The following is a 54,634-nucleotide window of genomic DNA, read 5'->3' as shown; positions in this document are numbered from 1 at the left end:
TGCCCAGATCGAGGATCTTGCACACCGGCGGTTCGACGTTCGGCGAAATCTCGACGAGGTCCAGACCGGCGGCTTCTGCCATGGCGAGCGCCTGGTCTGTCGGCACGATGCCCTGGTTATTGCCATCGGCATCGATCAGCTGGATACGCGGAACGCGAATTTCCCTATTGGAACGCGGGCCGTCTTTGGTGGGGCCCTCCGCCTTGAAAGGTCTGCGAATGGTCGTATTCTCCTAATTGTTTACAACGCGCGGCCTTTCTGCCATCAGCGACTCTCGAAAGCAATCGCCGAATTGACCGCGGGCAAGTGCTTAGCACGGTTTTTTCGAAAAATCACCACCGGAAATCGAGCGGTTGCACGCCTATTGCCCTGCATGAAAGGAAAATCCATGGCCGACAACGACACTTCTGCCGCTTATGTCGAGGCCGGACCGGAAGGCGACCGCCGCCGCATTGCCGTCATCGCCTCGGGCAATCCGGGCAGGAAGGATGCCCCGACCGTCGTCTGGCTCGGCGGCTACCGATCCGACATGTCGGGCACCAAGGCCATTGCACTCGAAGCGCATGCGGCAAGCCTCGGCATTCCCTTCCTGCGTTTCGATTATTCCGGCCACGGCCAGTCGAGTGGCAATTATCAGGACGGCACGATCTCCATCTGGCTCGAGGACACCCAAGCAGTGCTCGCCGAACATGCCAAGGGCCGCAAGCTCATTCTCGTGGGGTCCTCGATGGGCGGCTGGATCGCATTGCGGCTGATCGAGGAACTGCGCAAGGACAAGAAGAGCAAGACCAAGGCCGTCGGCCTGGTGCTGATCGCGCCCGCGCCCGACTTCACCCATGATCTCATTGAGCCGAATCTCAGCGACGCCGAACGCGCCTCGCTTGCCGAAAAAGGCTACTTCGAGGAGCCGTCCGACTATTCGCCCGAGCCCAACCGCTTCACCCGCAAGCTGATAGAGGACGGCCGCAACAATCTCGTGCTCGACAAATTGATCGAGACCGGCTGCCCGATACACGTACTGCAGGGTATGCAGGACCCCGACGTCCCCTACCGCCATGCCCTGAAGATCATGGAGAAAATCGCCCATGACGATGCGATCCTGACGCTGATCCGCGACGGCGACCACCGGCTTTCCCGGCCCGAAGACCTGGAACGCGTCTGCGAGGCAGTGTCGGGTATGTCACAAACTGCTTAAATACCTGGCGAATCTTAACCATATTAAACGAACGACATGGTTAACGGTTCCTTAACGATTGACTCCGCGCCCCGAAATTAATTTAACTCTTCATTAAGGATTGAAGGGGCGTGGGCAATGGCATTGAGTGCGAAGGCCGGGTTGATGGTTCTGGCCATCTTGGCGGGCGGATTGACGGGAACCAGTGCGGAGGCGGCATCACGCTACATGCAGACCGGCTCCGTCACATCCCAGCCGATCGGCCACTACGTTTTCTGCCAGACGCATGAAGCCGAATGCTCAATTAAATCAGCCAGCACGATTGCGCCGCGCGTCACTGAATTCGGTTGGGACGTCGTCCGCGAAGTCAACGCCCAGGTCAACCACGACATCATGCCGATGACCGACCAGGAAATTTATGGCCGCGACGAAGTCTGGGCCTATCCGAAGGATGTCGGCGACTGCGAAGACTTCGCACTGCTGAAGCGCAAGATCCTGCTGGACAAGGGCTTCTCGCCTGCTGACCTGCTGATCACCGTCGTTCGCAAGCCCGATGGCGAAGGCCACGCCGTGTTGACGCTGCGCACATCCGACGGCGACTACATTCTCGACAACCTCGACGCCAATGTGAAGCTCTGGTCGCAAACGCCTTATCGCTTCCTCAAGCGTCAGGCGAGCTTCAACACCGGCCGCTGGGTCACGATCGACAACTCCGACGAAGTCGTCGTCGGCGCCGTCGAGAAGTAGGAGAGAAACGGCTGGCGCCTGACACCGTGTCAGGCGTTGCCGATCAGGATCCCGGCTGCGAGCACCAAGGCCCCACCCAGCACCACCTGAAGCGCCGCCTTGAAGAACGGCGTTTCCATGAACCGGTTCTGGATGAAGGCGATGGCCCAGAGTTCCACGAACACCACGCAGATGGCAATCACTGTTGCGGTGTAAAAATCCGGGATGAGATAGGGCAGCGCATGCCCCAATCCCCCGATCGCCGTCATGATGCCCGAAGCAAGGCCGCGCTTGATCGGTGAGCCTCGGCCGGAAATGACGCCGTCGTCATGGGCAGCTTCCGTAAACCCCATCGAAATGCCGGCACCGACCGATGCTGACAGGCCGACCAGGAATGTCTGGAACGTATCGCCGGTCGCAAAGGCGGCTGCGAAAATCGGCGCCAGTGTCGACACCGATCCATCCATCAGACCAGCCAGCCCCGGCTGCACCCAGGTCAGCACGAAGCGTCGGCGCGCAGTCTGGTCTTCCTCGGCCCGCACGTTATCCGGCAGATGCTTCTCTTCGAGACTGTGGGCAAGACCCTCATGTGCCTTTTCGGCCAGCGCCAGATCGCCAAGCAGTTTGCGGGTTGCGGCATCCGTCGAGCGGCTGGCGGCCTGCAGATAGAAGCGGTGCGCCGCTTCCTCCATGGCCTCGGCCTGCTTGCGGGCCTCCGACACTGACAGCGAGCGGATCAGCCAGTCCGGCTTGCGCTCCGGAAACTCCCTGATGTGCTCGCGCCGGACCAGCGGAATGCGACTGCCGAAACGCGCCGCATGCTGGTCGATGAGGATTTGCCGATGGTGACTTTCCTCTTCCGCCATATCTTCGAAAATATGAGCAGAGTGCGGATAGTCTCCACGCAGCGCATCCGCATAGGCGAGATAGATACGTCCATCATCCTCCTCGTTTGAGATGGCGAGCGCCAGCACTTCCTGTTCGGAGAGCGAGGCCAGCGGACGTTTGGACGACGGAAAGAAAGAGCTGAGCATGACACGCCTATTTTTAGAATGATTCTAAATAAGCGGATCGAATGTCATGGTCAAGGCATCGAGAGCTTTTATGCCGCTAATCGTCGGAATATCGCTGCTCACGCCACGGGTCGCCGAACATATGGTAGCCATTGCGCTCCCAGAAGCCGGCGGCGTCTTCAGCGATCAACTCGATGCGGCTCAGCCACTTGGCGCTTTTCCAGAAATACAGATGCGGCACGACCAGCCGCATCGGTCCGCCGTGATCGCGGCTCAGCGGCGCACCCTCCCAGGACGTGGCAAGGATGGCATCCTCGGCAGCGAAATCCACCAGCGGCAGGTTGGTCGTGTAGCCGTCATAGCTCGTCAGCATGACGTAATGCGCTTCGGGTTGCGGCATGACGAAGTCGAGCAGGTCACGCGTCGACACACCCTTCCACTGGTTGTCGTAGCGCGACCATGTCGTCACGCAATGGATATCGGTGACCTTGGTGCTTTGCTCCAGCGCCTGGAAATCACTCCAGCTCAGCGTTACCGGGTGTTCGACTAGACCACGGACATCCAGCTTCCATGTGCTGGTTGAAATATTGGGCTGCTGGCCTAGATCCAGCACCGGCCAGTTCTTGACGAGGTGCTGGCCGGGTGGCAGGCGATCGGTCTCCGGCCGGCTGATCTTGCCGGTCAGGAACTTGCCCTCGGCCGCCCAACGGCGCTTTGAAGTGGTGAGTTTGCTATCGAGGGAAGTGTCGTCGTCGCTCATGGCTTGTCCTCTTTTCGCATCGCAATATAGGATATCCGCCGTTTTGAACTGTCAAGCGGGTAAACCAGCTGTGATCGCCAGTCGACGTGTAAGGGAAGGCTCGCTAATCTCGGCCTGGAGAACTCGAATCGGAGCCATGCATGGAAGCCGCCGGAGAAGTGCTGTTTCTGGACAGGATCGGAAAATTTCTCGCCAAACGGCTGCGTGAGGAAACATCCGGCTACGAGCCGTTCACCCCATCCGATCCCGATGTGCTGCGTCGGACGCTGCGACCGGGCGATATCATTCTCATCGAAGGCAATGACCGTCTTTCAGCGGCGGTGAAATACCTCACCCAATCCACATGGTCGCATTCGGCCTTCTATGCAGGCAAGGCTATTCCATGGGACGGCGCCGAGGCTGACCGGCCGGAGCTCATCGAGGTAACGCTGGCCGACGGCTGCGTCGCCTCGCACCTCCGCAAATACGAGACCTACAACACGCGCATCTGCCGGCCGTCGGGGCTGACGCCGGAGGATCTCGACACGATCGTATCCTTCATGGTGGCGAGCATCGGCCGCAAATACGACCTCAGGAACATCGTCGATCTGTTGCGTTATTTCCTGCCCAATCCGCCGGTGCCGGTGAAATGGCGGCGCAAGTTGATCGCCTTCGGTTCGGGCGATCCGACACGGGCAATCTGCTCGACGCTGATCGCCGAGGCCTTCGGGCTGGTGCGCTACCCCATCCTGCCGGAAACGGAGCCCAAGGCCGGGCAGGCACATGCCCAATCGGCCTTTTCACGCCGCGAGATCCTGCATATCCGCCATCACTCGCTTTATGCGCCGAGAGATTTCGATCTCTCCCCGTTCTTCCATATCGTCAAACCCACCTTGGAATACGGGTTCGACTACAAGGAGATCGAATGGGGAGAGGTCAAGAATGCAAGCTGATTACTCGGAGAGTTCGATGACTTCGGTGTTGCCGCCGGTGCAGGTGTAGCAGCAGTCCTCGCAGGTCTGGGTGTTGCCCGGGCCGACGCCCCAATAGGTCTCGCGGTCGCCCTTGATCCAGGCGCCGTAGCAGATCTTTTCGCCTTCGTTGCATGAAAGCGCCATCGTCTTGGTCTCGCCGTCATCGAGGAGGTAGACCTCGTCGTTGCCCGGCCAGACATAGTTTGCCCGATCCTGGCTGTAGAGCTCGACTTCGACAGCATTCGGATGGCTGTTCTTCATCTGGAATGTGACGTCGGCAGCCGAGGCAGCCGAGGCGGTCAAAAGGCACGCCAAAGCGACCCATGCCGCCATGGAAAGTTTGATAATCCTATACATGTATTTCCCCCAAATCGATTTCGGCTTTGCCGAAACATCCGGCTAATAGCATGAGTGAAATCAACAGCATAGAGCGGCGAGCGCCGCTTTCGGAACATTTGACGCAAATAGCGGCGTGATGGCCGACTTTTTTCGCGTATAGATCGGCAAAGCATGAATTGGGAGGAAAGAATGGACAGCAATCAGTTCCGCCTTTGGTCGGAGAAGGCGGCAGAATGGGGCGTTCAGTATAGGGAAAATCTGCGTGACCGCCCGGTGCGGGCGCAGACCAAACCCGGTGATATCGCCGCGCAGATCGAGCCAAGTGCACCCGAGACCGCCCACGATATGGAAACGATCTTTGCCGATTTCGAGCGGATCATCGTGCCCGGCATGACCCACTGGCAGCATCCGCGCTTCTTCGCCTATTTCCCAGCCAATGCCGCGCCCGTCTCCGTCGTCGCCGAATATCTGGTGACGGCCATGGCCACGCAATGCATGCTGTGGCAGACCTCGCCGGCCGCCACCGAGCTTGAGACCAAGGTGATGGACTGGCTGCGCCAGGCGCTCGGCCTGCCGGAAGGGTTTACCGGCGTCATCCAGGATTCGGCGTCGTCAGCGACGCTCAACGCCGTGCTTGTGATGCGTGAAAAAGCGCTGGAATGGCTTGGTAACAAGGACGGGCTCGCCAATCATCCGCCGATCCGCATCTATTCCTCCAATCAGGTGCATACCTCGATCGATCGGGCCATCTGGGTCTCCGGCATCGGCGAGAAGAACCTCGTTCGCGTTCCGGTGAAAGGCGACCGCAATGGCATGGACCCGGCAGCACTGGAAGCGGCAATCCTCGCGGACCGTGAGGCGGGCTTCCTGCCGGCCGGCATCATCGCTTGCACCGGTGGCACATCTGTCGGCGCCTGCGACCCGATCGACGACGTCGCCGCAATCGCGAAGAAGCATGGCCTATACCTGCATGTAGACGCCGCCTGGGCTGGCTCTGCGATGATCTGCCCTGAATTCCGTACATTCTGGAGCGGTGTCGAGGCAGCAGATTCCATTGTCTTCAATCCGCACAAATGGCTGGGCGCGCAGTTCGATTGCTCGGTACAATTTGTCCGCCGACCCGAAGACCTCGTCCGGACGCTGGCGATCCAGCCTGAATACCTCAAGACCCACGGCCATGACGGCATCATCAACTATTCGGAATGGTCGGTACCGCTAGGGAGGCGCTTCCGGGCGCTGAAACTGTGGTTCCTGCTGCGCTTCCACGGACTTGAAGGCCTCAGGACGATGATCCGCAACCATGTCCGGTGGTCCGAAGACCTGGCCCGCAAGCTGGCGCTCGAACCGGACTTCGAAATCGTCACGCAACCCATGCTGTCGCTGTTTTCCTTCCGCCACAAAGGCGGCAGCAATGCCGACGCCCACAACATTGCCGTTGTCAACGCCATCAATGACGACGGCCGGATCTACCTCACCCAGACACGCGTCAACGGCAAGATCGCCATCCGCTTCCAGGCCGGCCAGTTCGAGATGACCGAGGCGGATGCGGTGACGGCATTCGAGGTGATCAGGAAGGTAGCTCGGAAAGTGTAACGCATGGTGGGCTTGGCTTCCCCTCATCCGGCCTTCGGCCACCTTCTCCCCAAGGGGAGAAGAGGGAGATCGTGGCTTGCTCAATATATCAAAAGCTGGGGCCGCGGCTATGCAGGTAGCGGGTTACGAGCGGGATCGGCACCCCCCTCTTCTCCCCTTGGGGAGAAGGTGGCGCGCAGCGCCGGATGAGGGGTCGACGGCATTCAAGGTCGATGTTGGGAATGCTACAAGACTCACCATTATCGTCCTTGAATACCGGCCCTCACCCGGCCCTTTCGATCTGCCTGGCCAGTGCCTGCAAGTACCGCCCATAATCGCCCTTGCCGTATTTCTCCGCCTGCGCGGCAAACATTTCGAGGGAGATGAAGCCCTGCCCCAGCGCGATCTCTTCCGGGCAGGCGATCTTGAAGCCTTGGCGCTTTTCGAGCGTGCGGACAAATTCGCCGGCCTCGATCAGGCTATCGGGCGTGCCGGTATCGAGCCAGGCGTAGCCACGCCCCATGATCGACACGTTGAGCTCGCCGCGCTCGAGATAGACGCGATTGACGTCGGTGATTTCGAGTTCGCCGCGCGCCGAGGGTTTCAGGTTGGCGGCGATCTCGACCACAGAGGAATCATAGAAATACAGGCCCGTCACCGCCCAGTTCGACTTCGGCTGAACCGGCTTTTCCTCGATCGACAGCGCTCGCATGTCGCGGTCGAACTCGACCACGCCGTAGCGTTGCGGATCGACGACATGATAGGCAAACACCGTGCCGCCCTTGGCCGTGGCGCGCGCCGCAGCCAGCAATTCCGGCAGGCCGTGGCCGAAATAGATGTTGTCGCCAAGGATGAGGCAGGACGGCGAGGAGCCGACGAAATCGGCACCGATTATGTAGGCCTGCGCCAGCCCGTCCGGGCTCGGCTGCACGGCATAGGAGAGCGAAATACCCCATTGCGAACCGTCGCCGAGCAGATGCTGAAACAGCTCGACGTCATGAGGCGTCGAGATGACCAGAATCTCGCGAATGCCGGCCAGCATCAGCGTGGTCAGGGGGTAATAGATCATCGGCTTGTCATAGACCGGCAGCAGCTGCTTGCTGACCGCCAGCGTCATCGGATGCAGCCGTGTACCGCTGCCGCCCGCGAGGATGATACCCTTCATGCGTCCCTCCTGTCAGCCAAGCAACGTGCGAACGACCTTTTCGGTCGATTGCCGCCACTGCGGAAGCGTGATGCCGTAGATGTCTTCGAGCTTAAGAGCCGAAAGGCGCGAATTGGCCGGCCGCTTTGCCGGCGTCGGATATTGGGCGGTGGTGATGTGCTGCACGGAGACGGCCTTACGCCCGAATTTCTCGGCCGTGGCAAAAACATGCTCGGCAAGATCCGCCCAGGTCGCTTCGCCGGAGCCCGTGAGATGGAATATGCCACGGTAACGCGGGTCAGAATCGGAAACGAGAACCTTCGCCGCCACGATCAGGGCGCGGGCGACATCCTCGGCCGAGGTCGGGCAACCCCGCTGGTCAGCGACGACGGAGAGCGTGTCCCGCGTCTCGCCCAGCCTCAGCATCGTCTTGACGAAATTGTTGCCATGGGGCGAATAGACCCATGCCGTGCGGAAGATCGCGTGGTTGGGTGCTGCCGCCGCGACCCGCTGCTCGCCGTGGAGCTTCGAGGCGCCATAAATGGAAGTCGGGCCGGTGGGATCGGTCTCGACATAAGCGCCGTCCTTGGTGCCATCGAAGACGTAATCTGTCGACAGATGCAGGATCGGCACCCCGAGCCTGTCTGCGGCTTCCGCCACCGCACCTGCGCCCGCTGCATTGATGGCAAAGGCGACGTCGCGCTCCGACTCCGCCTTGTCGACGGCAGTATAGGCGGCGGCCGATATGATCGCATCCGGCTTCAGCGCGGCCAGTGCGGGATAGACCGATGCTGCGTCGGCAAGATCGAGTTCCGGCCGGCCTGTCAGCAGGATCTCGACGCCGAGATCGGCCCCGACTGCGCCGAGGCTCTGCGCCACCTGTCCTTGCTTGCCGGTGACCGCAATCCGCATCACTTGCTCTTTTCCAACGTACCGAGCCGCTCGCCGGAATAGACCTTGTCGCGCAGCGGCTGCCACCACCAGGCATTTTCGAGATACCAGGTGACGGTTTTCTCGATGCCGGTGTCGAAGTTCTCCAGCGCCTTCCAGCCAAGCTCGGTCTCCAGCCGGGTGGCGTCGATCGCATAGCGGGCATCATGGCCCGGACGGTCTGTGACATAGGTGATCAGCGTCTCGTGGCGATGCGGCTTGGGATTTAAGCGATCCATGATCGCGCAGACCGTCTGGACGACGTCGATGTTGCGGCGCTCGTTGCGGCCGCCGACATTATACTTCTCGCCGATCCGGCCGCGCGAGGCGATGAGATGCAGCGCGCGGGCATGATCCTCGACATAGAGCCAGTCGCGGATGTTGATACCCTGGCCATAGACCGGCAGCGTCTTGCCTTCGAGCGCATTGAGGATGATGAGCGGGATCAGCTTTTCCGGAAAGTGATACGGTCCGTAATTGTTGGAACAGTTGGACACCACGACCGGCAGGCCATAGGTGCGCTGCCAGGCAATCGCCAGATGGTCGCTGGCCGCCTTCGACGCCGAATAGGGCGAGGATGGATCATAGGGCGTCATCTCATGAAACAGGCCGTCGTCGCCAAGCGAGCCATAGACCTCGTCGGTCGAGACGTGCAGGAAGCGGAAATCCGCCTTCGCATCGCCTTCCAGCCCGTTCCAGTATCGCCGGGCGGCCTCAAGCAGCAAGAACGTGCCCATGACATTGGTCTGGACGAAATCGGCAGCGCCGGTGATCGAGCGGTCGACATGGCTTTCGGCGGCGAGATGCATGACGCGATCCGGCCGGAAGCTGTCGAAGGCCTCGTTCATCGCCTGGCCATCGCAGATATCGGCTTTGAGAAACCGATAGTTCGGTGCGTTCTCGATGACTTTCAGCGACGCGACATTGCCGGCATAGGTGAGCTTGTCGACATTGAGCACCTCGGCGCCGATCTCGGAAACCAGGTAGCGCACCAGTGCCGATCCGATGAAGCCCGCCCCGCCTGTAACCAGAATCCGCATCGTCATCTCCTCAGGCGAACGCTTCGGTGAGGTCGGCGAGCAGCGGCTGCTTGCGATCCTTGTCGGAAAGTTGGGCTGAAGCCTCGTCGACACCCCAGTTGATGCCGAGCGCTGGATCATTCCACCGGAGACCGCGGTCATGCGCCGCACTATAATAATTGGTGACGAGGTAGAAAATCTCGGTGTCCGCAGCCAACGTCACGAAACCATGCGCAAAGCCTTCCGGCACCCACAGCTGATGGCCGTTGTCGGCGGTCAGCTCGGCGGAGACATGCTGGCCAAACGTTGGCGAGGCGCGGCGGATATCGACGACGACATCAAGGATGGCGCCTTTCAGGCAGCGAACGAGCTTGCCTTGCACCATCGGATCGAGCTGGAAATGCAGCCCGCGCACGGTGCCCTTGACCGCCGACATCGATTGATTGTGCTGGACGAAGGTCCGCGCGCCGATTTCGGCATCGAAGCGGTCCTGCCGGAACGTCTCGGAAAACCAGCCACGGCTGTCGCCTATCCGTTTCGGTTCGACCAGTACGGGTCCATCAATCTCGAAACGCCGGAATTCCATACCACACCCCAAATCACACGGGGGTGGTTTTATTGGCTTTAATGCAGAAGCTCAATGGCAAGATTTTCAGCCGCTCACGGCTTCCAGTTCAGCCTTCGCAGGCGACGCTTTCTCTGCTGGCTTGCCATAGGCGCGCAGGAAGGTGCGAACGGCATTGCGGGCGGCACTTTCAAGCTGGGCATCGGTCGGCGTTTCACCAAACAGCGTCAGCATGCGGATATCGGCGTCGCCGAGCGCCAGGAACTGCCGGGCGGCGAGATCGAAATCGTCGATGTTCAGTCTGCCGGTAACGCTGAGCCGCGCAAACAAAGCCGCCAGCGCGTTGGTGATCTTCAGTGGGCCCTGCTGGCGCCAGGATTCGAACAGATGCGGGTAGCGCTCGCCTTCGCTCTGCACCAACCGGCGCAGGAACTTGCCATCCTGATTGCAGATGCAATTCTTGTTGAGCTTGATGGAAAAAGCGGTGAGGTCATCTTCGAGATTGTCAGCCTTGTCCGGAAAAGTGGACAGGATGGCAAACAGCATGGCATTGGCGCGATTCATGACATCATCGACCACAGCCATGAAAAGGGTTTCCTTTTCCCGGTAATGGTTGTATACAGTCTGGCGAGAGACGCAGGCATTGGCTGCAATCTCATCGATACTTGCCCCAGAAAACCCCTCCCGACAAAACACCTCCGCTGCCGCATCCAGGATCGATACGCGCTTTGCGCATTGTCCGCTCGATGAGGCTTTTGGCGCCTTCTTTGCCACTGACGAAATTTTGTTCATCAGAAGAAGATAGTGCGTCTTGACGAATTAGACAACAGTGTCTAATTTTACATCTGTGTCCAAAATAATGGACACAGTGTTTACGACCGGCGACATCCTCCCAAGTGCTCGCCGGCACCCTTGCATCACGGACCCATTCGGAAACAGGCGACGGAGAACAATCCGGTTCGAGCGTCGCCGTTTTATGAAAGATCGACACCATGACGACGTCCTTTTATCGCACGGCAGTTGTCCTTGGCCTGCTCTCGGCCATCGGCCCGTTTGCCATCGACATGTATCTCCCCGCCCTTCCCTCCATCGGCAAGGATCTCGGCGCCGACACCTCGATCACGCAGCTGAGCCTGCTTGCCTTCTTCATCTCTTTTGCCTTGAGCCAATTGTTCTACGGCCCGATCTCCGACATGTGGGGCCGCAAGGCGCCGCTCTATATCGGCATCAGCATCTTCGCACTCGCCAGCGTCGGCTGCGCGCTGGCGACCGACATCGAAACGCTGATCGCCTTCCGCTTCCTGCAGGGCATCGGCGGTGCGGCCGGCATGGTCATTCCCCGCGCTATCGTTCGTGACATGCATACCGGCATCCAGGCTGCCCGCCTGATGTCGCTGTTGATGCTGGTCTTCTCGATCTCGCCGATTCTCGCCCCGCTTTCGGGCAGCGCCGTCATCGAGTTCTACGGCTGGCGCGGCGTGTTCTGGGCCGTGACCGTTGCGGCGCTGATCGGCCTCGTGCTGCTCTCGACCCAGCTTACGGAAACCCGCCCGGCCGCCCATCGCGCCGAAAGCGGTATCGGCTCGGCGCTCGCCGCCTATGGCAAGCTGCTGCGCGACAAGAACTTCCTGACGCTGACCTTCATCGGCGGTCTGGGGATTTCGAGCTTCCTCGTCTATCTCGCCAACTCCCCCTTCGTGCTGATCGACCATTACGGCCTGACGCCGACGCAATATTCCATCGCGTTCTCCATTAATGCCGTGTCGTTCTTCACCGTGTCGCAGGCGACCGGCTGGCTCGGCGAACGTTTCGGCCTCGTCCGCGTCATGCGGATTGCCGTCACCGCCTTTGCGTTGACCATGGTGACGATGGCCGTGGTGATGCATGCCGGCTTCAACCAGCTGCCGGTCATGGCGAGCTTCCTGTTCGTCGGCTACGGCTTCCTCGGCCTGGTCATCCCGACCAGCGCAGTGCTGGCGCTTGAAGAACACGGCGAAATCGCAGGCACAGCCTCGTCGCTGATGGGCACGCTGCACTTCGTCACGGCGGCCATCGCGATGGTGATCGTCAGCTTCTTCTTCGACGGCAGCGCCCTGCCAATGGTCGCTGGCATCGCACTCGCCGCAGCCCTCGCCTTCGTGCTGACGCAGGCCACGATCGGCCGCCGCGCCGCGGTCAATGCCGCCGCTGAGTGAACGAGTGAGCTGAAATACAAAGCCCGCGTCTAGAGATGGGCGCGGGCTTTGTCGTCAATGGTGATCAGTTCAACGAACGATCTTCAGAGTCGGCGCACCCACATGAAACCGCCGAACGCTGAAAACACCCAACACCAGCGCGATCACCAACAAAATAACCTGGGCGACAAGGAACGGCGGCTCATCTCCCTTTGGTGCCAGTTCGTGCAAACCGGGAACCTTCTGGAATGACTGCACGATTAACACGAAACAGTTGAAATACAGCAGCGCCACCGATCCAGCCACATAGACAAGGCGCCATATGCCCGTCAGCGACGTACGGTATTTGGCGTAAAGGGTTGGAATGAAAATCAGAATACAGAGAATTCCAACACCGATCGCTGGCGTGAAACCGTTGATCGGAAACAGGAAACTGGTGATCAGGGTCAGGGCAGTCGCAACGATGTAGGTCTTTGTCCAGCCCGGATATATCTGGCTCTTGAGAAAACCATAGACCACCGGAATACCCGCCACGATGGCGACCAGACTGATTAAAACGTGAAAAATAGTGAGTGCATAAACAGCAGACATCGCATCAATCCTTTGCAGCAGATGTTGGCGTCCATCGACAGAGCAAACGATACAGCAATTGGTTGAGAGATAAAGGCTGCTGATGCGTGACGTTCGTCATTGATCCGGCGCCACGATATCCACTTCTGCCGTCAGCTGGCCAACGATAGCGAGTCGCTAGCGATGTCGGCCATCGACACCGTGTTCCTGCCGTTTCGTTTCGCGTTGTAAAGTGCTGCGTCCGCCTCCTTGAGCAGGGCGTCGAGCGACCATTCCGAGGACTTGCCACACGCCACGCCGAGACTGGCCGTAACGACATGGCCATCAGTGAGCCCGCGGTGCCGAATGTCAAGGCCTTCGATCGCCGCCCTTATCAGCTCGGCCTTGACCAGAGCGGTCAGCGGGTCAGTATCTCGCAGCAATACGAGAATTTCCTCACCACCGAACCGGAAGGTTTCGCCAGCGTCACCCACCTCCAGCGAAATGCACCGGCAAATAGCGCGAATGCAATCGTCGCCTTCGAGATGGCCATGAACATCGTTGAACAATTTGAACCTGTCGATATCGAGCATCACGACGGCCACTGAAGCAACTGCGCTGCGCTCGTTCCAGATTGCGTCGCGTATCCGCGCCAGGGAACGGCGGTTCAGAAGGCCGGTCAGCTCATCACGTTCGGATTTCTGTTCCAGCTGTGCGTGTAACAGTCCTGCCCGGAGCTGGTTTAGGAAGTTCATCCGGTCCTTGTGTTCCATGAAATAGGCACTCATCGCCAGAAAGATCGATACCGTCATGTAGAATGTGACGATGCCGCTTTGGGTAACCGCGTCGAATGCGCCGGTAAGGCTGGTTGTGGTGAAATGCGAAGCGCACATTGCCACCAAACCGACCAGGATGGCGGCAAAACGTGGCCTGAGCGCAATGACGAAAAACAGAAAGGCTGCAACGTTGCCGTTCTGGTAGACGAACATGTAGGGACTGTGGCTGCTGACCGCGACGGCCATCGGCAGCGTAACGCCAAGGACCGCGATTGCGATCGACAGTAGATCGTAGGCCAAAGCATTCGGCCAGCGGCGTACGGCAAGAACGCTGGCGACGACGAACGGTGTGAAGATCAGAAAACGAACGACAACCAGTCCGGAAAACACATCTGACATCATGGTGGCGTCGCCGAAATAGACGAGATCGTAAATCAGGATGCCGATCACCGCCCAGATCGGTGCAAGCCGCACGCGGGAAGCCACATAGTCACGCAGGAAGGCAGTTTCGATTTCAGGTGCAAAACGCAGCAGTCGAAATCCCTTGCGGATCTCACGATCCACGCCTTCCAGCGTCATGGCACTCACGAGAGACTCTCCGGCTTTCGGGATAGACTTGCGCAGCGTAACGCCAAAGTCTGAACACGACCTAAAGGGGTATTCGTACGACTCAGCATATCCCAGGATACAGGCCAATTGCCAGACCACAAGGGTCAGCACACAGCCCGAGATCCCCCGGCATTCTCTCCTGCAACGCACCCCCTCGGATCACTCGCATGACTATATCAGCATCGACGAGATACAATCTTTAATCATCGCTCATCCGCAGTGCCGCGATAAACGCCTCCTGCGGGATGTCCACCTTGCCGAACTGGCGCATGCGCTTCTTGCCCTCTTTCTGCTTGTCGAGCAGCTTGCGCTTGCGGGTGGCGTCGCCGCCGTAGCATTTTGCCGTCACGTCCTTGCGCATGGCCGAGATCGTCTCGCGGGCGATGACGTTGCCGCCAATCGCCGCCTGGATGGGGATCTTGAACATGTGGCGCGGGATCAGGTCCTTCAGCTTTTCGCACATGTCGCGGCCGCGCTTTTCGGCAGCCGAACGGTGGACGAGCATCGACAAGGCGTCGACCGGCTCGCCGTTGACCATAATCGACATCTTGACGAGATTGCCTTCCTGGTAGTCCGTCAGGTGATAGTCGAACGAGGCATAGCCCTTGGAGATCGACTTCAGCCGGTCGTAGAAATCGAACACCACTTCGTTGAGCGGCAGGTCGTAGGTCACCATGGCGCGCGCGCCGGCATAGGTGAGCTCGATCTGGATACCGCGGCGATCCTGGCAGAGCTTCAGCACCGAACCGAGATAATCATCGGGCGTCATGATCGTGGCGCGGATCCACGGCTCCTGGATTTCCTTGATCTTGACGACGTCCGGCATATCAGCCGGATTGTGCAGCTCGCGCTCGGTGCCGTCGGTCATGGTCAGCTTGTAGACAACCGAAGGCGCGGTGGCGATCAGGTCGAGATTGAACTCGCGCTCCAGCCGCTCCTGGATAATTTCGAGATGCAGCAGGCCGAGGAAACCGCAGCGGAAGCCGAAGCCGAGTGCGGCAGACGATTCCATTTCGAAGGAGAACGACGCGTCATTGAGCCTGAGCTTGCCCATGGCGGCGCGCAGATCTTCGAAATCAGCGGCATCGACCGGGAACAGGCCGCAGAACACCACCGGCTGCGCCGGCTTGAAGCCCGGCAGCGCATGGGCGGTCGGGCGCTTGTCTTCGGTGATCGTATCGCCGACGCGCGTGTCGGCCACTTCCTTGATCGAGGCGGTGATGAAGCCGACCTCGCCGGGGCCGAGTTCTTCGACATTGACCATCTTGGGGGTCAGCACGCCAATGCGCTCGACGCCATATTTGGCGTCAGTGCCCATCATGCGGATGGTCTGGCCCTTCTTGAGCACGCCGTCGATGACGCGCACCAGCACCATGACGCCGAGATAGGTGTCGTACCAGCTGTCGACCAGCATGACCTTGAGCGGTGCCTTTTCGTCACCGCTCTTGGGCGGCGGCAGGCGGTGGACGATGGCTTCAAGCACATCGGGGATGCCGAGGCCGGTCTTGGCCGAAATCATCACGGCGTCCGAGGCATCGAGACCGATCACATCCTCGATCTGCTGCTTGATACGATCCGGTTCAGCGGCGGGCAGGTCGATTTTGTTGAGCACCGGGACAATGTCGTGACCGGCGTCGAGCGCCTGGTAGACATTGGCCAGCGTCTGCGCTTCCACACCCTGCGAGGCATCGACCACCAGCAGCGAGCCCTCGCAGGCCGCCAGCGACCGCGAGACTTCATAGGCGAAGTCGACATGGCCCGGCGTGTCCATCAGGTTGAGGATGTATTTCTCGCCATTGTTGGCGAGATAATGCAGCCGCACCGTCTGCGCCTTGATGGTGATGCCTCGTTCCTTCTCGATATCCATATTGTCGAGCACCTGCTCGGACATCTCGCGATCGGCAAGGCCGCCGGTGGTCTGGATCAGCCGGTCGGCAAGCGTCGACTTGCCGTGGTCGATATGCGCCACGATCGAGAAATTGCGGATATGGGATAGGGGCGTGCGATTTTCTGTGCTCATGGCCGCCCGCATACAATGGAAAGCGTAAAAGTGTAAAGGTTCTTCGCGCCGGAACGGCTGAAAAGAACGGGATTCGCCGCGCCTCCGAGCGCGACAACCGGCTCACGGAATGGAAAAAATGCTGATCTCGTTGGTGATGCCGCGGAGTGCGACATTGTGCGACATCGGATTGAGGCCACGATCCGCCAGAAAGCTCGAGGCGCGCGCATCGTCCAGCACCGAGCTGGTAGCGAAGATTTCATGCGACGTCGCAAGGTGCTGCACGCGTGAAGCGATGTTCACGGTCTGCCCGAAATAGTCCTGCCGCTCGTTGAGGTTCACGGCAATGCACGGGCCCTGGTGAATGCCGATTTTCAGAAGCAGGTCTTCACTGCCGCGCTGCTTGTTGAGCTCGCGCATGGCATCCCGCATCAGCATGGCGGCGGCAACTGCCCGATCCGAGGTCGGGAAAGTTGCCATGACAGCGTCGCCGATCGTCTTGACGACCGCACCGGCCTCCTGCGCCACGATCTGGTGGAGAACGCTGAAATGTGCCTTCACCAGCTCGAAGGCCGCGAGGTCGCCGACCTTCTCGTAGAGTTCGGTGGAACCACGCAGGTCGGTGAACAGAAATGTCAGGCTCGCGATCTTGAGCCGCTGGTCGATGTCGATCGTGTCGGTGCGGAAGATATCCCGGAATGTCTGGTTGGACAGCAGGCGCTTGGCCGTGAGGAACGGCCGGCGGTGACCGAGGAGGGCATGAAGCGCATCGTTGACGACGCACACCGAGGGCAACGTGCGAACATCGGTATGGTTCTCGACCTGGATACGCACGGGACCGGGTCGTATTTCGAGAGCTTCGCTTTGGCTGTAAGAGCGGTCGAAGACGAGCGAGAGGCTTTTGCGTTCCTTTGTCGGCTCGCCTTTCACTTCGAGAAAATAGGCCGCATGCGTTACCGGTTCGAAGACGACGGCAAAGCCCTCGGGTAGTGCCAGCGAGATGACGGCCTTTTCGCCCGGAGGCAGTTCCAGCACCTCGAGCACAAATTCCTCGACCTTCTCTTCGTAACCTTCCTCCGGCAGGTCGATGCCGGAACCCCAATAGATCTGGCGGAAATATTCGAGCGGCGGCAGTTCATGAGGATTGTGCGCCTCGATGTGCCGCACCCGCGGGCTGACGGTGAAAGTTACATCGACCATGTCGTCCAAAGTCGGCTCATAGCCGGCTGAACAGAGCGTGCAGGTGTAGGCTTCCGCATGCACCGTCTTCAGCGAAGCGTTGACATCGAGCACACCACCACAACCGGGGCAGAGAATGTTCCACGACATGTCGAAGATCCCAAGCCGCGATGCGTGCAGGAAGGCAGCGATGGTCTGCTCTTCGTCGAGCCCCTCGCCGGCTGCAAAGGCCAGCACGTTGACACGGCCAAGCTTACGATCCGGTGCGTCGCGCACGAACCGCTCGAGGACATCGACGATATCAGGCTGCACTGATTGGCGCAGCACATCAAACAACGGCTGGGTTTCAGTCATGGTGGTATTGTATACCCAATCCGGGATGACGGCAGCGGATTTTTCGTCCCTGACGGCAAATTCGTGCCATCTTCCAATTTCTCGACAGGATTCGATCACTTTTGAGGCAGGCGCGCCGAGGCGAGATGGGCACCGCACTATGAAATACGGCAGGGGACAGATTTGAAAGCAGGCTTCCGACTTTGTTTCACGATGGTATTGGCATTGCTCATGCCGGCCGTCTCGCAGGCAGAATGGCAGGCGGTGGAGAAGACGCAGACTTATTCTGTTTCGGGTAAAACGGGACCCGAACTCTATGCCGCGATCGGCGCGCGCGGCCCGCTGATGGGCAGCAAGGTCCGCGTGATCGCACATACCAGCTTCAAACTGACGTGGACAAGGAAATACGAGCCACAGGCCGATGGTGCCTGCACGCTGGTCTCGGCTCGGCCCAAACTGATCATCACCTATGTACTGCCGAAACCATCCGCCAAGCTGCCGCCTGCGATCGACAGGAACTGGCAGACCTTCATCACCGGCGTCGCCAGCCATGAGAGGGTGCATGGCGATTTCATCAAGCAGATGGTCCGGGATATCGAGACGATGAGCATCGGCCTTTCAGCGCCCAACGACCCAAACTGCACGAAGATCAGGACCAAGTTGACGAAGCGGCTCGTCGAGATCTCCTTTGCGCAACGGCAGAGGAGCGTAGATTTCGACCGGGTGGAACTCACCAAGGGCGGAAATATTCATCAGCTTATCCTTGATCTGGTGAATGGCGGCTAGATGACCAGGAAATCGCTGGCGCTCAATGTCAGATGCGCGTCGAGCTCGGCAAACAGCACCGGCTTTGCCTTCCCGGATCCGTCGGCGTCGTAGTAGAGCGCACCGGTCTTGTCGTTGTAGATGATGCGGTCGGCGCCATCGGCCGCCTTGCTACCGATTGCGAAGTCGGACGCCGAGAGGTCGCCGGTCTCCAGCTTGGTGAAGACGCCGTGGTCGAGCGCGATGCGGTCGTTGCCGACTTCAAAGTCAATGATCGCATCGACATTCGCCTTGCCGAGCTTGTTGTCGAAGATGAACTGGTCCTTGCCCGCGCCTCCGGTCAGCACGTCGTTGCCAAGCCCGCCATGCAGCTTGTCATTGCCGTCACGACCATTGATCTTGTCGTCGCCGCCAAGCCCATCGATCGTATCGCCCAGGTTCGAGCCGCGCAGCCTGTCCGCACCGGAGGTCGGCTTGATATAGGCGGGATCGCCGTCATAGGTGCCGACCAGCTTGTCGAGATCGCGATGCGGGGCGGCGAATGGGATGAACCCGTCCTTCAGCGCCAGCTTGTTGAACTCGTCCACCCGGCTCTTGCCGTTGATGTAATCGACCACGAAGACGGGAATGCCCTTGTCCAGGAAGTCGTGTTTCAGGACGTTGATCGTCTGCTTGTCGGGCCTCAGCGCGTTGTTCTCGTCCTTGTTGCCGCGATAATAGAGGTCCTCGACCGCGATGCCGCCGATGACATCGAGATAGTCGTGGATCCGTGCTTTGTCGGAACCCAGGGCATCGATGATCCAGGCGCCATTCTGCGGAATGACGAAGAAATCCTTGTTGGTCTCGCGCGCATGCTCAGTCATATCGATGACGAAGTCGACCATGCGCTGGGCGGCCTGCTTTTCGTTTTTGGGATCGCCGACCTCACGGTCCTTGGCTTTCACCTCGGCGCCCCAGAAGTAATAGGCATCGACAATATCGAGATAGGCCGCATCGAAGCCCGCCTTGACGATGGCGTCGACATCGCCGGTCTTCTGGTCGTTGAACATGATGTTCTGCCAGTCCTGGTCCCAGTAGCGAACCTTGCGGGATTCCGGCCAGTCGGGATTAAGCGGGCCGAGCCAGTCGGGCGCCGCATTGGTCAGCGCGCCGGTGGCCTTGCCGGTCGTCGTCCAGTCCTTGTCCCAGTAATCGCGGAAGTCCGAGGCCTCGCCGATCGAAATATAGGAGACGACGACGGAGCGCCCGCCCATGCCATCCTTGATGCGGGAGATTTCATCGACCGTGAAGCGATTGGCGTCGGTGCCGTCATGCGAGGCGTCGATGACGATGAGGTCGTGGGTAGCCGAGGCCAGATCGCCGGTCTTCAGCGGACGGCCGTTCGGACCTTGAAGCTCATAGCCCCAATTGTTGACGTCAACGATACCCGTGGAGGTCTTGAATTTCAGCATGTCTCTATCCGCTATGCCGGTCGTGTCGAGCGCCAATGGATATCATAGAGATTGCCGGCGCGTTAAGAAATTGCCTCCAAATCTCATCAGCGAGCCGGCTGGTCCCTCATCATCGTCTTGAAGACCACGTCATAGCCGTCGCGCTTGAAATGCCCGAAATCGTCGGCGTAATTGGCACAGCGCGACCCGATCATGGATGCCGCACTCGCATTGGCAACCTCGACCGGACGATCATACTGCCCGCAGGTCATTTCATCAGCATCGACCTCGAAATAGTGCAGATAGGCCAGGTCGCGGCTCCACGCCTTGACTTCGGCATTGACGGCAAGCCGGTCCTTGTCGCGGAACCGGAAATCGATCCCACGCGGCGGAATACCCATGACATCAACCCCTGCTTCCGGCCATTTCCGATGCGTCGATGTCACCACGGATTTGATGCCGGCTGCGATCGCGCATGCCGGCATGTAATCATGCGTCAGGTTGTTGGTACCGATGAGCACGAACACACGACTCGGCTTGAGCGCCGGCACCGCAAGCTGCTTGAGCTCCCAGAGCACATTCTGGCTTTCGGCACCGCCGACACCGATATTCCAGATGTTGTCGGTCTTGAACTGCTTGACGGCCATATCGTGCGGCCAGAGCGCCACAAGCGAGTCTCCGAGCAGGATCATCTCTGCCCGGGCGGGGATATTGCTGAGCAAGGCCGCAGTTCTCTGCAGGCCGCGCGGGTACTGATAGGGCACCGCGTCGGTCGCCACCTGCACGGCAAACCCGCTGCATTCCTCGGCGCGCGCACCAAGAGATCCCAGCAGCACGATGAGTGCAGCGAACGCAATCCTTCCAAGCAAATGAAGCCCCTCCAATTCACCCGTTTGCGACAAAAACAAAGTTCGCGACACAGATCAACGGAGCGGTTATCGCAGCCGACGTCTTATCGATCCAACACGGCGAAGTACTTTGCGCCTGCCTCGGTCAACAACGGTCTTGCATCCTTCAACGGAACGGTCGCGAGATCCGTCGTGCAGGCGAAGATAACGTGCGGCAAGCCTTTGAACGTGAACACCATGTCCGTGTCGGTGAAGTAGACGCTGAGATTGGTGCGAATGAGATCGTCGATACCGCAATCGCTTTTCATCGATGCGTCGATGCTGGCGTCGAGATGGCTGGTGATGAACTTTGCCAGTTCGTCATTGGGTCCGAAGGTGAGCGAAGATTGATCTTCGACCGTTGCCGGATCGACGATCGCGCCATCGGTATTGGTCGCGACCCATCCCCGCAGCAATTGTTCCGCAACCAGTGCCTGACCGGTCTTCGCATCGACAAGGTGTTGATTGGCAAAATTGTCGGGATAAGCGCCACCGCAGTAATAGCTGCCGCTCTCGACAAAACCCACGAGACGCGTGCTGAAATGCTCGACGGTGACAATTGCCCCACCTTCTTCATATCCGGTCGTGCCTTGGCCGCCGAATCCACCCCAGTCGAAGCCGAGATAGGCTGCGGCAAGGCACTCAAAAGCCGGCAACGAGAACTGCAGGCGCTGCTGCAGGAGATAGGCATTCAGCGGCGCGGGATCCTCGCCGCCGAGTTTCAGCACGGTCGGATAGGCAAGGCCTGTCCGCGTGTCCTCGTCCGTCCGATAGGCGATATCGCCCAAGTTGGTGACGGCACCTTCCTTGAAGGGCCGCTCGAGTTTGATGAAATCGTAGGGCAGTTGCGCTGGGGTGAAGATCGGCGGGTTGCCGGTGCCATAGACATAGGTCGGGTCGATCGTTTCGAGCCCGGTCATGCCGTTGTCCGATAGCGTGCGCCTGGCTTTCAACGCCAGCTTGACCGGCAGCGACTTACCACTTTCCTTGTCGCGCCAGATGCCGGACAGTCCCTGATCATCGGCCCTCAATGTCCACTCGGCAGCGATCGGTGCAGCCTCGACCGTCTGGTCCCCTGTCTTGCAGAGTTTCTCCGTGCAGGGCTTTTCCTCTTCCAGCGTGAGGCCACACCCGGCAAGCCTGGTGCCATGCAACGGAATATCCGCCGCCTTGGACATGTAGGCGTAGCGACCAACAAAGGTGTCGCCTTCTCGCGGAGCTCCCATCTCGACAATGATCGGCAGCTTGCCGATCGTACCGGTGTAGGTCGCCGCATCGGCGTCATTCGCCAAGCCGCTGCATTCCTCAGCACGCACACCAGAATATCCCAGCAGCGCGATAACTGCCGCAAACGCGATCTTTCCAAGCAAGTAAAGACCCCCGAGTTCCTCTGCCTGCGACAGAAGCAAACTTCTCCACCTCGGTCAACCAAGCGATTGTCCAAGCTCCGCCAGCGCGTGGAGACGCCTTGCAGGATTGATCTTTATGGAATCTTTATGCGGTACATCATTTGCACATATGGAATCTTTATACATGATGCTTTACGCGAGATAGCTGCGTGGCAAGCTGGGTGCTTGAGCCGCGCTGTTTGATCGTGGAGCGTATTCTGCCCGCCCCTCGTGCTTCCTAGGAAACCCTTGTTGACTGGTACACATTCCGCCCACCCGCATAAGAACCACATGTCGGTAAGAAGGCTGGCGGCATTGTCGCTCGGATCGGTCGGCGTCGTCTATGGCGACATCGGCACCAGCCCGCTCTACGCGTTCCGCGCGGCGTTGCGCCCGGTGGCAGGCGACGGCATAGACCGGGCAGAGGTGATCGGGCTGGTCTCGCTGATGCTGTGGACGCTGACGATCATCGTCACCGTCAAATATGTGTGCTTCCTGCTGCGGGCCGACAACAAGGGCGAAGGCGGCACACTGGCGCTGCTAGCCTTGCTGTCAAATCAGGTTTCCGATCGTCGCCGCGGCATTCTCCTTGGGCTCGGCCTCCTCGGTGCGGCGCTGTTTCTCGGCGATGCTATGATCACGCCGGCGCTCTCCGTGCTTTCCGCCGTCGAGGGGCTGAAGCTGGTCGCGCCGGAATTGTCCCGTTTCGTGATCATCATATCCGTCGTTATCCTCGTCGGGCTGTTTGCAGTGCAGGCGCGCGGCACGGGCGCTGTCGCCAAGGCCTTTGGACCGATCATGCTGGTCTGGTTCATGGTCATGGGGCTGGGCGGCCTGGCGCACATCGCCGATGATCCGAGGATTTTTGCAGCGTTCAATCCGTGGAACGCAGTCTGGTTCGTCTTCAATGGCGGCTGGGCTGGTTTCGTCGTCCTGGGCGCCGTGTTCCTGACCGTGACCGGAGCCGAGGCACTCTATGCCGATCTCGGCCATTTCGGCCGGCGGCCGATCCAGTGGGCATGGTTCGTGGTGGTCTTTCCCTCGCTGGCGCTCAATTATCTCGGCCAGGGTGTGCTGGTGCTCAAGGATCCGTCCGCGGCCAGCGATCCGTTCTTCCTGATGTTTCCGGATTGGGCAGTGCTGCCGGTCGTCATTCTTGCAACGGCGGCAACCGTCATCGCCAGCCAAGCCGTCATTACTGGCGCCTTCTCGCTCACCCAGCAGGCCATGCATCTCGGCTTCCTGCCCCGCATGGAGGTAACGATCACCTCCATTGCCAACACCGGCCAGATCTATTTGCCGGGCATCAACACCGTGCTGCTGTTCGGCGTCATGCTGCTGGTGCTGGTTTTCCAGACGTCGGACTCGCTGGCAACGGCCTATGGCATCTCGGTCACAGGCGCGATGGTGGTGACGACGGCAATGTTCTTCGATTTCGTCCGCTTCCAATGGAAGTGGTCCCTGGCACTCAGCCTCGCCGTGGTGTTGCCGCTGGCTGCGCTGGAGTTCGTCTTCCTGTCAGCCAACCTGCTGAAAATTCATGACGGCGGCTATGTGCCGATCATGATCGCCGCGCTGATGGTGACCGTGATGTGGACCTGGCGCCGGGGCGCAGCCATCATTGCGGCGAAGGCAAAACGCGAACACATTCCGCTACGCGATTTCATCCCTTCGCTGGAGCGAAAAAGCGCCCATGGGCCGCATCGCGTGCCGGGCACGGCGATCTTCCTGACTTCCCAGCCGGAATCCACGCCGCCCGCGCTGCTGCATAATCTCAAGCACAATCACGTGCTGCACGAAAATAACATCATCCTGACGATCAAGACAGAAAGCACACCGACAGCGGCGGCCGAACAACGGGGAAAAGTCGAGAAACTTTCCGACGGGTTCTCGATCGTCACGCTGACATTCGGCTTCATGGAAGAACCGAATATCAGTCACGCCCTGGCGCGCATGCGTAGGGACGGTTTGAAGTTCGACATCATGACGACCTCCTTTTATGTCGGGCGCCGCAAGATCATTTCCGATGCCAATTCCGGAATGCCCGTATGGCAGGATCGCCTGTTCATCTCGCTTGCCTCGGCCGCAGCCGATCCGTCGGATTATTTCAGGCTTCCCGCCAATCGCGTCGTCGAACTCGGCAGTCAGGTTTCTGTTTAGCGGACATCTCTCACGCCATGCGGACGACCAGCTTCACCAGCTTCAGCACCGCCGGCCGGATGGCGAGCACGATGACGAAGGCCGAGGGAAAGGCGATCTGCCAGACTTTCAGCACTTGGCCGACATAGCCCCCTCCGAGACCAAAATTGGCCGCGGTGATGATCATGCACATGAAGAATGACATGAACAGCGCCATGAAGAAGGCAAAGACGATGGGTGTGCTGGATGCCGGCAGCTTGTAGCCGGGCCGTGCGGCCTGTGCGTATTGATTGTCCATGGAACGATCTCCTGAAATGGTTGCCCTGATTGGCTGGCCCCTACATACGCAGCCCTCACTCATTAGAGTAGATCTTCGTTGCTTTTTGCATTAGTAAGAGATTCTATCGAATGGACCCCGCAAGGTGAGCTTTGGACCGGCTTCGCTGCATTGAAAGTTTCGTGACCACGGTTGAGGAAGGCTCGATTGCCGCCTCAGCCCGCAAACTGGGCGTCACACCCGCTGCCGTCAGCCAGAATATCCGCAAGCTGGAAGACAATCTTGGCTCGCGCCTGCTGATCCGCACGACGCGCAAGATCAGCCTCACCGAAAGCGGCAAGGTCTATTTCGACCGCACTCGTCCACTGGTGCGGGAGCTTGAGAACGCCGGCCGGGAAATCTCGGTGATGCAAGGGGATATTTCAGGGCGATTGCGGATATCGGCAACGCTTGCCTTTGGCCGGCATGTCATTGCGCCGCTGATTCCTCGGTTTGCCGAGCTTTATCCGAAAATCGCCGCAGAACTCATCCTCACCGATCGGGGCGTCGACCACATCGCCGAGGAAATCGATGTCAGCATCCGCTTCGAGCGACTGCTCGAGCCCGGGCTTGTCGCCCGCAAGATCGCCAATGTGCCGATGACGCTTTGCGCCTCTCCGGACTATCTGGCGCGACGCGGCAGGCCGCACAGGCTGGAAGAACTCCTCGATCACAATTGCTTGTTCTACCGCTTTCCGCATGACGGCAGGGTCTGGAAGTGGCGCTTCGAGATCGATGGTGAACAGCGGGAGCCGGACATCAAGCCGCTGATCGTCACCAACGATGTTGATGCGCTCGCGGAAATGGTGCTCTCTGGCGCGGGAATTGCCCGGCTCGGTACATTCATCGTCGGGCCTTATCTCAAGTCCGGCCAGCTGGTGCAGATGTTCAGCCAGCCCGGCGGCGAAATGTTCGATCCCGAGCCGTGGGATTTCTATGCCTGCGTCCAGGACCGGCATGCGCGAACGCCGAAGGTCCGTGCCTTCATCGATTTCGTGGTAGCGGCGCTGAAACCTGAATGGGGTTAAGCTGGTCGGCGTTCGTCATTAATTTTCCGTTATGCCCAATCATGTAAGCGATCAGGACCAGTACCGGACGGAAGGAAAATCAAATGAAGCGCATCATCGTTGCCATCGCCATGGCCTTGATCACATCAGCAGCACTAGCAAATCCGGTGCCGGTGACCAACACGACCAAGCGCCCCTACAAGGAATCGAAGATCTACTGCAACGACGCGATCCTGCGTCCGTCCGAGGGCGAAAACGTCGCCTGCTACAATCACGACGCCTGCTATTCCGATCCTCAGGGCAGAAGCCGCGCCGATTGCGACGACGGCTATCTCAGCGACATGCGCAGCGCGGGCCTCGCGACAAGTGGTTACCTGAAATACAAGGCGCTGCGCAACTGGGGCAAGGCAGCCTGGGAGCGCTGCCGCGAGCACGACAAGCGTCAGGCGGCGAAGTGACCGCCTGACACACACCTTCTCATTCGATCAGTCGAACAGTTCTTCGAAGAACGATTTCTTGCGCTTGGGATAGCCGTGCCCATAGGAATCATGATGCGGCTTGCCATAGGCCTGCTGCGGATACTGCTGCTGGCCATATTGTTGCGGTGGCGGCGCCGAAGGCTGCTGTTGGGCAGCCATCTCCTTGCTGCCCCGCTCGATGATCTTGTCGAGCTCGCCGCGATCGAGCCAGACACCGCGGCATTGCGGGCAATAATCGATCTCGACGCCCTGGCGCTCGCTCATCACAAGCGCAACGTTGCAGGACGGGCACATCATACCGAGATGGGGGGAATTCATTTATGGACCTCCAAACGATTAATTGGACATGAGCCCGCGATCATTCGTTTGCATGCGGGCCCTTTTGATGCGATCCGACATCACTGTTGCCTGGAGCAACAGCCAGAGGGGCCCGGTCCGCAGACCAACAGCTAGGGAGTGGCCAAGGCGATTTCAAGGCGGCCGCACGCGGAACCCTCCAGACAATTTCATGTTGTGCCGGAACGACCGATGTCGCGAAAGGGGAGACATCGCAGCGAATCTTGATAGAAGGTGAGCACCTTACCTGGGGGATCATCTTGCAGAACCGCGCCACGCTCGGGATCATCTATCTCTGTCTCGGCATTTTGATCTTCTCGCTGCAGGATGCCATCATCAAGGCGGTCTCCGGCGGCTATCCGCTTACCGAAGTCGTGTCGATCCGCTGCCTGGTGTCGGCGCCGATCCTGCTGGTGCTGGTGCATTTCGAGGCGGGATTGCCAGCCCTTATGGCAGGCGAATTTCGCGCCCTGATGGGCCGCTCCTTCCTGATGCTGATGGCCTACACGACCTACTATATGGCCTTTCCCGCGCTGCCGCTCGCCGACGCAGTAGCGCTCTATTTCACAGTTCCACTGTTTGCACTGGCGCTTGCCGCTCCCATGCTCGGGGAAACGATCGGCTGGCGACGGATCACGGCGGTGCTGGTCGGCTTCATGGGCGTGGTTGTGATGCTGCGGCCGGGCGCGGGGCTTTTCGAACCGGCCGCGCTGCTGTCGCTGTTTTCGGCATTCACCTATGCAACGGCCATGCTGATCGCCCGCAAGATCGGCACCAACACCACGGCGTCGGTCATGGCCTTCTATCAGAACGGCATCTATCTGCTCGGAGCGCTGGCGATTGCGGGCTTCTTCCAGCTCACCGGCATTCACCACGCCAGCCACAAATCCATCGAGTTCCTGGTACGAGCCTGGGTCTGGCCTGATGTCACCGACCTCTTGCTGATCGGCTCCTGCGGCGTCATCGCCGCCATCGGCATGACGCTCCTGACCCACGCCTATCGCATTGCCAAGGCCAGCGTCGTCACTTCGTTCGAATATACCGGCATGCTCTGGGCGCCGCTCTGGGGCTTTCTGTTTTTCGGCGAGATCCCCTATATCACCACGATCGCAGGTGCTGTGCTGATCATCACCGCAGGGCTATTTGCACTGTCTTCGCCAGCGGCGCGGGAAAACAAGAAGACCTAGCCCCTTTTCCGTCGCGACCGCCGCCGGGCCTCGATCTTGCGTTCAATGTAATAGATCGCAGACACCGTCGGTCGGCGCAAGAACATGATATCCTTGGCAAGCAGCAGCAGGCCGAGCGGCACCATCCAGAAGCCGAGGATCGGCAGGAAGCCGAGAAAACCGAAGAACACCAGCAGCACGCCTGCGATCAGCCGCAGCCAGCGCAGTTCGGGTTTGCGCAGCCATGCGATAAACCGGGCCAGCCATGACGGCAAGCGCTCAGAATAGCGGTCGATGATCCGGTCCAGCCGATCTGCATCGCGTTGCATGTATTTCCTTCTTCGTCCTCGGCGCATCAGCGCGTCGCACCAAGAGATGGCGCTGCGAGACGGTCATTTCCAGTCCCGCATGGCCCAGACGGCCAGCCTCAGCCGCCGATCACCTGCTCGACCATGCCGAGATGCAGCAATTCGCCCTCCCATGGATGGGCATCGCAGACATCCTCGTTGAGTTCCACGCCGAGCCCCGGCTCCTTGGATGGAATGACATGGCCATCCTGCCATTCGATCTTCTTCTTCAACAGCGTCTCGTGGAAACCGTCGAATTGCTTGATCGCCTCAAGGATCAAAAAATTCGGCAGCGTCGTGGCCAGCTGGATATTGGCCGCCGCGACGATCGGCCCGCAATAGCAATGCGGCGCGACCTGGATGTGGAAAGCCTCGGCCATAGCGGCGATCTTCTTGGTCTCGAGGATGCCGCCGGAGCGGCCGAGATCGGGCTGCAATATGGAAGCGGCGCGATGCTCGATGATCCGCGCAAACTCCCACTTCGTCGTCAGACGCTCTCCGGTCGAGATCGGGATCGACGTGCCACGCGCCACCTCCGCCATCACCTCGGGCATGTCGGGCGGCACGGGCTCCTCGAACCACAGCGGATCGTATTTTTCCAGCGCTCGCGCCATGCGCAACGCACCCGATGCGGTGAACTGGCCATGGGTGCCAAACAGGATATCGGCGCGGGTGCCGACCGCCTCGCGCACCGCCTTCACCATGCGTTCGGACAGGTCGATATCGATCAGCCGCGGCTGGTGGCCGTCATAGATCGTGTAGGGGCCGGCCGGGTCAAATTTAATCGCGTTGAAACCCTCGGCGAGATATTCGAGCGCGCAGGCTGCCGCCATGTCAGGATCGTTATAGACGCTTCTGCCCTCGATCTCCGCCGGCACGACCGAACCGCTCTTGGGATAAAGGTAGGTGTAGGTGCGAAGCTTCTCATGCACCTGCCCGCCCAGCAGCTTGTAGACCGGCTGGCCGGCTTCCTTGCCGATAATGTCCCAGCAGGCCATTTCCAGCGCCGACACGCAGCCCATCATAGTGATGTCGGGCCGCTGCGAAAAGCCGGAGGAATAGGCGTTGCGGAAGAATGTCTCGATGTCGTGCGGATCGCGGCCGACCAGATAGCGCGCTGCGCAATCCTCGATCAGCTTGGCCGTCAGATGCGGATCGAAGGTCGCGTTATAGGCCTCACCATACCCCACGACATTGCCGTCGGTGGTCAGCTTGACGAAAATGAAATAACGGCCGCCCGCGCCCGGCGGCGGATTGCCGACAACCCAGGTCTTCACATCGGTAATTTTCATAGTATCCCCTCGCACAACATGGCGTCAGTCATAGCGATTTTCGTGAGCGATGGCGCGTGTATTCCCGTCGCAATTGCGACGGATTTTGGCTGGCCCTGTGCATAAACCAAAGAGGAGCTTGCGATCGGGCTGTGTATCGGTTTCCCTTCCACCGAAGGAGACGCCAATGCCCGACACCGCAATCAAGCTCGAAGACAGCTGGAAACAGGCGCTGGCCGACCAATTCTCAGCACCCTACATGGCAAACCTGAAATCCTTCCTGCAGGCCGAAAAGCAAGCCGGCAAGGTGATCTTCCCCAGAGGTTCGGAATATTTCCGCGCACTCGACCTGACACCGCTCGGCGAGGTGAAGGTCGTCATCCTTGGCCAGGATCCCTATCATGGCGACGGACAAGCGCATGGCCTGTGCTTCTCGGTGCAGCCGGGAGTCAGGATCCCACCCTCACTGGTCAATATCTATAAAGAAATGCAGTCCGATCTCGGCATTCCACCGGCGCGTCATGGCTTTCTCGAACATTGGGCCAAACAGGGCGTGCTGCTACTCAACAGCGTGCTGACGGTCGAGCGCTCGCTGGCTGCCTCGCATCAAGGCCAGGGCTGGGAAAAATTCACCGATGCGGTGATCGCGCGTGTCAACGAACAGCAGACGCCCGCCGTCTTCATGCTCTGGGGCTCCTATGCGCAGAAGAAGGCAGCCTTCGTCGATCAGAGGAAGCATCTGGTGCTGAAGGCACCGCATCCCTCCCCGCTCTCGGCGCATAACGGCTTCTTTGGCTCGAAGCATTTCTCCAAAGCCAACGACTTTCTCAAAGCCCATGGCATCGAACCGATCGACTGGCAGTTGCCCGCCACAGTGTAGCAAGTCGGTGCGAAGCGACGTGCTAGAAAACTTCACCACGACTATTTTGTTGGAGCGCGGCACCCTCCACACCGTCATTCCTGTGCTTGTTACAGGAATCCAGCGCGCTCAAGTCTTTGAGCGCAAAAGACTCTTTGGCGGCGCAGACGCGCCGATGGTGGATTCCTAGGACAAGCCTAGGAATGACGGGGATAGATTTGCGCTTGTCGAAACTGACCCCAAGTCTTTTGCAGCTGCTAAAGCACCACGCTATACCGAATGAACGGATCGCGCTTGTTGTAGGTGTCGTAGAGCCCTTGCGCCGTCTTGTTGTCCTCGGCGGTGATCCAGTAGACCGACGCCCAGTCCTTCTGCTTGCCGAGCGCGATCATGTCGTCGATCAGTTGCCGCCCGATGCCGAGCCCGCGCGCGGTTGGGCTGACGAACAGGTCTTCGAGATAGCAGACCGGTCGCGTGTCCCACGTCGTCAGATGCGTGTGGTGATGGGCAAAGCCGACCATATTGCCGCCGACAAATGCCACGCGCGCATTGAGCAGGTTCATCGGATCGAGGATGCGCGCCCATGTGTTCATGGTGATATCAGGCGCGATCTCCACCTTGTAGAAAGTGAGATAGCCCTCCCAGAGCGGCATCCACTCCGCAAGATCCCCCGCCCGTGCGTCGCGGATTTCGGCAATTGTCGTCATTCGTCCCCTCCCCCGAAGATATTCCTATCAAAACTGCAGTGCGAGCTTGGCGATCAACTCCGACAGCAATCGCTCGGTGCCTGCCTGCGTTCCCGTCTCGACATAGATGCGCATTTCCGGCGCATTGCCGGACTGACGAAAATGCACCGTGTCGCCGTTGGCGAACGACATGCGCACCCCGTCCAGCGTTGCAATCTCGACCGGCGACGCGATGCGGGAATCGAATTCGGCACGGAAATCGGCCGATGTTTCGATCTGCTCGAGGAAAAGCTTGGCATTTTCTGCCGAGACATCCTTGACGCGATCCGCCTTCATGAAGCGCGAAGGCAGCGTGGCTGCAAGCGCCGAAAGGCTCTTGCCTTCGGCCTTGGCCAACACCAGGCAGGCAACCGCCGGCAGCACGGCATCGCGGGTCGGCAGGCGGGTCAATTTGCCATTGGCAAGCGTGATATCGTCCTCAAGCAGGAAGCCGCCATTGGCCTCGAAACCAACCACCGGATGCAGCACCGCCTCTGCCATGCCGGCCACCACATAAGGCGAGCCGATGCGCGTGCGCTCGATCGTCTCAAACCAGCCGGATTGCTCGATGGCGCTGGTCGAGGAGAGCGGCGTCACCACGGTTTTCGCGCCGATCGCCTTGGCCGTCAGCACGCCAAGCACGTCGCCGTTGATCTGCCGTCCCTTGTCATCGATCACCAGCGGCCGGTCGCCATCGCCATCGGTGGAGATGACCGCATCCAGGCCAAGCTCTTCGATCAGTGCCCGCGAACGGGCGATATCGTCAGCATCAAGCGCCTCGGTATCGACGGCGACAAAGCGCTCGACGCGGCGAAACGAATGGATCTCGGCACCGAGGCCTTCGAAGATCTGCACCATCAGGTCGCGGCCAACGGCGGAATGCAGGTCGATGCCGATCTTCAGCCCCGACAGCGCAGCGGCGCCGAAGGCGGAGACGTAGCGGCGGACATAATCCTCCGCAACGGCTGCCAATGGTGCGCCGGGCGCGATCGCAGCGGCCTTGCGGTCCTCTGCAATGATCTGTTCGGCGCGAACCCGCACCGGTGCCTCGTCTTCCTTGAGGAACTCGCCATCCGGGCGATAGAACTTGATGCCGTTATAGGTCTCGGGAATATGGCTGCCGGTGATCATGATCGCCGGCGCATTGCGCGCCATCGCATAGGCGGCGACCGCCGGCGTCGGCACGGTGCCCGCCCAGACCGGCTCCCAGCCAAGCGCCTTGACCGCTGCCAGGCACTGGCCGGCTATGCGCGGGCTCGAATCCCGCAAGTCGGCGGCAACATAGGCCACCCGGCCCGGCGTCTGGCCGGCGCATCTCTCCAGAAAGGCTGTGATATAAGCCGTGCAGACGCTTTCAGTGAAATCCGTCGCCGGACCACGAAGTCCAGATGTTCCAAATGCAGCTGCCACGCGTCGTCCCTCTTGTCTGATCGTGATGAGCCAGAGCATTAACCGAATTATACCGCGATGCAAAACAAACATGCCCCGCTTGGTAAATTCGATCCCGGCCGTGATTTTAGGGTCGCACCGAATTGAAGTTTTATCGGGACGTGCTATCTAAATGCTGTGCCGTTTAAAAGGCGCATGTGGGGCCATAGCTCAGCTGGGAGAGCGCTACGTTCGCAATGTAGAGGCCGGCGGTTCGATCCCGCCTGGCTCCACCAAATATATCCTTTGCGACCAGACACTTGCCAATACATCGAAGCACTGCTTTTCTGACACGATTGGACGTTAATCGATGCAGTGGTTAGACGTCTGCGGACATCGGCGATGCCTCGCCGCAGCCGTGCCTATCCATATCCATAGCCCGATAAAGCCAGGAAAACACATTGCTCGAACGCGTCTCGTCTTTCGCCACGTCCCTCAAGGATCGGGCCCGAAGCTCTGAACCTCTTGCCTGGATGGCCTTCGGCGTCGCATCCATCGGTCTGTTCATCTTTGTACGACTGATGGATGAGACGCTTGAGGGCGAAACGCGGCATTTTGACGAAGCCATCCTGCGCGCGCTTCGCCAACCCGGCGATCTCGCCGTGCCGATCGGGCCGTCTTGGGTCACCCACGCCTTGACCGACATTACCAGCCTCGGCGGCACCACCGTGCTGACGCTGATGACGGCGCTGACCATCATCTTCCTGCTGCTCTCGAAACGCACCTCGACGGCGGTCTTCCTGCTGATCGCCGTGGCCGGCGGTTGGCTCGTCAGCAACAGCCTCAAGCTGGGGGTCGCGCGGCCGAGGCCGGATATCGTCCCGCATCTCGTCGAGGTCCACGATCTCAGCTTCCCCAGCGGCCATGCCATGCTGTCGGCGGTCACCTATCTGACGCTGGCGGCCCTGCTGTCACGGACGCAGGCCAGCCAGACGATCCGCATCTATTTCATGGTGGTCGCAGTTTTCCTGACGCTTTTGATCGGCATGAGCAGGGTGTTTCTCGGCGTCCACTATCCCACCGACGTGATCGGCGGCTGGTGTGCGGGCGCCGCCTGGGCAAGTGCCTGTTGGCTGGTCGCCAGGATATTCCTGCGCCGGGAGAACGTCTCCCTGGTTGAAGACGAAGCGCCAGTGCCGAACGACAAGAGCTAGATTCTACCGAACAGCGGGCTCACGTGTCAGCCAGTCTGTCTGCGCCTCGTAAGCGGCAGCCATATGCAAAACGGCGCGATCTGCCTGCGGCCGGCCGATGATCTGAATGCCGGCTGGAAGTCCATTTGTCCCGAAACCGGCAGGCATCGCCGCCACCGGCAGTCCCGCCATTGTCGGGCCGATCACCACTTCCATCCAGCGATGATAGGTGTCCATCGCCCTGCTTGCGATTTCCTTTGGCCAATGCATTTCGGCATCGAACGGGAACACCTGCGCCGACGGCAGGACCAGGAAATCGAAACGCTCGAACAGGCCAAGCAGATAGCGATACCAGTCGCTGCGGATCACCGAGGCCGCATAGACCTCCGCCGCCGACAGTCGTTGGCCGTTTTCGATCTCCCAGATCATTTCGGGTTTCATCAAGGCGCGCTTGGCGGGATCGGCGTAATCAGCGGCCTGCCCGCCCGCCACCAGAAAATGCCTGAGTGTCCGCCAGCCCTGCCAAAGCCGATCCATAGGGAAGCCACTCGCCACAGGCTCGACCTTTGCCCCCATGGCGGAGAACGTATCGAGCGACGACGCGCAAAGCTCCAGCACCCCAGGCTCAAAGGGCAGATAGCCATCGTAATCACCCAGCCAGCCGATCCGCATGCCGGAGACATTCGGTGCGGACTCCAAGGCAATATCCTCGGTCGGCAGAGATTGCGGGTCGCGCGGATCGCGGCCGGCCTGGATGGCGAGCAGGGCAGCGACATCACCCACCGACCTGCCCATCGGACCATTGACCGCCAGCTGACCGAGAAAAAGCTCGTTGCCAAGCCCCGGCACCCGCCCGAAGGACGGCCGGAAACCCACGACGTTGTTGAAACCGGCAGGATTGCGCAGCGATCCCATCATGTCACTGCCGTCGGCAAGTGGCACCAATCGGGCCGCCAGCGCGGCCGCCGCACCGCCGCTCGAACCGCCGGCGCTTTTCGCAAGATCATAGGGATTGCGGGTGATGCCGAAGACCGGATTGTAGGTGTGCGACCCCAGCCCCATTTCCGGGGCGTTGGTCTTGCCGATGATGATGGCCCCGGCAGCCCGAATGCGTTCGACATGGATATCATCGAAATCGGGAATAAAATCCGCGTAGATCGCCGAACCATAGGTGCAGAGCAGGTCCTTGGCCTCAGACAGGTCCTTGATCGCAAACGGAAAGCCATGCAGGAAACCACGTGAGCGCCCTTCATCTAGCGCGCGATCGGCATCTGCTGCTTCCGCCATCAGCGCATCCGCATCCCTCAGGCTGACGAGTGCGTTGATCTTCGGATTGATGGCTCCGATGCGCTCCAGATAGGCCTGCATGACAGCTTGGCAGGAGATTTGGCGGGCATGGATTGCGGCGGACAGTTCAACGGCGGACAAGCTGGTTATGTCACTCAAGGCAGGCTCCCATTTGATTCCACCGAGACTAGAGCGGTTCGGGCTTGGGGATCAATGGGGCGAGTGCTTTCGAAACCCTTGCACCGCCCTTCAGTACCTTGGCGCCATTGATCGTCAGCGTATCACGGCGCCGTTCTGCGCGACGAGCTTGCCGGCCTTGTAGACTGAACGTCCCTTGGGAACCGCCACGACCGCTTCCGGCACATGCTCGGCTGCCAGCGTCACGAAGTCAGCCCTTGAGCCCACCATGATACCATAGCCTTCCAGCCTCAACGCCTTGGCACCTGCCTCAGTCACCACATCGAATGCGCTTGCCAGTTCCTCATCGGTGTAGAATCCCGAGCGGTAGCCGATCATCATGGCACGGCCCAACATGTCGCCATCGCGGTAGGGCCACCAGGAATCGCGGATATTGTCGCTGCCGCTGAACACCGAGACGCCGGCCGACCGCAACAGTGCCACCGGTGGGAAATTGTGATTGCCCGGCGCATTGGTCATGATGGAGACGCCGCTGGCAGCAATCAGGTCGGCGGCCTTTTTGGCGGCATCGGGCGGCAAGTCGCCGAGACCATAGGCATGGCTGACCGCCACATGTCCGCCCATGCCGAGCGCCCTGGTGCGTGCACAGATTTCCTCGATGGTGAACAGCCCGAGCGTGCCGGCATCGTGCAAATGGATATCGATATCGACGCCACGCTTTTCGGCAACGCCGAACACAACATCGAGGTGACCATTGACATCCCTGTCGAAACTGCCGGGATCGAGACCACCGACGACATCGGCTCCCAGCGCGATTGCTTCATGCAGCAGCGTTGGCGTGCCGGGGCTCTTGAGAATACCGCTTTGCGGGAAGGCGACGAGCTGGATATCGATCAGTCCACGATATTCTTCGCGCACTGCCAAAATGGTTTCGAGCGATTTCAGCCCGACCGAACCATCGACCATCACGTGGCTGCGCATCGCGGTACTGGCATTGGCGATGCAGAGATCGAGCTGATTGCGTGCGCGCTCTGCCATCGGTGCTGCCTGAGCCAAATTCTCGGCCAGGAAGGCAACGCGTTCATGCACGTCGAAACCATTGGTGCAGGGCTTATGTGGAATCCATTTGTCGCCGAAAAAGCTCGTATCGAGATGGATATGCCCCTCGACGAAACCGGGCACCAACAGCGCACCACCGAGATCGATGGTGGCCGGTGCACCCGTTACCGAGCCGGCTGGCGTGATCGAGACGATCCTGCCGCCCGCCACGCCGATATCATTGAGCGATCCGTCAGCCAGCTTCGCCTGTGTGAAAAGTGTCTCGATCCCGCTCACGGAAATCTCCCAATCGCTACATATCGCCGCGCAAAGCATGTGCCAGCCGCTGGATATGCGCAGCGCCGATGCCGCAGCAACCGCCCACCATCGTGGCCCCGGCTTCGACCCAGCCGCAGGCAAAGCGCGAATAGTGATCCGCCGTCAAGTCTTCGCGCGTGTCATGCAGCGTTTCGTTGGCCGCGCCATCCGTTTCCGGCTCGAAGGCATTGGCATAGACGCCAATCTCGATCTGCGAATCGTGTTTCCTGAAAACATCTGCGGCTGCCGTGACAGCGGCCCGCATCACTTCGGGCCGACTGCAATTGAAAAGCAGGGCTTCCACACCCGAACCTGCCGCCCAGGCGGCGGCGTCCGATACAAGCTCACGCGAGCGAAGCCTTGGCGCGCTTGTGTCCGTTACCTCGGCGTCGTCAGCAAGCGTGAACGAAATCCACAACGGTTTGCCGGTCGCGGCGACCGCGACCCGTGCCGCTTCTGCCTCGGCAATCAGGCTCAGCGTTTCGCCCAGCCAGACATCGACGTAGGGCGACAATTCGCGAACCAGTACAGACAGGTAATCCTGTACCCGCGCCGGATCGAAAAGCTGTGGCTCGTAGGAACCGAAAATCGGCGGCAGCGAACCGGCCACCAACACCTTGCGGTCGGTGCGGGCATCGGCAGCCTGCCGTGCCAGCTTGCCGGACAGCGCAATCAGCGACGCCCCCTGCGACTGGAAACGCTCCTCGCCGATATGGAAGGGCACGAGGGCATAGCTGTTGGTGGTGATGACATCGGCACCGGCATCGATGAACTCGGCATGCACTTGGCCGACGATCTCGGGCTTTTCGATCAGGGCGAGCGCCGACCATTCAGGCTGCCGCAACTCGGCACCGAGACGAATAAGTTCCCGGCTCATGCCGCCATCGAGGATGCGTATCTTGCCCATCAGGCCCTCCAAATCAACCAACCTTTTCAAACAAGTATCGGATGAAGGACGTCGGTGCAATTGCGAGGCGGGAGTGCTGACCTGTGGATAGCAGATCAGCTTCAGCTACAGTTGGTCGCCTGGTTGGAGCAGATGCCACGCCACCAGCCGACTACGCCATTGGTGTTTTCTGTCAGTGCCCAGTTGGCGGAACAGGCAAGCAATGTCTTCAGCGTGCCATCGATCGACAACCTGTCGCCGGGAGCGGCGTCCTTCGGCACGAAGGCCGCGGCGTCGATATTGGGCGCCTGCAGCAGCCAGCCCTGCGGCATCTCGGTATTGGCATAGGCTGCCAGAACCTCTGATGTCTTCACCCAGCCGCGCCCGGCATAGGAAGGCTTCTGGCCCGGCTTCGCTTCCTCATAGGGCGCACCCGGCTCCTGTGCGTCGTCGATCAGGAACCAGCCGTGCTGATAGCCGATCACAGTGAATTCGGCATGCCAGCCCTCGGCCGGCGAAACCTCGCTCTTCGGATCCAGATAGGGCGGCGCCAGAGATCCGAGCACTTCGGCCTTATCAGCAGGTGCAGCACGAACGTCCAGACCCTTGCCATCCCTGTCCGCCGACCACCCATAGATCAGGCAGAGCGTGGTACCGGTCGGAAGGTCCTTGGTCGTTGCTGCAACAGTCTTGCGCACCGCCCGGTGATAGTCCTCGTTGGCATCCGTGGAGAGATCGGTGGCGGGGCGCGGGCCGAACGTGCCGGAGACGAAGACCAGTTTTTCACCTTCCTGGCGAAGCTTTGCGGTCACCACATAGCCGGGGTCAAGTGCGCTGCCAGGGGTCGCGATATCATTGGCGCCTTTCGGAAATGCCGCGAGGTAGCCCGCCATCGCACTGTAATCGATGCGATAGACCTGGCCTGCGACATAGCCGGCCGGCACCAGCGCCTCGGCCTTGACCTGCCAATCCGCTTCACCGGCAAACGAAGGGACCGGACAAACCAACGCACCAAGAATGAGCGCCAAAACAGCTTTGCGAGGGGTCATTTGCAGCCCGCCAGAATGAAGGCGTCAAAAGCCCCGCGGTCCGGATTGGCCTTGACGAAAGCCTCAGATGTGAGCAACGATCGACCGAAATCACTCAACAAGAGTGCCTTGGGTGCGAGCATATCAGCATTTTCCAGTAGTCCGGCACTCTGCGTTCCCAGTGTAAAGACATTGCCTGTCCACAGCCAGCAAGCCCCACCTTCGGCATCCTCATTAGCGCCGCATGGTCGGGTGATTTCGCCATCCGGCCGCGCATTGCTGCCGGCATTCCAGGTGATGTCGCCGGCAAACGCATCCTTTATGCCAGGCAGGTGTAGCTCAAACAGGCCCGTCGTCAGGGTATTGTCGACCGCAGTGTCCTTGGGTCGGAACTGCATTTCGGCCCCGGATTTTTCCTCACGGTAGGAGGCATGATCAAGCCGACATTCCCCGGCGAAGGCAGCCTGAGCGGTAAAAAAACTGAGCGCCATGACGGCAGCGACACGACGAAGCGTCAGCACAAGGCCTTCTTGAAAGCAGGTCATTGTCGACGCGACAAGACATATGCAGCTTCAACGTTTGGCCACAACGAGAAATTCGCTGAGTTCGAGACAGTTCCGGCGAAGGCGCGGGCTAGCCGATCATTGCTTCCAGCAGCTGGAAGGCGCTCATGGCGGCGACCATCAGGATGGCAGCGAAGGCAATCGTCAGCAGCAGGGAGAAGTTTGGCGGTCGGTCCGTGTGTTGGGTTTTCAAAGTCATGGCATTCACCATCACGCTATTATGATGATCATATATAGTGTCGATCCGCATAAGATATCGATTGGAATGGCGCGATCGACCCATAAGGAAAACATAAAGCCGGCCGCGCTCAAATCTTGGACACAATTCTACGGCCAGTTGGATGCTACCAGAATTGCCCGCATGAGGACCCGCCCGTGAAAATCAGCCGACTGCTTCCCGCCCTTGCCGCCATCGCCCTGCTCGCGGGCCCACTGCATGCCCAGGAAGGCGAGCAGCAGCCAAGCAGCACTGCCGAGAGCGGCATCTTCAGCATGCTGCCGGCGGATTCGGTCACCCAGCATATCCTCAAGACCGCCAAGCGTGCACTGCCCTACACAGCCACGGCCGGCACACTCGACCTCCGCGGCCAGGACGGCTCGATCTCGGCCAAGGTGTTCTACACCGCCTATGTCGCCAAGGACGGTGGCGCTGATCGGCCGCTGGCCTTCGTCTTCAATGGCGGGCCGGGCGCCGCCTCGGCCTATCTGCATCTCGGCATCATCGGCCCGAAGATCCTCAATTTTGGTCCCCAGGGCAACAACGCCACCACGCCGATCCTCACCGACAATCCCGACAGTTGGCTCGATTTCACCGATCTGGTGTTCATCGATCCGATCGGCACGGGCTGGAGCCGGGCGACCAGCGAGGACAAGGCCAAGGGTTACTATGGCGTCAAGCAGGATGCCGAAACGCTCGCCAAGGTGATCACCCTCTATGTGCAGCACAACAATCGGCTGGCATCGCCGAAATATCTGGTCGGCGAAAGCTATGGCGGCTTCCGCGCTGCCAAGGTGGCGACGGCGCTGAAGGACAGCCAGGGCATCCTGGTCTCCGGCATCATGATGTTGTCGCCGCTGATCGAGGCAAAGCTGATTTTTGGCGCGACGGACTATCCGCTTGGCGCTGCCCTGCAATTTCCCTCGCTAGCGGCCGCCGAACTGGAACGCAGGCACGCTTTCAGCGAGGATGCGGTCGCGAGCGCCGAGCACTTCGCCATGACCGATTACCTCGTGTCACTGGCCGGCCCCCAGCCAACGGGCGAGGCGGCCAATGCCTTTTACGCCCGCGTCGCAAAGCTGACCGGCATCCCGGAGGCCGCCGTTGCCAAGGCGCGCGGCTTTGTCGGCGATCTCTACGCCAAGAATGTCGAAGCGGCATCCGGCAAGATCGTCAGCCCCTATGATGCCGGCTACGTGGCGCCCGACCCCTATCCCGACGCCACCTTCGATCGCGGCGAAGATCCCGTGCTCGACGGCTTCACCCGTGCCTACGGGCCGGCATTTGCCAGCTATGCCAAGAACGATCTCGGCTATCCCTGCGAGATGACCTATTCGCTGCTAAACACCGAGGTGAACCGCAAGTGGGACTGGACGGACGGCAATTCCGGCACGCGCGCCGATGCCGGCGTCGATGATAATATCCGCATCCTGCTGTCGACCATCCCGTCCTTCCGGCTGATGGTGGCGCATGGCTATAGCGATGTGCTGACGCCCTACGGCGCCAGCAAATATGTGCTCGACCACCTGCCGCCGACGCTCGCAGACGGGCGCGTGGCGCTGAAACTCTATCGCGGCGGCCACATGTTCTACACCTCGGAGGCGTCCCGTCTGGCAGCCACGAAGGACGCACGCGACTTCTTCACCCATGCGCCCAAGCTGGACTAGGCGGCGCGACGATAGGCAAAGCTCCGGCCGCCGTCTGCGCTCGACACCAGCCCCATGCGATGCAGTGACGCCAGCACGCTGGTGACGGCGGGGCGCACCTTCTGGCCCTGCCTGAAGCGCGAAGAGATGGCCGATGCGTCGAGCGCACCGCCGGCTCCGATCAGGGTATCGATGACCAAACCCGTCTGCGCCACGTCGTCGCCGGTGGGATAGGATGGCTTGGGGCCGGATGCCACGAGTTCGACGGGCGTGCCGAGATCAGCCTCGAATTGCTCGGCCTTCTCCTTTTCCGAACCGAAGCGCGGGATCTGGTAGTCGGGCCTCAGCCAGCGGACCAGACCGCGCTTTTCCTCTGCCGCCCACTCCTTGTTGAGCGCCACGAGTCGGGCGAGCACCTCCTCCTCGGGCAGGTCGGCAACCACAGCAGAAATGGATGAAACGTGCGCTGCAGAAATAGTCAGGTGCCGCTTGCTGACTTTGAGGATCGATTAGCGGACGCCGCCGACGTTACCTAATGGATTTTGATGGAGATATTGAGGCACGACACAAATGATCCCGCCGACATAGTTCTCATTGAGGGGATAAAACGTAGGCTCAATCCGGAACAGTTCTTTGAGGACGTTCAGGCCCTTAACGTCGGAAAGGGCAAATCTTCGCCAACGGTTTCGTTCCAGCGGCTTTGCTGGATTTAGTACCTGAAGGCCCTCAAGCAGTACGTTCCCGTCATCTGTCTTCCAGACAATATGCGGGTTGAATTTTCGGAACTGGATGTCCTTGTCGTAGCGAAGCTCAATAACCTGCCGTTCCGCAATCGCTGCGCATATCATTTTTTGATGCATGCTTCCCTCCCCAAAAGGAATCCGCACGTGAACATATTTCAATCAGCACGAATAATTATATTCAAACACACAACTATCAGACTGTTTTGCGGGCCGCGGCCATGGGTGCGAACGGAGATTGGATTGGGAAGGGCGGGCCTAAGCCCGCCTTTCGTCTCATACTAGCTTAGTCTGCCTATTCTGGCGGTCTTGTTCAATCGCCGACTTGATTGATTGGGCTGCAAGTCGGGTTTCAGTTTTCAGTGCCGGATACCCGTTTGCATCTTGTCCATCAATACGTTCGACTGCCAACGCCTCGGACGCCATAGTATATGCCAATTCGCTGATCGACATCTTGTCGCGAACGTTAGCTTTCTTGGGAAGCTTCCGTCTTTCGCGGATTTCAGAAGCGGTGCCACCAAAAAGAGCTTTGTAGGTCTCGTTCGTGCAGTTCGCGTACTCATACCACTCCCTTACGCCGCGCTCTTGAAGAGTGTCGGTGTAATTCCGCCGGACTTGTTTGCCGATCTCGCGGTGTCTGTCAAAGGCCTTGTCCCGCCTTGCTTTGTTTTCCTGGATCTCAGCTACAAGCGTCTCATCGCCTGCTTTAAACCTTAAGAAGACGTCACGAATCTCGACAGCCAACGCAGGTGAAAGATAGGCCGCATACCCGAGTGCAAGGTTTTCGTCCGCCCACGTCCCACCTGAGTCTCCTCTTTTGGTGGAGTAGACGGACTTCATTTCCTCTTTTGTCCAAAGTCCGGATTTTCCAGACTTTCGACGCAACAATGCGGAAACCTCCTTCTGGGCGCTTGGGAGGGCAATCCAGTCGGTGGGTTTTTGATTCTTTGAAAACCCCGCCGCATCGTAGATATCGTTTAGGCAAACTAGCCCATTCTCATCCACGCGAATACGCGCGCTTTTAAACATCATTACCTTCATTTCCGACATTCGACATAAACCTTTCGTTATGTCTTTATGCGGAAGGCTAGAAACCTCTTGACATTCGAATCGGCCCCACTACATAAATGCCATGTGATCACATATACCCGCCGCAAGGTGGTTATCTCAGGCCCAGTGGTGCTCGACACACCGCTGGGCCGACTCGTTTCTGTTGTGGTTAATAAAACCGCAACCCTGCTATTTAGGGGTTTACTGTCCTAATTTACAAGTCTTCTTTGAAAAATTAGGTCGACCCCTGCCATTACCCCTCCCAATACATAGCTGAGGGGATTGATGTTGCGGGTCAGTTGGCTCGAAACCGCGCCATCGCGGCCGGTGTCCTTTACGACCCGCTCAAAGACATAGTCATTGTTCTCCGTCGAGACGCCGGCGACATCCGCATGCGGTTGCCCGAGCAGGTCGCATAGTTCCATCAGGAACATGCCGTAATTCGCTCGTTCCTGGCCGCCTTGTTGATCCTGCCAGCGCGCAATGAACGCCTCGATCGTGCTATCCACCTGATTTTCGTGCTCCCCCGAACGGGTGGAATAGTCGGGGAGCCGGAGATGCAGCGCAACCAACTCGATACACTCTTAGATTGCGACAAATCCAAACTACGATCGACTTGGTTCAAAGCTCAGCGCTTTTCGGAGGTTCGCCTCCACACAATCTTCATAAACCCCACCGAAATTTTGCTAGGGCGCATCGTAAAAATAGGGTAGCCACGGTCGATGATCATCGTCGGGCAGCTTGTCCGTCTGAGGAGGAAGCATGCATCTGAGCGGTCGCGAGCAGGATGAACCCCGCACGGAATCGCGCCTTTTCGGCAGCGGTGGCTATGCTCGCTCGACACTGGTAGGCCCCACCTCGATTGCCCGCTGGCTGCTGGTTTTCGTGTTGCTCGCCGGCGTATATTTCTTCCATGGCTTCATCGTGCCGGTGCTTGCAGCATTGGTGATAGGCTTTGCCAGCTGGCCGATCTATCGCCGGCTGCTCAACGCCATCGGCGGCAACCGCACCCTCGGAGCGACGATCGCCATCATATTGGTGCTGTTTTTCATCGTGGCGCCTGTGTCGCTCGCCGTCGTCTATGCCGTCAAGGAAGTGAAGATCTGGGCGGCTTGGGCGATCGAGGCCAACAAGGTCGGTGCTTCCGTGCCCACCTGGCTCAACGGCATTCCGGTTGTCGGCGCCGATCTCGCCGAGCAATGGATGAAATATCTCAGCCGGCCGGGTGGCCTCGGCGAATTGGTGCAGCTGATCAGCGGCTCCAATATCGGCAACATCTATCATGGCGTCGTGGTGATCGGCGCTTCGGCCTTCCAGGCCTTCCTGACGCTGCTTTTCATGCTCATCACGCTGTTCTTCGTCTATCGCGACGGCGAGAAGCTGGTGGAGCAACTCGATCGGTTGGGCGAACGCATCCTGCCGCTGCGCTGGGAGCGCGTCTCGCGCGTCGTGCCGCTGACGATCAGCTCGACCGTCACCGGCATGGCCATCATCGCCATCGGCGAAGGCATCGTGCTGGGTGGCGCCTATTGGCTGGCCGGCGTGCCGTCCCCGGTGACGCTCGGACTGATCACCGGCATCATGGCGCTGATACCGGGCGGCGCGCCGCTCAGCTTCACACTGGTCTCCATCTATCTCGTGGCTTCCGGCTCGCCATTCGAAGGCGCGGCCCTGATGGCCTGGGGTTCGATCGAGCTGTTCATCGTCGACAAGACGCTGCGCCCAAAACTGGTGGGCGGGCCGATCAAGCTGCCGTTCCTGCCAACCTTCTTCGGCCTGATCGGCGGCGTCAAGACCATGGGCTTTCTCGGCCTTTTCCTCGGGCCGGTGCTGATGGCCCTTCTTGTCGCCATCTGGCGGGAATGGCTGCACGAAGCCACCGACGAACCACAGCAGGTGGCCGAAAGTGTGGAAACGGCAACGAGCGAAGCCGCGCAATAAAGCGGCTTGCTCGCCCTTCAGAGCCGGTGCCTGCAGTTGCAGGATGACAAACCGTCAAAATTCCTTCACGATCCCGAAGCGACCGGGCAACCGGCGCTGCGACCGGCAAGCCGGCGCTGGAGTGGAGGAAACACTGAATCATGAAGCTCGCCACATTGAAGGATTCGACCCGAGACGGTCGGCTGGTTGTCGTCTCGAAGGATTTGACCCGTTGCTCGGATGTCGGCCACATCGCCCGCACATTGCAGGCGGCGCTTGATGACTGGGATTATGCCGGCCCGCGGCTCATACGCGTCGCCGAAGGCATTGAGACCGGTTCCCAGCCGACGATGCGCTTCCACGAGCACGATGCCGCCTCCCCGCTTCCCCGCGCCTATCAATGGGCAGACGCTTCGGCTTACGTCCACCATGTCGAGTTGATGCGCAAATCGCGCGGCATGGATATGCCCGCCAATCTCTGGACCGACCCGCTGATGTATCAGGGCGGCTCTGACACCTTTCTCGGACCACGCGACGCGATCCCGCTGATCGACGAGAGCCTCGGCCTCGACATGGAGGCCGAGGTGGCCGTCATCGTCGGCGATGTGCCGATGGGCGCAAGTGTCGAGGATGCTCAGGCGGCCATCGTGCTGGTGCTGCTGGTCAACGATATCAGCCTGCGGGCACTGGCCCAGGGCGAGATTGCCAAGGGTTTCGGCTTCTTCCAGGCCAAGCCGTCGTCGGCATTCTCGCCGGTGGCGGCAACGCCAGACGAACTGGGCGACGCCTGGAAAGATGCCAAGCTGCATCTGCCCCTGCGTGTCGATCTCAACGGCAAGCCGTTTGGCCGCGCCAATGCCGGCGTCGACATGATCTTCGATTTTGGCCAGCTGGTCGCGCACGCAGCCCGCACGCGGCCGCTCTCGGCCGGTACGATCATCGGCTCGGGCACGGTCTCGAACCGCCTGGACGGCGGCCCCGGCAAACCGGTCGCTGATGGTGGTGCAGGCTACTCCTGCATTGCCGAGACCCGCATGGTCGAAACGCTTTCTTCCGGCGATCCGAAGACGCAATTCCTCAAGGAAGGCGATATCGTCCGCATCGAGATGAAGGATGCCGTCGGGCATTCGATCTTTGGCGCCATCGAGCAGAAGGTCGAAAAGTCGGTGTAGAACGCGTCCGTCTGGAGACTGATGTCAGGCGACCGAAATGTCGTAGAGCGCAAAATTGCGATCGGCGGTGAGCACCTGCAGGTTCTCGCTCATCGCCTGGGCAATCAGCATTCGGTCGAATGGGTCGCGATGATGATGGGGAAGATGTCTTACCGCCTCAGCGTGTCGTGGCTCAATTTGCAGAAGTTTAAAGCCCGTCTGCTCCAGCTTCTCGGTCACATTGTCGACCGTGCGTAGCTTGCCGATCCCGGCCTTGATCGAAATTTCCCATATGCTGACGATACTCGCATAGATCGGCACAGTGGATGCCAGGATTTCAGCATACCTTGCAGGCAGCTCCTGCCGCTGATGCCAACTCCACAATATGACATGCGTGTCAGCGAGATAGGACGAGTTCATTTCACGTACTCGTCCCATTCAGGTCCGAGTTCATCGAAATCGGGAGCGATCCAAAGCTCCTTGTCCTTGAATGCACCAACGCGCGGCAGCGAACCGAATTTCGAAGATTCGCCCTGCTCCTTCTCCGGCGTCGGCCCGATCTCCGCGACCGGCTTTCCATCACGGGTCAGCACGACATGCTCACCCGCCTCGGCGCGGCGGACGAGATCTTCCAGTAGTTCCTTGGCATCCTTGATCGAAACGTTCATGCACATGGCCTCGCGATTGGCACAATCAAGTATAATCCGGCCTGTCGCGTCTGGCAAATACAGCTCAAGCCTTTGCGAAGATGTAATCCGTTTCCTGGGTCAGCACTTCGCCCGGGCGCAATACGGCTTTCGGAAAACCCTTCTGGTTGATCGCATCCGGCCAGATCTGCGTTTCGAGGCAGAAGCCGCAGAATGGCGGGTAATGGCGGCCGCCGAGACCGGGCACCGGCACATTGGTCTTGAAGGCGGCATAATATTGCACGCCCGGCTCGGTCGTCAGCACCTTCATCGAAACACCGGATTTCGGGCTGCGCGCCTCGGCCACCAGCCGCTTGGCGACGCGCTGATCCGACAGGCAGAAATTGTGATCGTAGAGGACCTGCGCACCGTTTTCATGCTGGACGACGGATTTCATTGTGCGGAAATCGAACGGCGTGCCGGTGACATCTTTCGCGCCACCTTCCGGAATCTGTAACGCATTTGTCGGCAGGTAGGAATCGGCCTTGATCATCATTTCATGAGCCGATGTGTCGCCTGAATCGTCGAGGATGAAGTAGCTGTGCTGGCAGACATTGGCGATGGTCGGCTTGTCGGTGGTGCTCTCATAGGTCACCGACAGCACGCCACCCGGCTTGAGTTCATAGATGCAGGTGACGGTGCAATTGCCGGGATAGCCGGCCCGGCCGTCGCGGTCGGTGATCTGCAGCATCACACGACTGTCGGAAACTTCGATGAGATCCCAGTTCTGGTTGGCGATACCATCGGTGCCGCCATGCAGGTGGGTGACACCCTTCTCATTGAGTTCGAGCTGGTATTCCTGGCCGTCGATGGCGAAGTGACCGCCGCCGATGCGATTGGCATTGCGGCCCGGTGTAGCGCCGAAATAGGGGGAGTGATTGAGATAGTCCGGCATCGCCTCGAAGCCCAGCACCAGCGGTGCGTCATGGCCCTCCAGCCGCAGGTCCTGGATGATTGCGCCCCATGTCAGCACATTTGCCGCAAGCCCGCCACCCCTCAGGAAAATCCGCGTAACGGTTTCGCCATTGCGGCCCGTGCCAAACACTTCACCCTTGCTCATCACATCTCCCCGCCACCGGTGACGACCGGATCAATGCCCAGGAAATTGTATGATTTTTGATCCGACTGCAACAAAAACAACCACGCCTCCCCAATTGTTTGGAGAGGCGATGGAACTGATATCAGCGTGTAGGAACAGGGACGGCGCCGCGGTAGTCGTAAAAGCCGCGACCCGACTTGCGTCCCAGCCAACCGGCCTCGACATATTTTACCAGCAGCGGGCAAGGGCGATACTTGCTGTCCGCCAGACCATCATGCAGCACCTGCATGATCGATAAGCAGGTATCCAGCCCGATGAAGTCAGCAAGCTGCAGCGGGCCCATCGGGTGATTGGCACCAAGTTTCATCGCGGTATCGATCGCGTCGACGGAGCCCACGCCTTCGTAAAGCGTATAGATCGCCTCATTGATCATCGGCAGCAGGATGCGGTTGACGATGAAAGCCGGGAAATCCTCGGCAACGGTGATCACCTTTTCAAGGCTGGTCACATATTCCTTGGCGGCATTGAAGGTCTTTTCATCGGTCGCGATACCGCGCACCAGCTCGACCAGCTTCATCGCCGGAACCGGGTTCATGAAATGGATGCCCATGAAGCGCTCGGGCCGATCGGTGGCCGAGGCAAGGCGGGTAATCGAAAGCGACGAAGTGTTGGTGGCTAGGATGGCCTCGGGCTTCATCACAGGACAAACCGACAAATAGATCTTGCGCTTGACGGATTCGTCTTCGGTCGCCGCCTCGATGACCAGGTCGGCGGAAGCCAGATCGTTGACATCGGCAGAGCCGGCGATCTTACCGAGTGCAATCTTGCGCTCTTCCTCGGTCATTTTGCCGGTCGCAACCTGTCGGGCAAGGTTGCCGTTGACGGTGGCAAGGGCCGCCTCGATCCGCTCTGCGGAAAGGTCGTAGAGTTGGACGCGGAAACCGGCAGCGGCTGAAACCTGGGCAATGCCACAACCCATCTGGCCCGCACCGACCACCCCGATAGTCCTGATTTCGCTGCCCATTGTCTTACCGTTTCCAATATTATTGTTGTTATTTGCCTGTCGCGGGCCTTAAGGCCTCTCTGGAACATATAAAGGCCGGATTTGCGTTTTCGCAAGCCCGGCCTTTTGATAATGCGCTTCATGCCCGATAGCCAGTTCTTTTTCGCAATTGCGAAGAGCTGGTTAATCGGCCTCTCAGAGCGCCTTGCCGAGTTCCGGCAGGGCTTCGAAGAGGTCCGCGACGAGGCCGTAGTCGGCGACCTGGAAGATCGGCGCTTCCTCGTCCTTGTTGATGGCGACGATGACCTTGGAGTCCTTCATGCCGGCGAGATGCTGGATGGCGCCCGAGATACCGCAGGCGATGTAGAGATCCGGAGCAACCACCTTGCCGGTCTGGCCGACCTGCCAATCGTTGGGGGCATAGCCCGCATCGACCGCAGCGCGGGAAGCACCGACAGCGGCACCGAGCTTGTCGGCCACCGGCAGGATGACTTCCTTGAACTTTTCCGACGAACCAAGTGCACGGCCGCCCGAGATGATGATCTTGGCAGAGGTCAGCTCCGGACGGTCCGACGACGACAGCGCGTCACCGACATGGCTAGAAAGACCCGGATTGGCTTCGGCGGCAATTGTCTGCACCGATGCGGAGCCGCCTTCGGCAGCGGCGGCAAAGCTTGCGGTGCGCACGGTGATGACCTTCTTGGCGTCGGTCGACTGCACGGTCTGCAGTGCATTGCCGGCATAGATCGGGCGCTTGAAGGTATCGGCCGAGATCACTTCGATGATTTCCGAGATCTGTGCGACATCGAGCAGTGCTGCAACGCGCGGCAGGACGTTCTTGCCGGATGCCGTGGCGGCCGAGATGATCGTGTCGTAGCCCGGCGCCATCGCAACGATAAGGGCTGCGAGCGGCTCGGCCAGGAAGTGACCATATTCGTCGCTTTCGGCGAGCAGGACCTTGGAGACGCCGGAGAGCTTGGCAGCGGCATCAGCCACGGCCTGGGCACCTTTGCCGGCGACCAGCACATGCACGTCACCGCCGATTGCGGTGGCAGCCGAGAGCACCTTGGCGGTCTGGTCCGAAAGGGCAGCGTTGTCGTGATCGGCAACAAGAAGAATAGCCATTTGATAATTCCCTTTCGAATTTCTTAGAGCACGCCGGCGGTCTTGAGCTTTTCAACCAGCTCGGCGACCGACTTGACCTTGACGCCGGCCTTGCGGCCCGACGGCTCTTCCGTCTTGACGACCTTGAGGCGCGGCGTGACATCGACGCCGTAATCGGCAGGCGTCTTCTTGTCGAGCGGCTTCTTCTTGGCCTTCATGATGTTCGGCAGCGAGGCGTAACGCGGCTCGTTGAGGCGGAGGTCGGAGGTGACCACGGCCGGCAGCTTGACGGCGATGGTCTGCAGGCCACCGTCGACTTCGCGGGTGACATTGGCCGTGCCGTCGCCGAGTTCGATCTTGGAGGCAAACGTGCCCTGTGCCCAGCCGAGCAGCGCCGAAAGCATCTGGCCGGTCTGGTTGGAATCGTCGTCGATCGCCTGCTTGCCGACGATCACCAGGCCCGGCTTTTCTTCCTCGACCACGCCCTTGACGAGCTTGGCGACAGCCAGCGGCTCGACCAGCTCGTCGGTCTCAATGAGAATGGCGCGGTCTGCACCCATGGCCAGCGCCGTGCGCAGCGTCTCTTCAGCCTTGGCCGGGCCGACCGAAACGACGACCACTTCCTCGGCCTTGCCGGCTTCCTTGAGGCGGAGCGCCTCTTCGACGGAAATTTCGTCGAACGGATTCATCGACATTTTAACGTTGGCGAGTTCGACACCCATGCCGTCCGACTTCACGCGGATCTTCACATTGTAGTCTACGACACGCTTAACGGTCACAAGGATTTTCATCGCTGCCCTTCCTGTTTGGTCACTCCGGCGGAAAATGCGACACTTCCGCTACGCTCTGATGGTCTGTTGGCGGCAGTTTTAGGGATTTTCTCGCCATCTGGCACCACATTCCCCTCCCCGACGCAATGTCGCATCGGGAATATAGAGCCCTTACGTGCACGTCAATACGCGCCATGGCCAGTCAAATCGATTTTATCCACGGCCCCAATGCGTGGGTTCAGGCCGCTCGGCTTCCTTCTCGGGCACCTTCGATTCGGTGACGACAGCTTTGGGAGCAGTGATCGTCCGGTCAAACAGCGGCACGCTGCGGCGTTTGAGGATGGGCGTCAGCACCAGTCCGGCTACAATGCCGCCCACATGCGCCGCGAAGGAAACGCTGCCGTCGCGATCGACAACCAGCATGTAGACCTGCTGCAGGATCCAGAAGATCAATGGAATGAAGGCCGGCAGAGGCAGGGGGATTCGCCACAAGATCAGCACCCAGACCCGCACTTTCGGATGCAGGAAGAAATAGGCGGCAACGACACCGGAAATCGCCCCCGACGCGCCGATCAACGGCCCTTCCGACTGCGGCAGAAGATAGCCATGGAACCAGGCGGCCGCCGCGGCGCAGAGCAGATAGAAGATCAGAAAGCGGAAGTGCCCCATCGCGTCCTCGACATTGTCGCCGAACACCCACAGGAACAGCATGTTCGTGGCGATGTGCCAGAAATCGCCGTGCAGGAACGCATAGGTAATGAAGGTGAGATTTTCCGGCACGATCTCGAGGCCCGGCTCAAGATGCGCGTTGTCGAAGATCAGCGCCGGGATGAATCCGAGACCAAGCGAGGCGTGGTAGGAAAATTCCGCGCTGGCGCCGAGGCTAGTCACCAGCCAGACCAGGATATTGATGACGATCAGGCTGATCGTGACATATTGGACCTTGATGTATCGCAGCGCATTGACGTCATAAATCGGAACGAACATTGCGCCTGGATCCCCGCGTCCATTGAGCCTGCAATCCTTAGTATCCTTCCCCAACCCCTTCCCACAAGGGGAAAGGCCGGGGAGACATCCTTATCGATTCTTTCCCGGCACCCAGAGTACGTCTGATGCGCCCTTGTCGGCGGCATATCGGGCCGCGACGAACAACAGGTCGGAGAGGCGATTGATATATTTCAGCGCGTCGGCGCTGACGATCTCATCTTCTTGATCAGCGAGGGCCACCATCAGCCGTTCGGCACGGCGCACCACGGTGCGCGCAACATGCAGATGCGCGGACAGCGCCGAGCCGCCGGGCAGGATGAACGAATTGAGCGGCTTGAGTTCGGCGTTCAACCGGTCGATCTCCTGCTCCAGCCAGGTCACCTGCGAGGCGATGATTCTCAACGGCTCCCAGGCAATCGCTTCGCCTGTATCCGGCGTGGCAAGATCGGCGCCGAGATCGAAGAGATCGTTCTGGATGCGGGTGAGCATCGCGTCAAAGCCCGGCGTCTCGGCTGCGTGCAATTGCGCGACCCCGATCACGGCATTGGCTTCGTCGACAGCGCCGAAGGCCTCGACCCGAAGATCACTCTTCCTGCGTCTCGGACCAGCAGCAAGACCGGTGGTGCCGTCGTCACCCGTCCGCGTGTAGATCTTGTTGAGCTTGACCATGTCAGGAAGGCCGCCCGCCGCCGGTGAGCCACAGGGTCAGCATGATCAGCGCAACGGCGACTACCTGCAGCAATACACGCAGCTGCATCAGCTTGTTGGATGTGTTGCCATCGCCGCCTTTCAGCATGTTGAAGAGGCCGCGTCCCAGCACGATGATCACCAGGAACATGACGACAATGGCGGCGAAATAGGTAACGGTACTCATGGCTTTATTCCGTATGTGCGATCAGATGCTGCTGAGGAGCTTGTAGAACAGGCCCGCAGGCAGGAGCCGCTTGAGAAGAACGCCGCGCTTGGCCGGCGTGGTGATGACATAATGCGGTTTGGGACGCTGGGACGTCAAGGCGTGCGACAACACGGCATAGACAGCCTCTGGCCCGAGCTTGCCCTTGACCCCGGCGGCCTCGCCACGCAACCGCTTCAGCTGCCGCTGGTACTCGTTGTAGTGCACGGAATTGTCGATATCGATGTTCGCTTCTGCCGCGGCCAGCGAAGCCGAAAGAAATTTGCTCCGGATCGGGCCTGGTTCGATCAGGCTCACCTTGATGCCGGTATCCTTCAGTTCCATCGCCAACGTAACCGTCAGTCCCTCGAGCGCATACTTCGATGCCGTATAGGCGCCGCGCCACGGATAGGGCACAAGGCCAAGAATCGAGGAACACTGGACGATCCGGCCATGTCCCTGCTTGCGCATTGCCGGGATCACCGCCCGTGTCAGTTCATGCCAGCCGAAGAAGTTGGTCTCGAACTGGACGCGCAGCACATCGGTCGTCAAATCCTCCACCGCGCCCGGCTGGCCATAGGCGCCATTGTTGTAGAGTGCGTCCAATGTACCGCCGGTGCGCGCGAACACGTCGGCGACCAACTGATGGATCGTTTCGGCCTTGGTATAGTCCATGATGAAGGTCTCGATGCCTTCATCCTCCAGGCTTTTGCGGTCGTCCTCGCGGCGCACCGTTGCAAATACCCGCCAGCCATCCGTCTTGAGCGCGCGCACGCAATGCGCGCCGATGCCGGATGAAGCGCCGGTGACGATGATGGTTGGTTTTTGATCCATATGCCTGCGATTCCTGTACAAACGTTGCTTGGTCTCCCATATTTGATTCCAAATACCAAGACCGATGACCGCCAGGAGGTGGAATGCCCGCCCTGCTACGCATGTTCTGGAAAGTGATCTTCGATGCCATCTGGCATTTCAGCGAGGACGACGGCTGGGCGATGGCCAGCCACGTCGCGCTGTCCGTACTGCTGGCGATTTTTCCCTTCCTGATCTTCGGCACCACGCTTGCGACCTTCATGGGCGCCGATCAATTCTCCGACACTGCAGTGCATTTGATCTTCGACAATTTGCCGGCCATCATCGCCGCGCCGATTTCCAAGGAAGTCGTCCAGGTCCTGACCATCCCGCGCGGCGGCCTGTTGACGATTTCGGTGCTCGCCGCCTTCTATTTTGCCTCCAACGGTATCGAGGCTTTGCGCATCTCGCTCAACCGCGCTTACCGCGTTTATGATCCACGCCGCTGGTATGTCACCCGCACGCTCAGCCTCTGCTATGTGCTCGCCGCCGTGCTGGCGCTGGTGGCGCTCTCGACCTTCCTCGTCGCCGCGCCATTGGCAGTGCATTTTGCCGGCCGATGGATTCCGTGGGCACAGGATTTCATGGTCGTCGTCGACAACTGGAGCCTTTGGGGCGCCGGCGCAACCTTGCTGATTTCGCTGTTCGTCGCCCATCTCTGGCTACCGGCAGGCAAGCGATCTTTCCTCGACGTCGTGCCCGGCATCGTGCTGACGATCATTGCCTGGTTCGCCGGCGCCTATATCTTCGGCTACTATCTCTCGACCTTCGCCAACTACGCCGCCACCTATGCCGGCCTCGCCTCGATCATGATCGCGTTGGTGTTTCTCTACATGACCGGCGTGATTTTCATGCTGGGGGCTGAGCTTAACGCCGCCTTGATGAAGTTTCGCGTCCGACACCTGCTGACAAGGTCGATGTCACAAGGCAACCAGGCCGATAAGCCTGCGGACCTCTGACGGCGAAAAGCCCTGTTCGCGCAATGCACGCAAGCCCGTGGACCGACGGCTCTTGGCAAGCTTTTCGCCATCATCGTCCTCGAGCAGCCGATGGTGATGATATTCCGGAACCGGCAGGTCCAGTAGGCTCTGCAGCAGACGATGCACCGGTGTCGCCGGCATCAGGTCAAGGCCGCGCACCACATGCGTGACACCCTGTAGCGCATCGTCCAGCACCACCGACAGATGGTAGCTCGACGGCGCATCCCACCGCCACAGCACCACATCGCCCCAGATGGAGGGATCCCCATACATGGTCTGAGGGATACCGTGGCCGGTTTCCAGCCAGGAGAGAGTCTGGCGATCACCCCCCTCTGCCCTGTCCATATCCAGCCGCCACACATGCCGCTCTCCACCGGCGATACGTTTCGCCGCAATCGCTGGATCGAGCTTTCGCTCATCGATCGGATAATGCGGCGTCCCATCCGGATCGCGCGGCCAGGTGCCACCCCCCGCCTCGAATGCAGCCACCCGCGCCTTGACCTCGGCGCGAGAGAGAAAGGCAGGATAGACCAGCCCCTGCTCTTTCAGCTGCTCCAAACCCTGTCGATAAAAATCAGCATGCTCGGACTGGCGGCGGACCGGCTCCGGCCATGACAGCCCCAGCCAGTACAGGTCTTCATAGATCTGGACCTCATATTCCGGCCGGCAGCGGGCGGGATCGATGTCCTCGATCCGCAGTAGAAAGGTGCCACCCGACTCCTCCGCCATCTCGAAATTCAGCCAGGCGGACAAGGCGTGGCCGAGATGCAGTTCTCCATTCGGGCTCGGGGCGAAACGGAAAACCGGGTTCATCAGATGTCACGCGGGCTGGGGTTTGCGGAATGTGCC

The 54,634-nt window shown here is 59.8% G+C and carries 60 protein-coding genes and 1 tRNA gene (2 of these 61 cut by a window edge); 17 read left to right on the top strand and 44 right to left on the bottom strand.

The window, feature by feature from the left end; all coding sequences use genetic code 11:
- On the bottom strand, positions 1–220 hold the start of the coding sequence (gene infC / locus ACXHRN_RS01150; RefSeq protein WP_488641785.1) for a translation initiation factor IF-3. The gene continues 317 nt to the left of window position 1, outside the view; the window shows 220 of its 537 coding nt (coding positions 1–220); its start codon is at positions 218–220; its stop codon lies beyond the left edge, outside the window.
- A gap of 168 nt (positions 221–388) precedes the next feature.
- Here infC and ACXHRN_RS01145 point away from each other — a divergent pair, with 168 nt between their 5' ends.
- Entirely contained in the window at positions 389–1,195 is an 807-nt protein-coding gene (locus tag ACXHRN_RS01145) for an alpha/beta hydrolase (RefSeq protein WP_488639528.1), read from the top strand.
- A gap of 117 nt (positions 1,196–1,312) precedes the next feature.
- Positions 1,313–1,921 carry a transglutaminase-like cysteine peptidase gene (locus ACXHRN_RS01140; RefSeq protein ID WP_488639527.1) on the top strand — a complete coding sequence of 203 codons (609 nt, stop codon included), beginning with the start codon at positions 1,313–1,315 and terminating at the stop codon, positions 1,919–1,921.
- A 29-nt stretch (positions 1,922–1,950) separates the two neighbouring features.
- Here the strand turns inward: ACXHRN_RS01140 and mbfA are convergent, their stop codons facing one another.
- Both mbfA and ACXHRN_RS01130 read right to left on the bottom strand, forming a co-directional pair.
- Positions 1,951–2,934: an iron exporter MbfA gene (mbfA, locus tag ACXHRN_RS01135; RefSeq protein ID WP_488639526.1), complete on the bottom strand. Its 984-nt coding sequence runs from the start codon at positions 2,932–2,934 to the stop codon at positions 1,951–1,953.
- Between the two features lie 76 nt (positions 2,935–3,010).
- Positions 3,011–3,673, bottom strand: coding sequence for a sulfite oxidase-like oxidoreductase (locus ACXHRN_RS01130; RefSeq protein ID WP_488639525.1), 663 nt, complete (start codon positions 3,671–3,673; stop codon positions 3,011–3,013).
- Between the two features lie 140 nt (positions 3,674–3,813).
- On the opposite strand from ACXHRN_RS01130, the gene ACXHRN_RS01125 reads away from it, so the two are divergent.
- The gene (locus ACXHRN_RS01125; protein WP_488639524.1) at positions 3,814–4,605 is read left to right on the top strand and encodes a C40 family peptidase; all 792 of its coding nucleotides are present in this window, start codon (positions 3,814–3,816) and stop codon (positions 4,603–4,605) included.
- Here the strand turns inward: ACXHRN_RS01125 and ACXHRN_RS01120 are convergent, their stop codons facing one another.
- Positions 4,606–4,983 (bottom strand): hypothetical protein, encoded by a 378-nt coding sequence (locus tag ACXHRN_RS01120; protein ID WP_488639523.1) that lies wholly within the window; start codon positions 4,981–4,983, stop codon positions 4,606–4,608.
- 171 nt (positions 4,984–5,154) lie between these two features.
- Here ACXHRN_RS01120 and ACXHRN_RS01115 point away from each other — a divergent pair, with 171 nt between their 5' ends.
- On the top strand, positions 5,155–6,558 hold the full coding sequence (locus tag ACXHRN_RS01115) for a pyridoxal phosphate-dependent decarboxylase family protein (RefSeq protein ID WP_488639522.1): 1,404 nt from the start codon (positions 5,155–5,157) through the stop codon (positions 6,556–6,558).
- A gap of 262 nt (positions 6,559–6,820) precedes the next feature.
- Here the strand turns inward: ACXHRN_RS01115 and rfbA are convergent, their stop codons facing one another.
- The 5 genes from rfbA to ACXHRN_RS01090 form a co-directional block, all read right to left on the bottom strand.
- Entirely contained in the window at positions 6,821–7,702 is an 882-nt protein-coding gene (gene rfbA, locus ACXHRN_RS01110; protein ID WP_488639521.1) for a glucose-1-phosphate thymidylyltransferase RfbA, read from the bottom strand.
- A gap of 12 nt (positions 7,703–7,714) precedes the next feature.
- Positions 7,715–8,593: a dTDP-4-dehydrorhamnose reductase gene (gene rfbD / locus ACXHRN_RS01105; RefSeq protein ID WP_488639520.1), complete on the bottom strand. Its 879-nt coding sequence runs from the start codon at positions 8,591–8,593 to the stop codon at positions 7,715–7,717.
- On the bottom strand, positions 8,593–9,651 hold the full coding sequence (rfbB, locus tag ACXHRN_RS01100; RefSeq protein ID WP_488639519.1) for a dTDP-glucose 4,6-dehydratase: 1,059 nt from the start codon (positions 9,649–9,651) through the stop codon (positions 8,593–8,595). Before rfbB ends, rfbD begins: the two co-directional genes overlap by 1 nt.
- Before the next feature lie 10 nt (positions 9,652–9,661).
- Positions 9,662–10,216 (bottom strand): dTDP-4-dehydrorhamnose 3,5-epimerase, encoded by a 555-nt coding sequence (gene rfbC / locus ACXHRN_RS01095; RefSeq protein ID WP_488639518.1) that lies wholly within the window; start codon positions 10,214–10,216, stop codon positions 9,662–9,664.
- A 66-nt stretch (positions 10,217–10,282) separates the two neighbouring features.
- Positions 10,283–10,987 (bottom strand): TetR/AcrR family transcriptional regulator, encoded by a 705-nt coding sequence (locus ACXHRN_RS01090; protein ID WP_488639517.1) that lies wholly within the window; start codon positions 10,985–10,987, stop codon positions 10,283–10,285.
- Between the two features lie 200 nt (positions 10,988–11,187).
- Here ACXHRN_RS01090 and ACXHRN_RS01085 point away from each other — a divergent pair, with 200 nt between their 5' ends.
- On the top strand, positions 11,188–12,390 hold the full coding sequence (locus tag ACXHRN_RS01085) for a multidrug effflux MFS transporter (protein ID WP_488639516.1): 1,203 nt from the start codon (positions 11,188–11,190) through the stop codon (positions 12,388–12,390).
- Between the two features lie 69 nt (positions 12,391–12,459).
- Here ACXHRN_RS01085 and ACXHRN_RS01080 read toward each other — a convergent pair whose 3' ends face one another.
- From ACXHRN_RS01080 to ACXHRN_RS01065, 4 genes are all read right to left on the bottom strand, one after another.
- Positions 12,460–12,960 carry a hypothetical protein gene (locus ACXHRN_RS01080; RefSeq protein ID WP_488639515.1) on the bottom strand — a complete coding sequence of 167 codons (501 nt, stop codon included), beginning with the start codon at positions 12,958–12,960 and terminating at the stop codon, positions 12,460–12,462.
- A gap of 131 nt (positions 12,961–13,091) precedes the next feature.
- Entirely contained in the window at positions 13,092–14,273 is a 1,182-nt protein-coding gene (locus ACXHRN_RS01075; protein WP_488641784.1) for a GGDEF domain-containing protein, read from the bottom strand.
- A 229-nt stretch (positions 14,274–14,502) separates the two neighbouring features.
- Positions 14,503–16,335, bottom strand: coding sequence for a translation elongation factor 4 (gene lepA / locus ACXHRN_RS01070; RefSeq protein WP_488639514.1), 1,833 nt, complete (start codon positions 16,333–16,335; stop codon positions 14,503–14,505).
- 90 nt (positions 16,336–16,425) lie between these two features.
- Positions 16,426–17,835, bottom strand: a complete 1,410-nt coding sequence (locus tag ACXHRN_RS01065) for a DUF5939 domain-containing protein (protein ID WP_488639513.1) — start codon at positions 17,833–17,835, stop codon at positions 16,426–16,428.
- Between the two features lie 210 nt (positions 17,836–18,045).
- On the opposite strand from ACXHRN_RS01065, the gene ACXHRN_RS01060 reads away from it, so the two are divergent.
- Complete coding sequence (locus tag ACXHRN_RS01060) at positions 18,046–18,600, top strand: DUF922 domain-containing Zn-dependent protease (protein ID WP_488639512.1); 555 nt, start codon at positions 18,046–18,048, stop codon at positions 18,598–18,600.
- Here ACXHRN_RS01060 and ACXHRN_RS01055 read toward each other — a convergent pair.
- The 3 genes from ACXHRN_RS01055 to ACXHRN_RS01045 form a co-directional block, all read right to left on the bottom strand.
- A complete protein-coding gene (locus ACXHRN_RS01055; protein WP_488639511.1) occupies positions 18,597–20,030 on the bottom strand; it encodes an MJ1477/TM1410 family putative glycoside hydrolase in 1,434 nt (477 codons plus the stop codon). The genes ACXHRN_RS01060 and ACXHRN_RS01055 overlap by 4 nt on opposite strands.
- A gap of 86 nt (positions 20,031–20,116) precedes the next feature.
- The gene (locus ACXHRN_RS01050; RefSeq protein WP_488639510.1) at positions 20,117–20,878 is read right to left on the bottom strand and encodes a GDSL-type esterase/lipase family protein; all 762 of its coding nucleotides are present in this window, start codon (positions 20,876–20,878) and stop codon (positions 20,117–20,119) included.
- An 83-nt stretch (positions 20,879–20,961) separates the two neighbouring features.
- Entirely contained in the window at positions 20,962–22,266 is a 1,305-nt protein-coding gene (locus ACXHRN_RS01045; protein WP_488639509.1) for a hypothetical protein, read from the bottom strand.
- Positions 22,267–22,575: 309 nt separating this feature from the next.
- Between ACXHRN_RS01045 and ACXHRN_RS01040 the strand changes: the two genes are divergently transcribed.
- Positions 22,576–24,444, top strand: coding sequence for a potassium transporter Kup (locus tag ACXHRN_RS01040; RefSeq protein WP_488641783.1), 1,869 nt, complete (start codon positions 22,576–22,578; stop codon positions 24,442–24,444).
- 10 nt (positions 24,445–24,454) lie between these two features.
- Here ACXHRN_RS01040 and ACXHRN_RS01035 read toward each other — a convergent pair whose 3' ends face one another.
- Positions 24,455–24,721 carry a DUF2798 domain-containing protein gene (locus ACXHRN_RS01035; protein WP_488639508.1) on the bottom strand — a complete coding sequence of 89 codons (267 nt, stop codon included), beginning with the start codon at positions 24,719–24,721 and terminating at the stop codon, positions 24,455–24,457.
- Positions 24,722–24,852: 131 nt separating this feature from the next.
- On the opposite strand from ACXHRN_RS01035, the gene ACXHRN_RS01030 reads away from it, so the two are divergent.
- Complete coding sequence (locus tag ACXHRN_RS01030; protein WP_488639507.1) at positions 24,853–25,767, top strand: LysR family transcriptional regulator; 915 nt, start codon at positions 24,853–24,855, stop codon at positions 25,765–25,767.
- An 83-nt stretch (positions 25,768–25,850) separates the two neighbouring features.
- Positions 25,851–26,204, top strand: a complete 354-nt coding sequence (locus ACXHRN_RS01025) for a hypothetical protein (RefSeq protein ID WP_488639506.1) — start codon at positions 25,851–25,853, stop codon at positions 26,202–26,204.
- Between the two features lie 27 nt (positions 26,205–26,231).
- Here the strand turns inward: ACXHRN_RS01025 and ACXHRN_RS01020 are convergent, their stop codons facing one another.
- Complete coding sequence (locus ACXHRN_RS01020) at positions 26,232–26,543, bottom strand: TFIIB-type zinc ribbon-containing protein (protein WP_488639505.1); 312 nt, start codon at positions 26,541–26,543, stop codon at positions 26,232–26,234.
- A 278-nt stretch (positions 26,544–26,821) separates the two neighbouring features.
- Between ACXHRN_RS01020 and ACXHRN_RS01015 the strand changes: the two genes are divergently transcribed.
- On the top strand, positions 26,822–27,748 hold the full coding sequence (locus ACXHRN_RS01015; protein WP_488639504.1) for a DMT family transporter: 927 nt from the start codon (positions 26,822–26,824) through the stop codon (positions 27,746–27,748).
- On the opposite strand, the gene ACXHRN_RS01010 is transcribed toward ACXHRN_RS01015, so the two are convergent.
- Together ACXHRN_RS01010 and ACXHRN_RS01005 are read right to left on the bottom strand one after the other, a co-directional pair.
- Positions 27,745–28,056, bottom strand: a complete 312-nt coding sequence (locus ACXHRN_RS01010; RefSeq protein ID WP_488639503.1) for a hypothetical protein — start codon at positions 28,054–28,056, stop codon at positions 27,745–27,747. The genes ACXHRN_RS01015 and ACXHRN_RS01010 overlap by 4 nt on opposite strands.
- A 98-nt stretch (positions 28,057–28,154) precedes the next feature.
- Positions 28,155–29,366, bottom strand: a complete 1,212-nt coding sequence (locus ACXHRN_RS01005) for a mandelate racemase/muconate lactonizing enzyme family protein (protein ID WP_488639502.1) — start codon at positions 29,364–29,366, stop codon at positions 28,155–28,157.
- 166 nt (positions 29,367–29,532) lie between these two features.
- Between ACXHRN_RS01005 and ung the strand changes: the two genes are divergently transcribed.
- Positions 29,533–30,225, top strand: coding sequence for a uracil-DNA glycosylase (ung, locus tag ACXHRN_RS01000; RefSeq protein ID WP_488639501.1), 693 nt, complete (start codon positions 29,533–29,535; stop codon positions 30,223–30,225).
- Between the two features lie 236 nt (positions 30,226–30,461).
- Here ung and ACXHRN_RS00995 read toward each other — a convergent pair whose 3' ends face one another.
- Both ACXHRN_RS00995 and ACXHRN_RS00990 read right to left on the bottom strand, forming a co-directional pair.
- A complete protein-coding gene (locus ACXHRN_RS00995; RefSeq protein WP_488639500.1) occupies positions 30,462–30,911 on the bottom strand; it encodes a GNAT family N-acetyltransferase in 450 nt (149 codons plus the stop codon).
- Positions 30,912–30,938: 27 nt separating this feature from the next.
- On the bottom strand, positions 30,939–32,339 hold the full coding sequence (locus tag ACXHRN_RS00990) for a phosphomannomutase (protein ID WP_488639499.1): 1,401 nt from the start codon (positions 32,337–32,339) through the stop codon (positions 30,939–30,941).
- A gap of 178 nt (positions 32,340–32,517) precedes the next feature.
- Here ACXHRN_RS00990 and ACXHRN_RS00985 point away from each other — a divergent pair.
- Positions 32,518–32,593: transfer RNA gene (locus tag ACXHRN_RS00985), tRNA-Ala, on the top strand.
- Between the two features lie 165 nt (positions 32,594–32,758).
- Positions 32,759–33,511 (top strand): phosphatase PAP2 family protein, encoded by a 753-nt coding sequence (locus tag ACXHRN_RS00980; protein WP_488639498.1) that lies wholly within the window; start codon positions 32,759–32,761, stop codon positions 33,509–33,511.
- A 3-nt stretch (positions 33,512–33,514) separates the two neighbouring features.
- Here ACXHRN_RS00980 and ACXHRN_RS00975 read toward each other — a convergent pair whose 3' ends face one another.
- The 6 genes from ACXHRN_RS00975 to ACXHRN_RS00950 form a co-directional block, all read right to left on the bottom strand.
- Positions 33,515–34,936 (bottom strand): amidase, encoded by a 1,422-nt coding sequence (locus tag ACXHRN_RS00975; protein WP_488639497.1) that lies wholly within the window; start codon positions 34,934–34,936, stop codon positions 33,515–33,517.
- A gap of 114 nt (positions 34,937–35,050) precedes the next feature.
- On the bottom strand, positions 35,051–36,250 hold the full coding sequence (locus ACXHRN_RS00970; protein WP_488639496.1) for an amidohydrolase family protein: 1,200 nt from the start codon (positions 36,248–36,250) through the stop codon (positions 35,051–35,053).
- A gap of 16 nt (positions 36,251–36,266) precedes the next feature.
- On the bottom strand, positions 36,267–37,178 hold the full coding sequence (locus ACXHRN_RS00965) for a homocysteine S-methyltransferase family protein (protein ID WP_488639495.1): 912 nt from the start codon (positions 37,176–37,178) through the stop codon (positions 36,267–36,269).
- A gap of 101 nt (positions 37,179–37,279) precedes the next feature.
- Positions 37,280–38,206 carry an SH3 domain-containing protein gene (locus ACXHRN_RS00960; protein WP_488639494.1) on the bottom strand — a complete coding sequence of 309 codons (927 nt, stop codon included), beginning with the start codon at positions 38,204–38,206 and terminating at the stop codon, positions 37,280–37,282.
- Positions 38,203–38,730, bottom strand: a complete 528-nt coding sequence (locus tag ACXHRN_RS00955; protein ID WP_488639493.1) for a hypothetical protein — start codon at positions 38,728–38,730, stop codon at positions 38,203–38,205. Before ACXHRN_RS00955 ends, ACXHRN_RS00960 begins: the two co-directional genes overlap by 4 nt.
- Before the next feature lie 88 nt (positions 38,731–38,818).
- Positions 38,819–38,947 carry a hypothetical protein gene (locus ACXHRN_RS00950; protein WP_488639492.1) on the bottom strand — a complete coding sequence of 43 codons (129 nt, stop codon included), beginning with the start codon at positions 38,945–38,947 and terminating at the stop codon, positions 38,819–38,821.
- 176 nt (positions 38,948–39,123) lie between these two features.
- Here ACXHRN_RS00950 and ACXHRN_RS00945 point away from each other — a divergent pair, with 176 nt between their 5' ends.
- Positions 39,124–40,632 carry a S10 family peptidase gene (locus ACXHRN_RS00945; protein ID WP_488639491.1) on the top strand — a complete coding sequence of 503 codons (1,509 nt, stop codon included), beginning with the start codon at positions 39,124–39,126 and terminating at the stop codon, positions 40,630–40,632.
- On the opposite strand, the gene ACXHRN_RS00940 is transcribed toward ACXHRN_RS00945, so the two are convergent.
- From ACXHRN_RS00940 to ACXHRN_RS00925, 4 genes are all read right to left on the bottom strand, one after another.
- Complete coding sequence (locus ACXHRN_RS00940) at positions 40,629–41,027, bottom strand: hypothetical protein (protein WP_488639490.1); 399 nt, start codon at positions 41,025–41,027, stop codon at positions 40,629–40,631. The two genes, ACXHRN_RS00945 and ACXHRN_RS00940, sit on opposite strands and share 4 nt — an antisense overlap.
- Positions 41,028–41,120: 93 nt before the next feature.
- Positions 41,121–41,471, bottom strand: a complete 351-nt coding sequence (locus ACXHRN_RS00935) for a hypothetical protein (RefSeq protein ID WP_488639489.1) — start codon at positions 41,469–41,471, stop codon at positions 41,121–41,123.
- 156 nt (positions 41,472–41,627) lie between these two features.
- The gene (locus ACXHRN_RS00930; RefSeq protein ID WP_488639488.1) at positions 41,628–42,401 is read right to left on the bottom strand and encodes a KilA-N domain-containing protein; all 774 of its coding nucleotides are present in this window, start codon (positions 42,399–42,401) and stop codon (positions 41,628–41,630) included.
- Between the two features lie 209 nt (positions 42,402–42,610).
- Positions 42,611–42,910: a hypothetical protein gene (locus ACXHRN_RS00925; RefSeq protein ID WP_488639487.1), complete on the bottom strand. Its 300-nt coding sequence runs from the start codon at positions 42,908–42,910 to the stop codon at positions 42,611–42,613.
- Positions 42,911–43,163: 253 nt separating this feature from the next.
- Between ACXHRN_RS00925 and ACXHRN_RS00920 the strand changes: the two genes are divergently transcribed.
- The gene (locus ACXHRN_RS00920; protein ID WP_488639486.1) at positions 43,164–44,342 is read left to right on the top strand and encodes an AI-2E family transporter; all 1,179 of its coding nucleotides are present in this window, start codon (positions 43,164–43,166) and stop codon (positions 44,340–44,342) included.
- Between the two features lie 140 nt (positions 44,343–44,482).
- Complete coding sequence (locus ACXHRN_RS00915; protein ID WP_488639485.1) at positions 44,483–45,493, top strand: fumarylacetoacetate hydrolase family protein; 1,011 nt, start codon at positions 44,483–44,485, stop codon at positions 45,491–45,493.
- 24 nt (positions 45,494–45,517) lie between these two features.
- On the opposite strand, the gene ACXHRN_RS00910 is transcribed toward ACXHRN_RS00915, so the two are convergent.
- From ACXHRN_RS00910 to ACXHRN_RS00865, 10 genes are all read right to left on the bottom strand, one after another.
- On the bottom strand, positions 45,518–45,892 hold the full coding sequence (locus ACXHRN_RS00910) for a type II toxin-antitoxin system VapC family toxin (RefSeq protein ID WP_488639484.1): 375 nt from the start codon (positions 45,890–45,892) through the stop codon (positions 45,518–45,520).
- A complete protein-coding gene (locus ACXHRN_RS00905; RefSeq protein ID WP_488639483.1) occupies positions 45,889–46,140 on the bottom strand; it encodes a type II toxin-antitoxin system Phd/YefM family antitoxin in 252 nt (83 codons plus the stop codon). Before ACXHRN_RS00905 ends, ACXHRN_RS00910 begins: the two co-directional genes overlap by 4 nt.
- 64 nt (positions 46,141–46,204) lie before the next feature.
- Complete coding sequence (locus ACXHRN_RS00900; RefSeq protein ID WP_488639482.1) at positions 46,205–47,218, bottom strand: aldose epimerase family protein; 1,014 nt, start codon at positions 47,216–47,218, stop codon at positions 46,205–46,207.
- A 121-nt stretch (positions 47,219–47,339) separates the two neighbouring features.
- On the bottom strand, positions 47,340–48,221 hold the full coding sequence (locus ACXHRN_RS00895; RefSeq protein WP_488639481.1) for a 3-hydroxybutyryl-CoA dehydrogenase: 882 nt from the start codon (positions 48,219–48,221) through the stop codon (positions 47,340–47,342).
- Positions 48,222–48,395: 174 nt separating this feature from the next.
- Positions 48,396–49,325, bottom strand: a complete 930-nt coding sequence (locus tag ACXHRN_RS00890) for an electron transfer flavoprotein subunit alpha/FixB family protein (RefSeq protein ID WP_488639480.1) — start codon at positions 49,323–49,325, stop codon at positions 48,396–48,398.
- A 23-nt stretch (positions 49,326–49,348) separates the two neighbouring features.
- Positions 49,349–50,095 (bottom strand): electron transfer flavoprotein subunit beta/FixA family protein, encoded by a 747-nt coding sequence (locus tag ACXHRN_RS00885; protein WP_488639479.1) that lies wholly within the window; start codon positions 50,093–50,095, stop codon positions 49,349–49,351.
- Positions 50,096–50,287: 192 nt separating this feature from the next.
- Positions 50,288–51,061 (bottom strand): rhomboid family intramembrane serine protease, encoded by a 774-nt coding sequence (locus ACXHRN_RS00880; protein WP_488639478.1) that lies wholly within the window; start codon positions 51,059–51,061, stop codon positions 50,288–50,290.
- Between the two features lie 90 nt (positions 51,062–51,151).
- Positions 51,152–51,730: a cob(I)yrinic acid a,c-diamide adenosyltransferase gene (locus ACXHRN_RS00875; RefSeq protein WP_488639477.1), complete on the bottom strand. Its 579-nt coding sequence runs from the start codon at positions 51,728–51,730 to the stop codon at positions 51,152–51,154.
- Position 51,731: 1 nt separating this feature from the next.
- On the bottom strand, positions 51,732–51,935 hold the full coding sequence (locus ACXHRN_RS00870) for a twin transmembrane helix small protein (protein WP_488639476.1): 204 nt from the start codon (positions 51,933–51,935) through the stop codon (positions 51,732–51,734).
- Positions 51,936–51,956: 21 nt separating this feature from the next.
- Complete coding sequence (locus ACXHRN_RS00865) at positions 51,957–52,787, bottom strand: SDR family oxidoreductase (RefSeq protein WP_488639475.1); 831 nt, start codon at positions 52,785–52,787, stop codon at positions 51,957–51,959.
- Positions 52,788–52,870: 83 nt separating this feature from the next.
- Between ACXHRN_RS00865 and ACXHRN_RS00860 the strand changes: the two genes are divergently transcribed.
- Positions 52,871–53,764, top strand: coding sequence for a YihY/virulence factor BrkB family protein (locus ACXHRN_RS00860; protein ID WP_488639474.1), 894 nt, complete (start codon positions 52,871–52,873; stop codon positions 53,762–53,764).
- On the opposite strand, the gene gluQRS is transcribed toward ACXHRN_RS00860, so the two are convergent.
- Both gluQRS and yddG read right to left on the bottom strand, forming a co-directional pair.
- Positions 53,726–54,598: a tRNA glutamyl-Q(34) synthetase GluQRS gene (gene gluQRS / locus ACXHRN_RS00855; RefSeq protein WP_488639473.1), complete on the bottom strand. Its 873-nt coding sequence runs from the start codon at positions 54,596–54,598 to the stop codon at positions 53,726–53,728. The genes ACXHRN_RS00860 and gluQRS overlap by 39 nt on opposite strands.
- A 6-nt stretch (positions 54,599–54,604) precedes the next feature.
- On the bottom strand, positions 54,605–54,634 hold the 3' portion of the coding sequence (yddG, locus tag ACXHRN_RS00850; protein ID WP_488639472.1) for an aromatic amino acid exporter YddG. 855 nt of this gene lie beyond the right edge of the window; 30 of the gene's 885 nt are visible here — the last part of the coding sequence; the start codon falls outside the window, past its right edge; it ends in the stop codon at positions 54,605–54,607.

This window comes from Shinella sp. OV683, assembly GCF_057787725.1.
This window is presented reverse-complemented; position numbering and strand designations above follow the sequence as displayed.

What these genes read in the sequence shown, in the direction of transcription:
- ACXHRN_RS01145 (WP_488639528.1), top strand. Translation starts at nt 389, where the DNA reads ATGGCCGACAACGACACTTCTGCCGCTTATGTCGAGGCCGGACCGGAA.
- ACXHRN_RS01140 (WP_488639527.1), top strand. Translation starts at nt 1,313, where the DNA reads ATGGCATTGAGTGCGAAGGCCGGGTTGATGGTTCTGGCCATCTTGGCG.
- mbfA (WP_488639526.1), bottom strand. Translation starts at nt 2,934, where the DNA reads ATGCTCAGCTCTTTCTTTCCGTCGTCCAAACGTCCGCTGGCCTCGCTC.
- ACXHRN_RS01130 (WP_488639525.1), bottom strand. Translation starts at nt 3,673, where the DNA reads ATGAGCGACGACGACACTTCCCTCGATAGCAAACTCACCACTTCAAAG.
- ACXHRN_RS01125 (WP_488639524.1), top strand. Translation starts at nt 3,814, where the DNA reads ATGGAAGCCGCCGGAGAAGTGCTGTTTCTGGACAGGATCGGAAAATTT.
- ACXHRN_RS01120 (WP_488639523.1), bottom strand. Translation starts at nt 4,983, where the DNA reads ATGTATAGGATTATCAAACTTTCCATGGCGGCATGGGTCGCTTTGGCG.
- ACXHRN_RS01115 (WP_488639522.1), top strand. Translation starts at nt 5,155, where the DNA reads ATGGACAGCAATCAGTTCCGCCTTTGGTCGGAGAAGGCGGCAGAATGG.
- rfbA (WP_488639521.1), bottom strand. Translation starts at nt 7,702, where the DNA reads ATGAAGGGTATCATCCTCGCGGGCGGCAGCGGTACACGGCTGCATCCG.
- rfbD (WP_488639520.1), bottom strand. Translation starts at nt 8,593, where the DNA reads ATGCGGATTGCGGTCACCGGCAAGCAAGGACAGGTGGCGCAGAGCCTC.
- rfbB (WP_488639519.1), bottom strand. Translation starts at nt 9,651, where the DNA reads ATGCGGATTCTGGTTACAGGCGGGGCGGGCTTCATCGGATCGGCACTG.
- rfbC (WP_488639518.1), bottom strand. Translation starts at nt 10,216, where the DNA reads ATGGAATTCCGGCGTTTCGAGATTGATGGACCCGTACTGGTCGAACCG.
- ACXHRN_RS01090 (WP_488639517.1), bottom strand. Translation starts at nt 10,987, where the DNA reads ATGAACAAAATTTCGTCAGTGGCAAAGAAGGCGCCAAAAGCCTCATCG.
- ACXHRN_RS01085 (WP_488639516.1), top strand. Translation starts at nt 11,188, where the DNA reads ATGACGACGTCCTTTTATCGCACGGCAGTTGTCCTTGGCCTGCTCTCG.
- ACXHRN_RS01080 (WP_488639515.1), bottom strand. Translation starts at nt 12,960, where the DNA reads ATGTCTGCTGTTTATGCACTCACTATTTTTCACGTTTTAATCAGTCTG.
- ACXHRN_RS01075 (WP_488641784.1), bottom strand. Translation starts at nt 14,273, where the DNA reads ATGACGCTGGAAGGCGTGGATCGTGAGATCCGCAAGGGATTTCGACTG.
- lepA (WP_488639514.1), bottom strand. Translation starts at nt 16,335, where the DNA reads ATGCGGGCGGCCATGAGCACAGAAAATCGCACGCCCCTATCCCATATC.
- ACXHRN_RS01065 (WP_488639513.1), bottom strand. Translation starts at nt 17,835, where the DNA reads ATGACTGAAACCCAGCCGTTGTTTGATGTGCTGCGCCAATCAGTGCAG.
- ACXHRN_RS01060 (WP_488639512.1), top strand. Translation starts at nt 18,046, where the DNA reads ATGCCGGCCGTCTCGCAGGCAGAATGGCAGGCGGTGGAGAAGACGCAG.
- ACXHRN_RS01055 (WP_488639511.1), bottom strand. Translation starts at nt 20,030, where the DNA reads ATGCTGAAATTCAAGACCTCCACGGGTATCGTTGACGTCAACAATTGG.
- ACXHRN_RS01040 (WP_488641783.1), top strand. Translation starts at nt 22,576, where the DNA reads ATGTCGGTAAGAAGGCTGGCGGCATTGTCGCTCGGATCGGTCGGCGTC.
- ACXHRN_RS01035 (WP_488639508.1), bottom strand. Translation starts at nt 24,721, where the DNA reads ATGGACAATCAATACGCACAGGCCGCACGGCCCGGCTACAAGCTGCCG.
- ACXHRN_RS01025 (WP_488639506.1), top strand. Translation starts at nt 25,851, where the DNA reads ATGAAGCGCATCATCGTTGCCATCGCCATGGCCTTGATCACATCAGCA.
- ACXHRN_RS01020 (WP_488639505.1), bottom strand. Translation starts at nt 26,543, where the DNA reads ATGAATTCCCCCCATCTCGGTATGATGTGCCCGTCCTGCAACGTTGCG.
- ACXHRN_RS01010 (WP_488639503.1), bottom strand. Translation starts at nt 28,056, where the DNA reads ATGCAACGCGATGCAGATCGGCTGGACCGGATCATCGACCGCTATTCT.
- ACXHRN_RS01005 (WP_488639502.1), bottom strand. Translation starts at nt 29,366, where the DNA reads ATGAAAATTACCGATGTGAAGACCTGGGTTGTCGGCAATCCGCCGCCG.
- ung (WP_488639501.1), top strand. Translation starts at nt 29,533, where the DNA reads ATGCCCGACACCGCAATCAAGCTCGAAGACAGCTGGAAACAGGCGCTG.
- ACXHRN_RS00995 (WP_488639500.1), bottom strand. Translation starts at nt 30,911, where the DNA reads ATGACGACAATTGCCGAAATCCGCGACGCACGGGCGGGGGATCTTGCG.
- ACXHRN_RS00965 (WP_488639495.1), bottom strand. Translation starts at nt 37,178, where the DNA reads ATGGGCAAGATACGCATCCTCGATGGCGGCATGAGCCGGGAACTTATT.
- ACXHRN_RS00960 (WP_488639494.1), bottom strand. Translation starts at nt 38,206, where the DNA reads ATGACCCCTCGCAAAGCTGTTTTGGCGCTCATTCTTGGTGCGTTGGTT.
- ACXHRN_RS00955 (WP_488639493.1), bottom strand. Translation starts at nt 38,730, where the DNA reads ATGACCTGCTTTCAAGAAGGCCTTGTGCTGACGCTTCGTCGTGTCGCT.
- ACXHRN_RS00950 (WP_488639492.1), bottom strand. Translation starts at nt 38,947, where the DNA reads ATGACTTTGAAAACCCAACACACGGACCGACCGCCAAACTTCTCCCTG.
- ACXHRN_RS00935 (WP_488639489.1), bottom strand. Translation starts at nt 41,471, where the DNA reads ATGCATCAAAAAATGATATGCGCAGCGATTGCGGAACGGCAGGTTATT.
- ACXHRN_RS00930 (WP_488639488.1), bottom strand. Translation starts at nt 42,401, where the DNA reads ATGTCGGAAATGAAGGTAATGATGTTTAAAAGCGCGCGTATTCGCGTG.
- ACXHRN_RS00920 (WP_488639486.1), top strand. Translation starts at nt 43,164, where the DNA reads ATGCATCTGAGCGGTCGCGAGCAGGATGAACCCCGCACGGAATCGCGC.
- ACXHRN_RS00915 (WP_488639485.1), top strand. Translation starts at nt 44,483, where the DNA reads ATGAAGCTCGCCACATTGAAGGATTCGACCCGAGACGGTCGGCTGGTT.
- ACXHRN_RS00910 (WP_488639484.1), bottom strand. Translation starts at nt 45,892, where the DNA reads ATGAACTCGTCCTATCTCGCTGACACGCATGTCATATTGTGGAGTTGG.
- ACXHRN_RS00905 (WP_488639483.1), bottom strand. Translation starts at nt 46,140, where the DNA reads ATGAACGTTTCGATCAAGGATGCCAAGGAACTACTGGAAGATCTCGTC.
- ACXHRN_RS00900 (WP_488639482.1), bottom strand. Translation starts at nt 47,218, where the DNA reads ATGAGCAAGGGTGAAGTGTTTGGCACGGGCCGCAATGGCGAAACCGTT.
- ACXHRN_RS00895 (WP_488639481.1), bottom strand. Translation starts at nt 48,221, where the DNA reads ATGGGCAGCGAAATCAGGACTATCGGGGTGGTCGGTGCGGGCCAGATG.
- ACXHRN_RS00890 (WP_488639480.1), bottom strand. Translation starts at nt 49,325, where the DNA reads ATGGCTATTCTTCTTGTTGCCGATCACGACAACGCTGCCCTTTCGGAC.
- ACXHRN_RS00885 (WP_488639479.1), bottom strand. Translation starts at nt 50,095, where the DNA reads ATGAAAATCCTTGTGACCGTTAAGCGTGTCGTAGACTACAATGTGAAG.
- ACXHRN_RS00880 (WP_488639478.1), bottom strand. Translation starts at nt 51,061, where the DNA reads ATGTTCGTTCCGATTTATGACGTCAATGCGCTGCGATACATCAAGGTC.
- ACXHRN_RS00875 (WP_488639477.1), bottom strand. Translation starts at nt 51,730, where the DNA reads ATGGTCAAGCTCAACAAGATCTACACGCGGACGGGTGACGACGGCACC.
- ACXHRN_RS00870 (WP_488639476.1), bottom strand. Translation starts at nt 51,935, where the DNA reads ATGAGTACCGTTACCTATTTCGCCGCCATTGTCGTCATGTTCCTGGTG.
- ACXHRN_RS00865 (WP_488639475.1), bottom strand. Translation starts at nt 52,787, where the DNA reads ATGGATCAAAAACCAACCATCATCGTCACCGGCGCTTCATCCGGCATC.
- ACXHRN_RS00860 (WP_488639474.1), top strand. Translation starts at nt 52,871, where the DNA reads ATGCCCGCCCTGCTACGCATGTTCTGGAAAGTGATCTTCGATGCCATC.
- gluQRS (WP_488639473.1), bottom strand. Translation starts at nt 54,598, where the DNA reads ATGAACCCGGTTTTCCGTTTCGCCCCGAGCCCGAATGGAGAACTGCAT.